The sequence below is a fragment of the Trichococcus collinsii genome (assembly GCF_900107505.1).
Lineage (GTDB): Bacteria > Bacillota > Bacilli > Lactobacillales > Aerococcaceae > Trichococcus > Trichococcus collinsii.
In genome coordinates this window covers 57,672-115,342 of record NZ_FNQH01000005.1, presented here as the reverse complement: position 1 = coordinate 115,342, position 57,671 = coordinate 57,672, and the positions used below count along the sequence as shown (strand labels likewise).

Below are 57,671 nucleotides of genomic sequence, written 5' to 3'. Positions count from 1 at the left end.
AAAATCATATGAACCCAGACCCCGAAGGCCAGTCGTTACTATCAAAAATAGCATTGATCCTAACCCTGACTTTACTGAATGCTTATTTCGCCTCAGCCGAATTGGCATTTGTTTCTATCAACCGTTCCAAAATCGAGAAGCTGGCCAAAGACGGCGATAAGAAATCACAGAAGGTTTTGCGTCTCTTGGAGAATCCGGATGATTTCTTGGCCACTATCCAAGTTGCCATCACATTTGCCGGATTCTTCAGCAGTGCGTCCGCTTCATCCAACTTCGTCGGCTATATCGAACCGTTGTTGGGAAGCGTCGCCGGCGGCAAAACGATAGCGATGATCATCATCACCGTTGTCCTTTCCTATATCACGCTCGTTTTCGGTGAACTGTATCCTAAACAGATCGCCTTGCAGATGCCCGAAACCATTGCGCGCCACACCGCTGGCCCAATCGTTGTCGTCAAGACCTTCTTCAAACCGTTCGTTTGGCTTTTGTCTTTCTCGACCGGTATCCTGAAGAAATTGACACCGATCGAATTCACGAATGTGGAAGAGAAGCTCACTCGTGACGAAATGAAGGCTATCCTTGCACAGAGCCGAGGCGAAGGGGTTATCGACCCATCAGAGTTCACTATGATGCAGGGAGTGCTCTCTTTGGACACGAAGCTTGCCCGTGAATTGATGGTGCCGCGCACGGACACTTTGATGATGGATTTGGATGATGATCTGGAATACAACATTGCGCTGGTTTTGAACAGTCAATATTCTCGGATTCCGGTTTATGAGCAAGACAGGGACAATATCATTGGTGTTCTGCATATGAAAAATGTTTTGAAAGCATCAAAGGAAGTTGGTTTTGAGCGAATTTCTTTCCGTGAATTGGTCAATACGCCTTTATTTGTCCCTTCCACTATTTATATCGATGATCTCTTAGTAGAGTTCCGCAAGACCCACACGCATATGGCCATCATCAAGGATGAATACGGTGGCGTGGAGGGAATCATCACCCTCGAGGACCTTTTGGAGGAAATCGTTGGGGACATTGAAGATGAGTATGATGAAATTTACCGCCTTTCGAAAAAAATCGATGATAATCATTATGTTGTGAATGGACGTATGCCACTGGACAAGTTCAATCAATTATTCAAGACGGCTATCGCATCCGAAGAAGTGGATACGATAGCCGGATACATGATCGAAGAACTCGGCTATTTCCCGAAAGATGATGAACATGCGACGATTCAGACCGGAGAGTACCTGCTGACGACTACGCAGGTCGAAAGCGGCAGGATCCGTGGCATCCGTGTCACGAGAGAACCCGTCCAAGCAGTAGTTATTGAAGATGAATAAGCACAAGGCTGGGATCCATTCCCAGCCTTGTTGCCATTGATAAAAGAGTATGCGATAAGGAGAAAAAAGTATGGCATTGAACGAAATGATGGACAGACCCGTCGTAAAGAAAGAACTGGTCGCATTTATGCGCGACAGACTGAAGCGTTTCCCCGGAGAATTGGGGGAACTGGAAAAGACCGCGAACGAAAGAGGCGTGCCCATCATTCCGCATGAAACAGCTGTGTTCCTGAATATGCTGCTGGGACAGATCAAACCCAAACAGATATTGGAAATCGGAGCGGCAATTGGCTTCTCAGGCAGCCTGATGGCACAACACGTCGGAGCGGAAGGCCACGTCACGACCATCGATCGTTTTGAGGTCATGATCAACCACGCAAAAGCAAACTTTGAGAAATTGGGCATCGCGGACAAGGTGACGCTTTTGGAAGGCGATGCGGCGGAAGTCCTGCCTACCTTGGAAGGTCCGTATGATTTCATCTTTATGGACAGTGCGAAATCCAAGTATTATGAATTTTTGCCCCATTGCATCCGCCTTCTGAAGAAAGACGGAATGCTGGTCATCGATGATGTTTTCCAAGGCGGAACCATCCTGGATGATGAAGCTGACGTTCCGAAGAGGGTCCGCAAGATTCACCGCCGCCTGAACAAGCTGATGGATACCGTGTTGGACCATCCGGCATTGGAGACTTCTCTCGTACCTCTTGGCGATGGCCTATTGCTGATCGTCAAAAAAGAAGAGTTCGATTTCGGCTATATCCTCGATGAAATCAACACAGAGAACCAGAATCGCGCATAGCAATCAAGGCCTGCCTCATATTGAGACAGGCTTTTTTTGTCGGTCTACACAGATGAAAATGCAAGTGTGTCTGTTTGCATTTCTTCCGCATAGGTATTATGATTAGTATCTAAGAAGACGGCCTATTATAAAAAAATTAAGCTAAAATAGCTTGCTTTTTAAAGAAAACATGGTAAAGTATTAAAAAGTAAGTTACAATTATTTGTAACACAAATGTAACTTAAACGTAATAAAACGAGAAGGTGGTCTGGACAGTGAAAAAGAAACCCATCATCATTGGCGCTACAGCGTTCTTATTGGTCGCAGCCGGATACTTTGGTATAGGTAGCTATTATGAGGATAAATTCTTACCGAATACGATGTTGGATGGCGTTGACATATCGAATGATACCGTAATTCAAGCAAAAGAAGAGACAACCGCTGCAATCGCACAAGCGCAGATCCGAATCATCGAAGATGGAGAGACTATCCATGCCTTCACACCTGCAGACCTGGGCGTTTCCATCGACAACACCGAGAAATTGGAAACGATGAAGGCTGAACAAAGTGGCTGGGATTGGCCAATTCTGCTATTCCAAGAAAAGCAAGAAGAAACCGACCTTAGCGGTGTGTCTGTTGATGAAACGGCTTTAGGGGACATTTTGGCGGCGATGCCGTTGGAGAACGAAAGTCGTACGGCCCCCGTGAACGCTACTGTTGTCAAAGGGACTGACGGCTACGAGATTTCGCCTGAAACGGCAGGAAACATGGTAGATCTGGAATTGTTGAAGGCTAAGATGTTAGAAGCAGTCATTTCCGGAGAAACGGAAATCGATCTTGCGCAGGCCTATCAACAGCCAACATTAACGGCGGATGATCCAATTCTGGCGGAAACGTTGCAAAAATTGGATGATTTGACGGATACGGTTATCCAATATACCATTTCCGGACAGACAGAGACTGTGCCGCAAACAGCCATCATCGAATGGTTGGGCATTGACGAGAACGGCGAAGTGTCCGTCAATCGCGAAGGCGTTGCAGCCTATCTGCAAGGACTGAGCGACAAATACAGCACCTATTCCCGTACACGGGATTTCTTGGCAACGGACGGTGAAACGGTCCAAGTCCCATCCGGCACGTATGGATGGACATTGGCTGTCGCAGCCGAAACGGACAACCTGATCAGCTATGTTTTAGCAGGGGAAGATGTGACGGTAACGCCGAATTATAACGGTACCGGCTATCATGCGGATGGCGCGGACATCGGCACCACCTATGTCGAAGTGGATCTTTCAAGCCAGCACATGTGGTATTACCAAGATGGCGTCGTTGCGCTTGAAACGGATATCGTTTCCGGTCATCCGATGTCGCCGACTCCGACGGGGGTTTTCTACATTTGGAACAAAGAAGAGGATGCCGTTTTGAAAGGCTATAATCCAAGAACCGAAAAGGATTACGAATCGCCTGTCGAATACTGGATGCCTGTCGAGTGGACAGGCATCGGTATCCACGATTCATCTTGGCAGCCTGCTTACGGCGGTGAATATTGGCTCACTGCCGGCTCGAATGGTTGTGTCAATACGCCACCCGGGGTAATGGCTGAACTGTTTGGGATGATTGGTATCGGGGTTCCTGTCGTCATCCACAGCTGATGAATCAATAAATGAATGCCATAATGTCTAATAGGGGGATGAGCCATCAGTCAGGAAAACGATTGATGGCTCGTCCTTTTTTGTACAGTCGTGCGGGTTCTGCCGGTGGATAATTCAGGAACGCTTTGCACTTAATCGGCTGCAATTGTATAATAAAGAGTAGACGTTCCGAAAGGGACAGTGAGTTGCAAGAAATAAGGAGGTTTGAAGATGAAAAAGGTATTAGTGGTAGACGATGAAAAACCAATCTCAGATATAATCAAGTTTAATCTGACCAAAGAAGGTTATGAGGTCTTCACTGCATTTGATGGTGAAGAAGCCTTGGCGCAATTTGCGGAAGTGGGCCCGGATATCATCCTGCTGGATCTTATGCTGCCCAAGATGGACGGATTGGAAGTCTGCCGGGAAATCCGCAAGACGAGCGATGTACCGATCATCATGCTGACAGCTAAAGACTCTGAAATCGACAAAGTCCTCGGGCTGGAATTGGGTGCGGATGACTATGTCACGAAACCATTTTCTAACCGGGAATTGGTCGCACGCGTAAAAGCGAACTTGAGGAGACAAGCCTCACCAGTTGCGGCACCGCCTGAAGAGAACGATACAAATGAAATCAAAATTGGAGCATTGATCATCCACGAAGATGCCTACATCGTGTCGAAGCGTGGGGTAGAGATTGAATTGACCCACCGCGAATTCGAATTATTGCATTATTTGGCGAAACATATCGGCCAAGTGATGACGCGGGAGCATCTGCTGCAGACTGTCTGGGGATATGATTATTTCGGCGATGTCCGCACTGTCGATGTGACGGTCCGTAGACTGCGCGAAAAAATCGAAGATACACCGAGCCATCCGACTTGGTTGATCACGCGAAGAGGAGTAGGCTACTTCTTGAAGAATCCGGATCAGGAGTAACCATATATGAACAAAAAGATACGTTTGGTTCACTCCATCCATTTCAAGATACCAATGCTTTTTATTCTTCTCCTTTTGGTATCCCTGCAACTGATCGGTGCTTATTTTATCCGTGAACTGGAAACGAAAATGATCAGCAACTTCGACAGCCAAATGAGCCTGAATGCAGGCTTTCTTGAGAAGACATTGCAGCCGATCCTGATGGCCGATGATACAGAAAAGCTGGAGGAGTCGGTCCAGACCATCCTTAGCGATTTTACGGGCGCCAACATTCTGGAAACGCAAGTCATGGATGAACAGGGGTATATTCTCGGAATCAATGACCAAACGCTGCAATCTTTGATCGGAACGAAGTCGACCGATCGGGATGTCCAACAGGTCATTCTTCTGGATACACCCTCGTCCTATCAATATGTGAAGGAAGACACGAATAGCCGCGTGCTGAAGAACATCAGTCCGATCTATTCGACTGACAATACCGGTACCCTTATCGGAGTGTTGGTGATGGAATCGAATATTGAGTCGGTCTATTCGCAGATGAACCAGACAGTGGGCATCTTTCTGAACGCTTCGGTTGTGGCGGTCATCATTACAATCGTGTTGGCTGTGATCATCTCCCGCGGTATCACGCGGCCCATTTCCGAAATGCGCAGACAGACGGCCAACATTGCCGATGGAGATTATTCCGGCAAGGTGACAGTCTATGGTGCGGATGAATTGGGCGAATTGGCTGATACCATCAACGATCTGTCCTACAAAGTCAAGGATGCGCAGGAAACGACGGAATCGGAGCGCCAAAGGTTGGATAGCGTCTTGCGGCACATGACGGATGGCGTATTGGCCACCGATCGCCGCGGCAAAATCATCATCATCAACAGCCGGGCGATGGATCTGCTCTCGATTTCCCAGGACAAAGCGATCGGGCAATCGATCATGAAAGTGCTGAAGTTGGGCGAGAAATTCACTTTCCGCCAGTTGTTGGAGACGCAGGATGAATTGATTCTGAATATTCCGACTGAAGATCAGGATACGATCCTGCGCGGAGAATTTTCTGTCATCCAGCGGGAATCCGGCTTCATCAGTGGATTGGTCTGCGTGCTTTCCGACATCACCGAGCAGGAAAAAGTCGAACAGGAACGCCGCAGCTTCGTTTCCAATGTGTCCCATGAACTGCGCACACCATTGACGAGCGTGAAAAGTTATACGGAATCGCTGATTGACGGTGCTTGGGAAGACAAAGACATCGCTCCTGAATTCCTGAAGGTCATTTCCACCGAGACCGATCGGATGATCCGGATGATCACCGATTTGCTGAATCTCTCCCGGATGGACCAAGGCAAACAGGAACTGAATCTGGAGTTCGTCAGCATCAATGAGCTGGTCGCGCATATCATCGATCGCTTTGAAGTGGTGTTGAAATCGGAACAGTACCGCAACAAAAAATATAAGATCGAACGGGACTTCACGCAACGTACGCTGTGGGTCGAAATCGATCAGGATAAATTTATCCAAGTGATCGACAATATCATGAACAATGCCATCAAATATTCTCCGGACGGCGGGAAAATAACCTGCAGACTGATGGAGACGCACAACAGTGTCGTCATCAGCATCACCGATGAGGGATTGGGCATTCCGCGCAAGGACATCGGCCATGTCTTTGACCGATTCTATCGGGTCGACAAGGCGCGTGCCCGTTCGATGGGCGGCACCGGGCTGGGATTGGCCATTTCCAAAGAGGTTGTCCAGTTGCACGGTGGAAAAATCTGGGTAACCAGTGTGGAAAATAAAGGGTCCACTTTCTTTATTTCCTTGCCTTACATTCCGATGGATGAGGAGGATGAGTGGGAATGAGACAAAAAGAATCACCGATACTGAGCGCTCTATTATATACGTTGGTCGCAATCAGCTTGTTTCTGACGGTCAGAATCCTTTCCACTCCAAGTACGATCGGTTTAAGCCAGAATTCGACGACAGCCGTCTCTGCCAATCTGACCAACACGAAGAAGATAGAGGATGTCTTTGCGCCGATAAGGATGATCGTCCATACGGATAAGCGCATCTACTTGACGCAAACACCGGAAATCATGAAGAGCGTGAATGAGCTATTGGGTGAGGGTTTGCTTGACGGGATCGAAGATGTCTCAACCTACGCGCAGGAGGAGTTTGATGCGCTTATTCTGGCGCCTACCCAACTGGAGATCCGCTTTGCCGAGGAAGTTCCACTGGAGTTGCTTTCGCGGTATTTCACGAATCTCCAGGAGGACTATTATGCTGACACGATCGATCGGATCATCTTCAACTCAAACGAAGAGGATGCCGTCTATCTGTTGAATGATAAGACGAAGCAAGTATTCACCTCAAAGCGGCCGGATAATGCGCTGCAGCCGTTGGTGGACCTTTACGAAGGCCAAAAAGATGCGTACATGGAAGTGGAATCGTATGAATCCGAATCAGCCATCTCTTACCTTCCGAAAGAAGCAATCACAATCCAAAAGTTGGTCTATCTGGTCGAAAAACCTTCGAACAGCTATTTCATCGATCTGCTTTTCAATGATACAACTGAGCTGAAGGATAACGGAAACGATGAATTAGTGAGTTACAGTGATAACATTTCCGAATTGAGCATCCATAAGGAAACCGGGCAGTTGAGCTATTACCGCAACATCCTTGATGCCGAGGAGTTGCCTGCTTACCGGTTGATCCGCGATAGTTTCCATGAAATCAAAATGTTGGACAATTGGACGAATCCTTTTTATTTCTATGGGTTCGATGAGGACACGGATAATGTTTATTACCGAAGATACGTAAACGGCTATCCGATTTTCGGGGAAGTCGATTACGGTTTGACGCGGATCCATATGTCCGGATCATCTATGACGGAACTGCAATTCCTGACGCAAGTCATCCAGACACCGATGACGGATCGCGGAGAGGATGTCACCCTGTTGAGCGGGAAAGATCTTTTGGCTGCGCTGGATGCCGGTGGCTACAGCAGCCAAGAGATTCAGATGATCGCCTTGGGGTATGATTGGACCTTCAGTGAAGAATCCAATAGACTCGTCAATCTGACGCCCAAGTGGTTCATTCAGATTGACGGCGTCTGGAAATCATTGGACCGTTGGATCGACGCAACGGAAACGGAGGCGGATGACAGTGGACTTTAGACGCATCAAAATCATTTTTATCCTCACCTTCGCCGCCTTGAACATCTATCTGCTCAGCGTGCTGTTGGAAAAAAATGCCACGACATTGAGTTTCGGGAGCGAGAGCACCACTCTGAACATCGAAGAGGCAATGAAGGCGGATGACATCAATTTTCCGACGCTATCGACCGATCAGGAGAAAATCCCTTTGTTGAAGACGGACAAAGGCATCACGTTGGAGTCCGACCAGTCGAAGTTGGTGAATCAGACGACTGTCTTTAAAGATGGCGTTTTGTTCAGCACCTTGTCCGAGCCGATCCCGCTTGAAATCGATGCGGTAGATTCGGCGATTATCGACAGAACGCCGATTACGGATTTTATCTTGCAAGGCGATGTACTCTATGGAGCTGAATATACCTTCCTTACGTATTTGCCGCTCAGGAGACAACTTGTGTATGCACAAGTCGCAAACAATATCCCTATCGGCGACAGTACGGGCAGCATCACTTTCAATTTAGATCCCGATTACGAGGTCATTTCCTATGAACAAACTTTTGCGGGCACCGCACAAGTGCAAGGCAACAGCCGGACTGTGATTTCGCAGAAACGGGCAGTTGAAGCACTGTATCTCAATAACCAGATTCCCTCGAATTCCACCGTGCGGATGGTGCAATTGACCTATTACCGCACGTTGAGCCTGTCGGATATGGATATCTACAGTCCGATGTGGTACATCGAAATCGAAATCGAGAATGCTCCTTTGGAAATCAGGCGGGTGGATGCGTTGACCGGCAGCATCATCACGACGCCTACCGTTACACTTCCGTCAGCCGAAGCGCAAGTCAAAGCAAAGACAGCCACCAGCAGTGCGTTACTGATGGAGGAAGAGGACTCTTCGGAAACAGAAAACACACAGGAGTGAAACGGAAATTAGGGTTTCAACCAACATAAACAAAAGGAAGGATCTCGAAATGAGGTTCTTCCTTTTTTAACGGAGATAAGTTTGTTAAAATGGGGATATCAGAAGCGACAAGCTTGATGGAGGGTATCGGAAGGGGAAGGTAATGATGAAACGGATAGGCTCGATTATGCTGTTCATGTTCTTTTTTTTGATTGGATTTGGACAGAAGGAAGTACAAGCCCGTTCCTATGAGATTACGAACTATGATGTGTTGGTCGAAATACAGCGGGATGGTAGCGCTTTTTTCACTGAAAGCATCACTTACGATTTTGAAGGGGAATTCAATGGGGTGCTGTATGATTTGGATATTTCAGAGGTAGCGGATCCTACAGATGTAAAAGTGTCGATGCAAGGGTATCTGTCGGAAAATCCTTTCCCTTTTGCTTTAAGCGATACGGAGGAACCGGGGACGTTCAAACTGGACAATACCGGTGATTTCCTGAATTTCACCGTGTACAATAAAATGACGGATGAAATTCAGACGGTAATCTATCAGTACCGCATTCCCGAAATCGTCACGAATTATAACGACATAGCGGAGTTGAACCGCAAAGTCATCGGTTCCGCCTGGGAGGATCCATTGAACGACGTGGATATTACTGTTCTTTTACCGGAAGCGACCGGTGAAGAAGAATTGCGCGCTTGGGGCCATGGCGGTGATGAGAACAGCACCGTGACACTGGAAGACAATCAAAAAGTCTTACTGTACGTCCCGCAGAATCCCGCCAATCAATTCGTGGAGGCCCATGTGATTTTTCCGACCAGAATCACCGCAGACAATCCGAATGTGGTGAACGAAGATAAATTCGATGAAATATTGGCGCAGGAAGCCGCATTGGCCGAGGAAGAGCAACGCAATGCGTGGCTCTTTGGAATCCTCAGTGCGGTCTTGGCGGTAGTTGCACCGATTCTGCCGATTCTGGTGTTCCTGTGGGTAAGAAAAGCCAGAAAAAGAGAAATTCCGCAGGAAATCCATCTGCCGGATCACATCTATGAATTGCCTGAAGATATGACGCCGGCTGTCATGAATGGTGCCGTCTTCACCGGAAATGTACAAGCTGCTGACATTTCGGCCACTATCCTTGATTTGGTGCGGAAAGGCTATCTGACGATTTCGCCGGTGCAGATCCCTCAAAAAGGGATTTTCGGACGAGAAAAAGCGCCAGAAGATTCCTTCCGTCTGACGCAGATCAAGGACACAAAAAATGCCCCGCTCCTGAGCCATGAAAAGCTACTTTTGGATTGGTTCATCAGCGATGTTGGGGATGGGGAGAGTGTCACGCTCGATGATATCGAGAACATCGCCGACAATTCGGCAGAAGCCAAACGTTTTAATGAGAATCGGGTCAAATGGCAAGAGCGCGTGATGGATGTGGCTTCACCGAAACGCCAAAACTATCGTTCGAAGGACAACAAAAAAGCTGTCGCATTTGCGGTGCTGGCTTTGGTTGCAAACATCTTCCTGTTGTTCGCAATCGTGTTCTTCGGCATCATGAGCGGCACTTTCACAGTGTGGGCCATCATTCTTGCTGTTCTGGGTGCGGCTCTCAGTTTCATCCAGCTCATGGCAGTGGCTGTCAAGCCGATCATGACGGCCGATGGGGAACGCGCGAAACAGGAATGGGCCGGCTTCCGCAATATGCTGAAGGACGTGGGAGACTTTCCGATGCGCGATGTCGGATCCATCGCTTTATGGGATCATTTCTTGGTCTATGCCGTCTCTTTGGGAGTGGCAGATAAAGTCATGAAGCAGATGCAGGTTGAGTTTCCTGTCAATGAGATCCAGGCGTCCGCTTTCGGCAGTTATTATTACATGAACAACGCCATCTTCCTTTCCACGCTGAACAACAGCATCAACACGGGCGTAACCAAATCGATGCCGACTTCCTCGAACAGCAGCGGCTTCGGCGGCGGTTTCAGTGGCGGTTCGTCCGGTGGGTCGGGTGGCGGTTCCGGCGGCGGAGCTTTCTGATAAGCACCGTCTATACTTTCAAAAACATCCTTTTCTGAAGCAGAGTAGGGTGTTTTTGTTTCAGGTACCAGACTATTTTCCAGCAACCAATCAACAAATCCTTTAGTTGATAAAAGATGAAAGGTCGAGGTGTGAACAGAGTGAAAGAAAAAGAATGGAATGAATTGCAGTCGTTATATCAGGGGATGCAGGCGCTCCGTCAAGCGGTCTATGAGGAAGGCAATGTCCTTTATGCGGAATGGGAGCCGGGCATTTCCCGGACTTCCTTCCAAATGAGCGCCAAAAATCTTGCCTACTATCTGGCGTTGCGCAGCAGGGATATCCGTCCCTTGCAGAGCAAGCTGTCCAAATGGGGGCTATCCTCATTGGGCAGAACGGAATCGAAAGTGCTCCAACAACTGGATGCGATCGTCCGCAACTTGGCTTTGATGTCAGGAGAAATCAAGCAGTTGGCTGATTATCCTAAAGCAAGCGAGAAATTCCCGGGCCGGAAAAAACTGGCAACCGAGGCGAATGCCTTATTAGGTGATCCACCGAAGTACCGGACGACCCGGATCATGGTTACCCTTCCGGAACAGGCTGCAGAGGATAAAGCCTTTCTTGTCCGCCTGTTGGAGCGCGGCATGGATATTGCCCGCATCAACTGCGCCCATGATGACAGTGCAGTCTGGCTTAAGATGGTCGGAAATCTGAAGGAAGCCCAACATATTACCGGTAAAAGTTGCCGCATCTATTTTGACATCGCGGGCCCGAAAATCCGGGTGGATGCCGTCCTCAGCGAAAAAGATAAGCCGCGCCTAAAAGTGGGCGACTTGTTCTTCTTATCGTCAGATACTTCCTTTAAAGATCTGAAACACTATCCGATCATTGTCTTCAGCGAAAGCCTGAATCTTTTTGATGCGCTGAAGGTCGACAGTCTGGTAATTTTGGATGACGGCGTCCTGGAAGGGCGTGTTGTGGAACAGAAACCGCAAGGCGTCGTTGTGCAAGTCGGGAAAGTGGCCAAGCCAAAGGGAATCAGAGTGAAGGCGCAGAAAGGGCTCAATTTCCCGGAATCAACTTTTAGGATGCCAATTTTGACGGAAAAGGATCGCCAAGACTTATTGATGGCCGAAAGGAATGCCGATATCCTAGGCTTCTCATTTGTCCGTGGAAGCAAGGACATCGCTGCCATCCAGAAAACTCTAATGGAGCAAATCGGAAATGAAGCAGCTACAGCCATCCCGCTTGTGATTAAAATTGAAACGGTGGAGGCCGTGAATCATCTGCCGGAGCTGATCGTTGCCGGAGCCAGCAAAAATCCTTTGGCAATCATGATCGCCCGCGGAGACTTGGCTGCCGAGGCTGGTTTTTTGAGGCTTTCGGAACTCCAGGAAGAAATACTTTGGATCTGCGAGGCTGCCCATATTCCCGTCATCTGGAGCACTCAGGTACTCGAGAACATGGTGAAGAGTGGGGTGCCGACGCGGGCGGAGATGTCGGATGCGACGATGGCCGGACAGGCGGAATGCGTCATGCTGAACAAAGGCGAATTCGTGGAAGAGGGAATCACCTTGCTGGATGCTATATTGGTGCAGAGTCAACAGAATCGTTCCAAGAAGACAGCTCAGCTGCGTGCACTCAAAATCGCCAAGAAAGCATGGCGCAAGCCAAAAAAATAAGCGGCTTTCGAAGGCTTCTCCCCATGCAGTGCCGGAAGATTAACTTTTCCTAACAGGGAGAAAAATTACTGGCATTTTCTAAAAAATAAGTTACACTTATGGGTGTATTGGAGGGGCTAAGTGTGATTGAAACAATAGAAAAAGAGGGCATGCACGTCAGCTATCTGGCGAGCGGCAGTTCCGGAAACTGCACCTATATCGAGACACCCAAACGAAAAATATTGGTGGACTGCGGACTGAGTGGCAAAAAAATTGCCGGACTGATGGCGAAAATCGATCGTGATATCGCAGAGGTGGATACAATCCTCGTCACGCATGAACACCGCGACCACGTGCATGGATTAGGCGTCCTGGCGCGCAAGTACCACATGGATTTGTATGCGAACGAAGCGACCTGGAAGGCGATGGACCACATCATCGGCAACGTCAAGACCGAGCAGAAGCACATCTTCGAGATGGGCCAGGTGCTGACCTTAGGCGATGTCGATATCCAAAGTTACGGTGTTTCCCATGATGCTGCGGAGCCGCAGTTCTATTCTTTCCAACATGAAGGCAAGCAGATGGTCATGTTGACCGATACCGGCTATGTCAGCGACCGCTTGCGTGGCCTTTTGCGGGATGCGGATGCATACCTTATCGAAAGCAACCACGATCTGGAATTGTTGCGTATGGGCGGGTACCCTTGGTCACTGAAGCAGCGTATTTTGGGGGATGAAGGCCATCTGTCCAATGAAGATGGAGCTGCCGCAGTCGCTGAAATGCTGGGCGACCGAACGAAGCGCATCTACCTGGGGCATTTGAGTCGGGACAACAACATCAAGACCTTGGCGCACCATACGGCCGAAAGCATTCTGATGCAAAAAGGCATGGGCGTCAATGAAGATTTTTTTGTATATGATACCGATCCGGACGAGCCGACCGAACTTTTCAGAGTCTAGTCGCATGGCGGGATTATCCAAGTGCAGAAGGGAGCGGATCGAGTGATTCCGCTCCTTTTTGCATATGCGGATATGATACAATAAGCTCACTGAGAGGCAATTTTCCGAAATATTCTCTCACTATCTTCATAATTTATTCAAAATAAGGAACTATACTGAACTTGTAGAACGATAAGGAGGAATTTTCATGGATAGGGACGAAGAAAACAAAAAAAATCCGCTTAATCAAGAAGAATATAATGAAACGGAGACTGAGTCGACTGCCACTGACGCTCCATCTGCTGATCACATACAGGAAGACTTATCCGAAGAAACAGAAATAGAGGCAGAATACACGGAAGTAGAAGAGCCAACCAAAGAAGAGCCGATTGTGGAGCCAGCCGCGAACGCAAGGCCAACGATGAACAAAGAGGAACGTGCACGTGTATACAACACTGTTAACGAAACCGAAGACGCATCCAGACGTCTGAAAGACCGCAAAAATTCACCGATCAGGAACGGAATCGTCGGCGGATTGATCGGGGGCGGGATGGTCGCCCTGATCGGCGCAGGCTTGCTGTTCGGTTCTGGCATCCTCGGCAACGGATCCGGTACAGATGGCAATGGAAACACATCCGTCAATGAAACCGTGACGGATGTCGCCGTCAACATAACGACTGATACGACGGCGGCTGTGGAAAAAGTGCAGGATGCGGTCGTCTCCATCATCAATATGCAGGCAGGTAACACGAACATGTTCGGCTTCGATCTGCCGCAGAACTCTTCTGATACCACCAATGGATCATTGGAGACATCGAGTGAGGGCAGCGGCGTCATCTATAAGATTGAGGACGACCTCGCCTATATCGTTACAAACAACCACGTTATCGACGGGGCGGATGAACTGGAGATCCTGATGAAGGACGGCACGAAAGAAGTCGCGACTGTCGTCGGTAGCGATGTCTGGACCGATTTGGCCGTTTTGACGATTCCGGCAACGAATGCCACAGCTGTGGCGTCCTTCGGTGATTCAGACGCCGTGAACGTGGGCGAACCGGCCATCGCGATCGGCTCTCCGCTTGGAACCGAGTTCGCGACTTCGGTCACGCAAGGAATCATTTCAGCCAAGAACCGTTCCGTATCCACAGATGTGGACGGGGACAGCATCGTCGACTGGGATGTGACGGCATTGCAGACGGATGCGGCGATCAATCCGGGGAATTCCGGTGGCGCCCTGATCAATATAGCCGGACAGGTCATCGGCATCAACTCGATGAAAATATCCGATTCTAATGTTGAGGGGATGGGTTTTGCGATCCCGAGCAATGACGTTCTGACCATCATCAACGAACTGGAACAGAACGGCGAAATCGTGCGTCCAATCCTGGGCGTATCCATGCTGGATCTCTCCCAGATTTCGGCAGCTCAACAAAGCTCCGTCCTGACTCTGCCTGAGGGTGTGACGGAAGGCGTCGTCATCGCCGAAGTACAAGCTTTATCCGCAGCTGAATTGGGCGGATTGAAACAATACGACGTCATTACGGAAATGAACGGCGAACCCGTTACGAGCATCGTCGACCTGCGCAAAATCCTTTATGCACTGGAAGTAGGAACCGATGTGGAAATCTCCTACTACCGCGCAGGAACGTTGCAGTCAACGACCGTGACCCTGACTGAAGGACAGACTTCAGCCGAATAAGCTGAAAATATAATTGAATATTGAACACCCCGCATGGCGTCTCTTGAGAGCAGCAATGCGGGGTGTTTTGTGTTTTGGGGTTCTATAGTGGCGGGTCTCTGGGAAGCGATTGAATCTTGGAAGATGGATAAGTCCAAGTTACCCATCTTTCACTCAGAAAATTAAGCTGAACAGAGTAGAAATCCACATAAGTGTGGATAATTTCTGTGGAAAAAAGTTTATGTGTGCAAAACGCGTAAATGATGATGGGAGCGGTGCTTTCTGAAAATGGGAGTTATGCACAGAAATCGGAGAAGTCTGTGCATAAGAATGTGCCCCCATGTGAAAAATGCTAATTAATCGTTGATAAATAAGGATTAAATAGCGTTTCGTTTGCTCAACAGGCCATGTGCATAACTGTTCGGGTAGGAGGATAATTCATTTTAAGGATAATCAATATGATGTGGCCAAAATTAATGCTACCACTAGATAACGGGGGGAACATGTGTACATGTGCATAACTTTTGTGGATAAGGTGTGAGTTGGGTGTGCGAAGTGGGTATAACCGATGGCATAATCCAAAACCTGGACAGCAAAAATCTGATTCCGATCATCAAACAAAAAACAGCATCCCGAAAATGGGATGCTGCAGAAAATCAAGTCAGTTGGTTCAAGTAGTCGTAACGTTCGAAGACATCGGATTCGGTGATGCCCACAAGCACGATATCTTTATCCACAATGTAATCGCCCGAAAAGGATACGTTCAGGTGCTCACCGCGGTGTTGACGGAGGCCGATGATATTGATATCGTATTTGTTGCGCAGATCCAAATCACCCAGTGTTCTGCCCACCCATTTAGCTGGAGGATAGAATTCGATGATGGAAGTCTGGTCATCCAAGTTTACCACATCTTCAATGTTTGTTCGGAGGATGTTTTTGGCGACGCGCATCCCAGTTTCCTTTTCTGGCAGGATGACCGTGTCGGCACCGATCGCTTCCAAAACCTCACGGTAATTTTTGTTTTTGGCTTTTGCGATGATATGCTTGATGCCAAGTTTTTTGCAGTTCATGACGGCCAGCACGCTTGCTTCCAATACGGTACCGGTAGCGATCACGACCACATCGCAGTCGGAAAGTCCGATCGATTCCAACAAGGCCAAATCCGTTACGTCCCCAATGATTCCTTTTGTGATGAATGGTTCCAAACGGTTTACGTTCTCAGGATCCTTATCGACAGCGATAACATCCGCATCGAATTCGCTCAACGTTTTTGCGATTGTCGATCCGAAAATACCAAGCCCCAAAATTCCAACCAATTTACTCATATTAATATACGCTCCTCTTTGCTATTATCCGATCAGGATATTTCCTTTAGAATATTCAACATCTTGAACCTTTTGCGTACGTTTTGCCAAACTGTCCAACAGCGTGATCGGGCCGATACGACCGGCGAACATCAAAAACATAAGGACTGCTTGACTCAGGCGACCTAATGTAGGCGTCAGGTTTGCGCTGACTCCAACTGTTGCAAGCGCTGAAATGGCTTCAAAAAGAATGAAAATGAAATCCACCTCTGGATTTAGGATGCTCAACAGGCTGGTGCCGACAATCAGGGTGCCCAAAAGCGCCAGAAAGATTACGAAAGCCTGACGGACTTGTTGGCGACTGATTGTGTGGTTCGCGATATTCACATTGCTCTGTCCACGCAACTCATTGTAGAGCGTCAGGAAGATGATTGCGAATGTCGTAGTTTTTAGACCGCCCGCGGTACCACCTGGAGAACCACCGACAAACATGGTAATTACAAACCAGAAGAGTGTAAATGGATAAACGGTTGTGTAGTCGATCGTCGCGAAACCAGCAGTACGCATGGTGACGGTCTGGAAATAACCGGCCAAGAGTTTCTGCGGGAAAGTGAACGTCCCAATCGAGTTCGGGTTATTGTATTCAACAGCGACGAAAAATACGATCCCGACAACAATGACGATCAGAGTGACACCAATGGCCAAGCGGCTGTGCAAGGACAGACCACGGAAAAATACTTTCAGACTAGGTCTGCATTTTTTACCCATATAGCATTTCACGCTCTTTGATACATCGAACCAGACCGAGAAACCGATACCGCCCAAAATGATGAGCGAGGTGATGACAAAATTTACCAGCGGATCATGGACGTAAGCAACCAGACTGACGTTTCCCAACGTATCGAATCCGGCATTACAGAATGCGGAAATCGTCAAGAACGGGGAAGTGAACAATCCGGATGGCCAGCCCATTTCCGGCACAAAGCGGATAGAAAGCAGAAGGAAACCGGTCCCTTCGATGACGGCGGTATATTTCAGGATATCCGAGAGATACTCCTTGAATCCGCGCGCATCACCACGGTTGATCCCCTCCTGGACGGCCAAGCGGTTCCGCAGGCCCATCCTTCCTTTCAGACGCGTGATGACGGAAGCAATCAGGGTCATCAAACCCAGGCCTCCGATCTGCATCAGGACCATCCCAACGATCTGGCCGAAGATGGTATAGGAATCATGGACTGATTCGGTGAATAGCCCGGTCACACATACCATAGAAACTGCCGTGAATAGGTTATCCAGATAAGTCGCATTTGATGTGGGTAATTGGCTGATAGGCAATGTCAATAAAAGAGAGCCCGTAAAGATGACAAAGGCGAAGCTCGTTGCGATCTTTTGCGAAACAGACCAACCCGAAAATTTCTTTAACACAATGGTTCAAATTCTCCTCTCAGATAGCATGCGATAGGATTTGTTACTTCATTATAATGCTACCGTATGATTAAGCAACTCAAAAGCATAAGGATATCTTAAATCATTTCCGGAAAAAAGCAAATGATTTTCATGCCTTTTTCAGACGAAAATTGCACTTTCCTTCATATTATAATAAGACTGTACAACCATCTTGGTTAATAATAAGATAAACAGGAAATCATAGATATATTTCTGTCAAAACGCCGTCAAAAAAAGACGGTTGCGAAATCGTATTTATTCCCATAGGATAGTAGTTGAGAAGAAAAAGGAGCGAAAAGGAATGAACATAAAAATCATCACAGTCGGAAAATTGAAGGAGAAGTATCTGAAGGAGGGAATCGCCGAATACACGAAACGGCTTGGCAGCTACTGCAAGCTGCAGATTATCGAGGTCGGGGACGAAAAAGCGCCCGAAAATTTGAGCGATAAGGAAATGGAAATCATCAAGGACAAGGAGGGCGAAAAGATCCTCGCAAAAATCCCGGAGCAGAGCTACGTCTTCGCAATGGCAATCCAAGGCAAACAGTACGATTCGGTGGAATTCGCCAACGAAATCGACAAACTCGGCACCTCGGGCAAAAGCGACATCGTATTCATCATCGGCGGCTCGCTCGGCCTTAGCCAAGCCGTCCTGTCCCGCGCTAACCAACACATCTCCTTCGGCAAACTGACCTACCCGCACCAACTGATGCGCCTCGTGCTCGTCGAACAGATCTACCGCGCCTTCCGGATTATCCATGGGCATGCTTATCATAAATGATGCTTTTTTTTGACAAGGCACTTTTACAATACTGATAATATGTTTGTTAAGCAAAAGAATAGAATTGGAATGACGAAAAGCTTAAGTAAAATCTTTTCGTTATTTTTTTTGAAAAATTTTAAAAAAATGCCAATCACAACAATTTGATTAAATTCATCGGTGTTGAGATAATGAAGCGAAATGAACTTACTTTAACGTACCGAGAAATATGAATGGGTAAAAGTTTGAGAGGGTGGTGGAATATGTCTAACATAATAGAACAGGTAAGGCATGAACTAATCAATAATTCAGACGAAACGAAAAAGGAAAGCGGCAAAAGATTTTTTAAGGAAGAAGTAAGACTGTATGGTGTAAAAACTATGATAGTCTCGAAGATTTCTAAAGAGGCATTTAAAAGCGTCAAAAAGCTTTCGAAAAAAGAAATATTTGATTTATGTGAACAATTGTGGACTTCCGGAATGATGGAGGAATCTTTTATTGCCTGCAATTGGGCATATGCTATCAAGAAACAGTACACTGAAGATGATTTTCTTCTGTTTGAAAGATGGGTAAATGAATATGTGACCAACTGGGCATCTTGTGATACTTTGTGTAACCACACTATTGGGACATTCTTGGAAATGTATCCAGAGTCTATAGAAAAATTAAAAGATTGGACCAAATCCCAGAACAGATGGGTTAGGCGGGCGTCAGCTGTATCGCTTATCATACCAGCCAAAAAGGGTCTATTTAAAGACGATATTTTTGAAATTGCCGACAGTTTATTATTGGATACTGAGGATTTAGTGCAAAAAGGGTATGGCTGGATGTTGAAGTCTTTATGCACCAAGTATGAAGATGAAGTATACCAGTATGTGTTAAGCAAGAGGGACATAATGCCCAGAACTGCATTAAGGTATGCGATAGAAAAAATGCCAAAGCCAATGAAGCAAGAGGCCATGAAAAGAGAGAAGAAAAAGTGAATAAGAGTCAGCGTTCTCACTTTCATGCCTTTTAGAATCTACACTTGAACGCATGCAAAATGCATTGGCTAGTTGAGGAGCAAGGTATCAGTATAGTTCAGTTGGCGGTTCAATAATTAAGAGGTGAAATAAGATGGATAATCAATTTGATCCCAATAACAAGATCATTCAACTACTCCTTCGGGGGATGGGCATGGAAGACAGCGGCAAACCTGAAGAGGCGAGCTTGCTGTTTATAAAAGCTTGGAGTGAAGCAACAGACGATTTTGAAAGATTTATTGCAGCTTATTTTGTGGCCCGACATCAAAAAAATAGTTCAGACAAATTAAAATGGTTCGAAACATCTTTGCGGTTTGCATTGAAACTGAATGATGAGGCGGTTAAGAGTGCTTTTCCATCGTTATATTTGAACATCGCTAAATGCTATGAGGAATTATCCAATCCTGACAAGGCAAAAGAAAATTATGAACTATCACATTCGTATAAGGTTACGCCTTCTGATCAGGGCCCCTTTTTTCATGGGACAAAAGCAGATTTGCAGGTTGGCGATCTACTGACAGCAAAAGAGGAATCGAACTACAACTCCGAACTTAAAATGAACCATATTTATTTCACAGCCTTGGTTAGTGGTGCGGGACTTGCGGCCGCATTAGCAAAAGGAGATAGAAGAGAACGCGTGTATCTTGTAGAACCGACAGGTGAATTTGAGAGCGATCCAAATGTTACGGACAAGAAATTCCCTGGAAATCTGACACGATCCTATCGCTCACAAGAACCTTTAAAAATTGTTGGCGAAGTAACCGATTGGCTGCAACAGACACCTGAGGAACTTCGTTTGTGGCGTGAAAAGTTGGCCAGTAATAAAGGAGAAATTATTGATTGAGGACACAATCCGGGGTGCCTGAATTCATGAATTTAGTTTTTCAAGCAACAATCTCTGTTATATCCTAAACCGCTGAGGGACCCCGTTAGTTTTTTTTGGACAAAAATGTTAAAATTCGATTAGATTAATAGTAAGTATCATTTGTGCATGAAACTACGGGAGGGCTTTGGGAATGGATAACGCAAAAAACAAAAAAGATTTACGCATCAACAGCTTCGTTTATGATGGGGTTGTGAAATCGCCGAACCGTGCGATGTTACGCGCGACGGGCATGCATGACGAAGACTTTAAAAAGCCTATGGTAGGAGTGATCAGCACTTGGGCTGAGAACACACCTTGCAATATACACTTGAACGACCTGGCTGCAATCGCAAAAGACGGTATCAAAAAGCAGCGCGGTTGGCCAATCCAGTTTACGACAGTGACCGTTTCGGACGGCATCGCCATGGGCACGCCGGGGATGAGCTATTCGTTGCCTTCGCGCGATCTGATTGCGGACTCAATCGAAATTGCTGTTGGCGGCCAAAATCTGGACGCATTTATCAGCATCGGTGGCTGTGACAAGAACATGCCTGGCTCTGTCATTGCGATGGCAAATGCAAATATTCCCTCCATTTTTGTTTATGGGGGCACGATTGCGCCGGGACAAGATGAGGATGGCAATGACATCGATCTCGTATCCGTTTTTGAAGCCATCGGAAAGTGGAACAACGGCGAAATGACGGAAGAAGAAGTACGGGCGATCGAATGCAATGCTTGTCCTGGACCAGGGGCTTGCGGCGGGATGTATACGGCCAACACAATGGCATCGGCGATTGAAACGATGGGCCTGAGTTTGCCGGGATCATCATCAAACCCTGCGGCAACCGGTGATAAATTGAAGGATGTTTTCGAGGCAGGCGAAGCAATCATCGGCTTGATCGAAAAAAATATTCGTCCGCGTGATATCATCACGCGTAAATCTTTGGAAAATGCCGTGGTGATCACGATGGCATTGGGCGGATCGACTAATGCTATCTTGCATATATTGGCGATTGCCCATGCCGCTGAGGTGGAGTTTGCGATTGAGGACTTCAATGATATCCAAAAACGAGTGCCGCATTTGGCCAATCTGAAACCTTCGGGAAAATATGTCTTCCAAGATCTATACAATGTCGGAGGGGTACCCGCCGTTCAAAAATACTTGCTTGATAACGGCTTGCTGCACGGTGACTGTTTGACCGTAACCGGAAAGACGCTTGCGGAAAACTTGGAAAATGTGGCACCTTTAGCAGAAGGGCAGGACGTGGTTATGACGCTTGACAACCCTAAACGTAAGGATGGCCCGTTAATTGTCTTAAAAGGCAATCTTGCTCCTGATGGCGCCGTCGTAAAAGTTTCCGGGTTGAAGGAACGACGCCATGAAGGGCCGGCGAAGGTTTTCAACACCGAAGAAGCGGCGATCGACGCGACGTTGAATGGAGAGATTGTTGACGGCGACGTGGTGGTTGTCCGCTTTGTTGGGCCAAAAGGTGGACCAGGTATGCCAGAAATGTTGTCCTTATCGAGCATTATTTCCGGGAAAGGCATCAAAGTGTGCCTGATTACAGATGGCCGTTTTTCAGGCGGTTCACACGGATTCGTGGTTGGGCATGTCGCACCGGAGGCACAAGACGGCGGCCCGATTGCCTTGCTGGAAACGAATGATATAGTCATCATTGACCAGGATACGCGTGAATTGACGATGCAAGTATCGGATGAAGAGTTGGCCAAACGACGCGAAAAACTGGTGTTGCCGCCTTTGCAAACAAGGGGTGTCCTGGGCAAATATGCACACATCGTTTCATCCGCATCAAAAGGCGCCGTTACCGACTTTTTCAACCGCAATCCATTTGAAGATAAATAAAGGAGGCGTGTTGTATATTGGAACAAGCCATCACATATACTGGTCAAGCGGGCCAGCACAAGGAAGAATTGGAAGATAAACTGATGAACGTCATGGACACGGAAATCGGCCTCGATATCGTCAATCTCGGATTGATCTATGGCATCGACCTGGATGCTGACGGGGTTTGCACTGTCCGATTAACCTTCACAGGCGCCGGCTGTTCTTGTTCAGAGCATATTTTAAAGGGAGTCCATGAACAGCTTGAACCGCTGACGTTCATCAATGCGGTCAAAATTAAGATCGTGTGGAGTCCGGCCTGGGCGTTGGATCGCATCACCCGCTACGGCCGCATTTCGCTTGGAATCAATCCAGGCAGATAAGAAAAAAGGATCGGAACAAAGTGTAGCAAAAACACTTTGTTCCGATCCTTTTTGAATGAGCTCAAGTATTGCCAGATTCTTAAGAGACTTTCTTTATCGAAGAACGGGCGCCATCAAAACTCTGCCTGTTCCGCGATAGACGTTTACCAAACCTTCGCCGGATGCGGCTGAACCCAGGAGTGTCTTGCCCGATCGTGTTACTGAAAATTCCAGACTGCCAGACCAAGCAATCGCCATATTTCCATCAATCTTTAATTCATCATTTTCCAACTCTATTTCTATCAGTTCTTCTCTTGGTACATAAGATTCAAGTGCGACAATCCCCCCACCAGAAAGACCCAGGTTGAAAAGACCTTCTCCGCCCATTGCAATAGAAGAAAGGTTGGACTTCATAACGGCTTTATGGTTTAATTCTGAATCGCAAGCTAAAAACAACCCATCTTCAATCACGATTGAGCCATTCCAGTCATCGACATCAATAAGCAAAATATGCTTATAGGTAGGTTCTAATACCAGTTTGCCGGTTCCAGTGTACTCAGGCTTAATTGCAGATTCATTTGTAACCTTTCCTCGAAAAGCTTTTCCAATAAAATCGCCTACGCCTTTAAGCCCTGTCGTAGCACTCACATCACCCACCATCCACTGCATAGCTCCTGACTGAACGGTAATGTCGGAAAGACTGACATCGCACACTAGCTGCCTTCTTCTCACATTCATTTCAGAAGCATAGTACGCAGTTTGAGCTGTCAAATGATCGACACTCAAATCTTTCAAGTATTCCACTACCTTAAAAGCGCCCAGCTCTTCGACAATTTTCACATCATTATTATCTTCGAAATTTTTTATTCTGAACATATTCGTTTCCTTCTTTCTTTTACAGAGGCAATAGCTGTTTCTGATCAATGAATCTTATTAAAATTTGCAGTATCATTGTCTATTATTATAACACTATTTTGATTTACGCCCAATATATAGACGGTTGCTGATAAATTTAATTGAAGCGGAACGTTTATGTTGCTATCCGTAGAAGCAGAAAAGTCTTGACTCTCAGAGCCAAGACTTTTCATTCATTGTTGCCGATAAAGTTTGATTGGTGTCACCAAAATGATTTAATATTCCAATGCCTTCAAATCTTCAATCGTAACCTCTTGCTCGACATAGCCATCCACCATGAACCCACTTAAAATTGAAAACTCTTTATAAAGGATGTCATATGCTGCTATATCGGTATTGAAATTTTCTTTGTTCAATTGTTGGATCAGTGCCTTCGTTTTAGCTTGCGTGTCGCTGTCAAGTTCCCAGCTATCCGGTCTCAGTCGACCAGCTTCATCATACTCGGCATTAGCACCATAAACCATATCGCGATAAATGCGGTCGATGTGCATGATCGGTGTTTCATGTGTGCCTTTTTCCGTCATTACTTTGTAAAGCGCGATGCAATAAACAGGGAAAAATGGAATAACCGAGCTTGCTTTAGTGGTAACTGCAGTTGCGACCACAATTTGAGCTTTTCCGTTGATGTCAGCCAATAACGTATTGATGGTCTTCGCCTTTTCATCACAGTCTGCTTTGGCAAGACCAAGCGTACCGCCACCGTAATAAGGATGGTTCAGCTCTGTTCCTAAATAAGAATAATTGGTCGTCAGAACCCCGTCAGCCAACACATCTGCTTCTTTCAGTGCTTCCATCCATAATTGCCAGTCCTCTCCACCCATCACTTTGAGCGTACCAGCGATTTCTTGGTCAGTTGCGGGTTCAAGTGTTTCGATGTAGAAATCCTGATTTTGCATATTGATATTAGGGCCAACCACTGGCTCCCCAAGAGCTTTGATTGCGGAAGTGTAAGTCTCTCCGGTATCAGGGTCTGTCCTTCTGCCGCTTGCCAGGCTATAAACAACTAGGTCCACTTTTCCCCCGAACTCGTTCTTGATAAATTCGATAACTTCTTGTTTACTTTCGTGGCTAAAGGCGTCTTGCACAAAGTTTTTGGCAATCAGACCTTCTTTTTCAGCAGCTTCACGAAAAGCAATATTATTGTACCAGCCAGCTGTGCCGAGATTCCGTTCGTTCTTCGGTCCCTTTTCGAAAGAAACGCCAATCGTATCCGCTCCCGCACCGAAAGCCAGGCTGATACGGGTTGCTAAGCCGTAGCTTGATGACGCACCGATGATCAGTACCTTTTTCGGACCTGCAAAAGTTCCTTTGTTTTTTACATAGTCGATTTCATTCAATACTTCCTGCTTGCATCCAAGCGGGTTTACACCAAGGGCCACATTTCCCCGTATATTTTGTTTAAATTCCAACATGTTTGATTTTCCTCCATTAAAATGTCATAAGAATATAATACCAGAAAATGCTTCTCAAGAATAATAATCTGCCAAAATTTCGAGTATAAGTCAGCCGCCGTGTTTACCCATTGATAGGCTTAGCTGAATGACTGGTGGACGAAACCGAGTGAACCTTAAAATGAGCTGCGGCAGAGTACTGGGATGATTTGTACAAGAAATAACGAATCCGGATAATTGACTCCGCTTATTTTATCCTTCAAGGATAAAATAAGCGGGTCTTTTTATCTTTGTTATCAGTTGTATGCGGATACAATGACAAATATAATGTTTTAGACAGGGGGAACGATGAAATGAATGGGTGTCAAATTTATGAGTTGGGCTTCCTTTGCAAAAAATATTTATTAAGAAGGAGTACGCTAACATGAAGAAGATTTTATCTTTTTTAGCCGTTTTTACAGGTTTATCATTTTTAATACCGACGTTTGCGTTTGCACAGTCGGATATCCAAAGTATCCCTGCACCTGAAGGCCTTATGGCTTTTGCAAGTGTGATCCCGATTATCGTCATTTTAGTACTTTTATTCATGAAGGTTGACATGCTGATTGCAGGCTTTGTTGGTGGGGTTCTTGCAATGGTGATAGGCGGAATCACTCTCGCGCGAGCGAATGAACTACTGCTTTCTTCCATTCCGACAATGTTGACGATTACAGTTCCGATCATCAATTCAGCAATCGCTACAGCCGTGTTCAAATCTGGGGGCTACAGCTCCGCTTTAGCATTGGTTCGTCGCGCAATCGGTGAAAAGGTTGAGTATTTTGCTGCATTTATTGTCATCTTAATGGCGGCTGCAACCTATATGTCCGGTATTGGCGGTGGAACAGCCATGGTGTTGGCTCCGTTGGCTTTCGCTGCAGTAGGTGCTATTCCTGAGTTGATTGCTGCAATGTGTTTGGCTGCTGCGGTATCTTTCACAACGTCACCGGCTTCGTTGGAATCCAGTATTGTAACGAATTTAACCGGCGCAAGCATAACAGATTACATCTCCACAATGCGTCCGTTTTGGTTGCTGTTTGTTCTGATCGCGGTACTTATCGGATTTTTTGGAGCTAAAAAGAGAAAAATTTTGTTCCAAGGAGAAGAAGACGAAGCAATTAAAAACAAAACAAATAAAGAACTTTTCATCAACACGATTCCGGCAATTTTTCTTTTGTTTGCGGTAATCGCGGGCCCGGTAATCAACAAAGCAATCGGTATGCCTATTCTGGGGCCGTTGGCATATTTGGTCATAACGATCGGCTTGATTGCTGTGTGCACAGAATTCAATTTGAAACAGTCCTCGACTGCGCTTGTTGAGGGGTCGAACTATATTTTGACGCGTTTATTCCAAGTTGGTATATTCATTACGTTCATCAATATTATCGGAGAAACAGGTGCATTTAGCGCGATTGTTGAAACTGCTAAGCTTGCTCCGGAAAACTTCTTGGTGCCTGCACTTGTCATTGCGGGTTATGCGGTCGGAGTTCCAGCAGGTGCGTACGTTGGGACAATTCTGACATTGATTCTGCCGATTGCAGTTTCTTTAAATATTCCGCTATTGGCGGTGGGCTTCATCACGATGGGTGTGGGTCTGGGTAGTCAGATGAGTTTTGTGAATATTACGATGCAAGCTCAGTCATCCGGTTTTGATATTCCAATCCTTCAGGTTGTTAAAGGAAACAGTAAATGGATTTTGGCTTCGTTAGCATTACTTGTCGTTCTATCATTTGTTTTATAAAAAATAATCGGTACGGAGGGAAATTATGGATATTTTATTGAAAAATGTAATTCTTGATGAGTCGAATGAAACGGTCGATATTGGGATCGAGAATGGGAAGTTCATAAAGATAGGTTCCCAACTCGATTTTCCTGCTGCGCGCGTTATCGAAGGAAATGGACGCGTGGTCATTCCAGGTTTAGTCGAATCGCATATTCATTTGGATAAAGCTTTGATTGCGGACCGTCTTCCAAATAAATCGGGCACATTGCAAGAGGCGCTGTCGGTCACCGCACAATTAAAATCGACATTCACTAAAGAAGATGTCGCTGACCGCGCGGAAAAAGCCCTTCAAATGATCATCAAACGTGGGACCACCCATATCCGTACACATGCAGAATTTGATCCGGCTGGCGGCTTCCATGGATTTGAAACGATTATGGCATTGAAAGAAAAATACAAAGATTTTGTGGAAATGCAGGTTGTGGCTTTTCCGCAAGAGGGGATCATCAAAGCACCTGGGACAGAGGAAATGATGTACCGCGCAATGGAAATGGGAGCGGATGTGGTCGGCGGCATTCCTTATAACGATACGGATGCTAAAGATCATTTGGATATCGTATTCAAAATCGCTAAAGAGTTTGATAAAGATATTGACCTGCACCAAGACTTTAAAGACGATGCAGAAGGGCAAACAATTGAAATGGTTTGCCGTAAGGTAATCGAAGAAGGCTACATTGGTCGTTTATCGGTAGGACATTTAACGAGTCTTGGCGCTTTGCCGGATGAAAAATTAAAACCGATCATCGAATTGATGGCAGAAGCGCAAATCAATGTCATGAGTTTGCCGATGACCGATCTTCATTTAGGCGGAAGACACGATGAATTCAACGTTCGCCGTGCCGTAACCCCAATCCGTAAACTTCGTGATGGCGGCGTAAACGTTGTGTTGGCAACGAATAATATCCGCAATCCGTTTACACCATATGGAAATGGTGACCTAATGCAAGTTGCGATGTTGGCTGTCCCTGTCGCTCATTTAGGTGGTGCGGATGATTTACCGACCGTATTACCGATGATCACAACCGGTCCTGCAAAAGCGCTTAAACTGGTCGACTACGGGATTGCGGAAGGCAATGATGCAACGTTGGTTCTCCTTGACAGCGTACGTTATCAAGAGGCTATAATCGATATTCCGGACCGTTTGTTGGTTATAAAAAGCGGTAAGGTGACGGTGGAACTGGCTAAACAAGCTACGTACCACTTTCCCGAATAATTAAAATATAATAGCAAAAAGAAACGTTACAGAGCCTGCTTCAAGGCTTTGTAACGTTTCTTTCTGTAAGCAGGAAACGCGCAATCAGTCGGTGAGCGTTTCATCCAACCAAACGATGACGTCGCGATAAACTTCAATCCCTAGCGGATTTGAGAGATTCCGATCAAAATCGTGCTCTTCTGAAGCGATGGTGTTCAGCTTAGCAAAAGGAATCTTTTGGCTAAGTATTTTCGACAGCTGGTAAGGAACGTCGGGATCAGCATTAGACGCAGCCAGATAGGTTGGCGGTAATGCCGCTAATTGCTCATCGTTAAGACTATAGTTGCGTGCTTCTTTAATATCGTCCAATAGGTAGGAAAGCCAGGTTCCGGATTGTCTGGCATAAACGTATAAAGCAAAACGCAGTTCTTTTTCTCCGGTGACGATCGGTACGGGAGAAAGCAAGCGCTCCACATCGGCCTTCACAAGCCGCTGATAAGCAAGATAATGCCTATTTGGGATCCTAAAGCTTGCTTCACGCAATGTATGATAACCATACAAGCTGATGATTGCGGCTGGGTTAACGGTGCTGCTGCTTGCTGTGAGGAAAGCCAAGTAAGCCCCCGCTGAGCGCCCGAATAGCAGATAGTCTGCTGAGTCTAATGACAGGTCAGAAACAGCGTGCGATTGGAACCACAGAAGCCCAGCCTGAATGCTGGCTAAAATATCCGGCAATTTTGTTTCTGGTGCTAACGGATAATCCAACGCGAAAAAATCATATCCGGCACTCAGAAAAAGATTGAGGTAAGGCTCGGGGAGATCATTTTTGTCCCCGTAAAGCAAGCCTCCGCCATGAAGATATAGGATTGTTTTGCCCTTCCTGTTCACCCTAGAACGGAACAGCTTTCCTTCTAACGGAACGGATTGTATGCTCGAAATCGTAAAGATCACAGCTTCAGTGCCTGGTTGCGTAGTCATTGCGGGAATAGGCCTCCTTATTGTTTGATGATTTTCAATAGTCTTAAACCAACGCTTAATTGGAGAATTTCTTCGGGATCATTGAAGTCAATCTGATAGGAATTTTTGATTTTTTCGATTCGATAACGGACTGTTTTTGGATGCACAAACAGCAAGGCAGCTGCCTCGATATAATTTTGATTGACGTTCAGAAAAGCCTCCAATGTATGCAGCAAGTCCAGGTTATCTTTATGCAGCTGGTTGATTTTAGCCGGTATGAAGCGTGCCAACTGATCCAAATTGTTGGTTTCTGAAAAAATTTGATAGATGCCTATGTCTTGGTAGTCTTTTATTTGCAGATTTTTATTGATTAGATGAATGATTTTTTGCGTATCCATCGCCTGTTTATATGCTGTAGCCAATGATTTCAGATTCGTTGGATCACTGATGCTTACGTTCACCTTGAATGCAGAAAAGGGCTTGGTTTCGATCGCTTTTTTTAAGATATAAGCCAGCCTTTTTTTTAAGGATTCCGAGTCGATTGTATCGGTCGGAAGAATCAGGATGACTTTTTGTTTTCGCATGACATAAACAAGTTTGTAGAATTCTTTCTTGGAATAATTGACGATAGTGTCCGAGAAACGCGATGAAAGAAGTGAAAAGAGATTTTTTGAACTGTCGTCTTCAGAAAATTCAAAAACAACTACCCGATGTGGTTCAGATTTATTCAACTTCAGGTGGTTGAGTGTGTCTTCGAATTGCTCTTCATCCTCAATACGACCGTGAAGTAAATCCGAACCAAGTTCATTCGTTTTGTTTAATGTCGTTTGTTTGATGGAATAGTGCTTCACCAATTCCGTCTGAAGGATCCCTACTGCATTTTCAATGGCCATAAAATCGATATCTGATACAGGTTCATTGATTTCGTGGATGATCAGTTCATACTGTTCATAGCCCAAACTGGGAATGGCGACGGCTAATTGGGTATGGGTGTCCCCTGATCCATAGTAAGGATAGTTTGCAACGCGTTGTGTGTAATCAAAATTCATGAACTGCCCTTTCGGCAGATACTGCTCAGAAATGATTTTGAAATCAGTGGATTGATTGTCAGTTGCTATCAGAGTACCTTTAATTTTTTCAAAAAGTGAGACGGGGTTGTGGATCATCTGCTGCAAGACTTTAAGAACATCGATTATTTTTGGTTCCGATAAGGTCATTTTCACAAAATGATTATGGATATCATAGTAGCTGTTCAGCAAGTAAGCTTTGCGGTTGATGATGGTTTCTAAAACTTCCAGGATGATTCTCTCATAAGAAGTTTCTTTAGGGATCTGAATCAATGGCAAATGATACTTCATGCAGGATTCGATGAAGATTTCGGGAATTTCATCCAAGAGTCGGTTTTTTTTGAAAATGAAGGCACTGATTCCGATTGTCTTAGCCATTTTAAAAAACAAATCGATACGCTCTTTCGTTAACTTTTCCAGTGCAAAGTAGCTCGTCAAAATGATTTGTCCCGAGCGACCCCAAGTGTCTATATCGGGCGCTTCCATGACCATAACGCCGCTCACTTCGTTGGTGAGTCCTACGTTACCGGAAAGTACTTTAGCTTCAGCGAATGATTGGTACTGCAATATATTTGAAACTGTCAGAATCATTGTGTAATGCTCCTTTCCTTCCTATTGTTATTTTATCATGCCAGAAAAGGAAAGAGTTGTCCATATAGGATAAAAAAAGTGCGTATATTTAGGCTTTTTATGCAATGAATGCGAAAACATTTTTCCGTATACTAAGAATAACAAAAGAAGGAGGTACATCATGTTACATACAGTAATCAAACCCAACAGTTATCAGGATTCCATTAATTTGATGCTGCTGACCAATGCAGTAAGCGCCTTGCCTGGGGTCATTCAAGGATCCATTATGATGGGAACAGAGGCTAACAAAGATATCTTCAATAATGCAGGATTATACACGGAAGAGGTCGGTGGCGCCACCCCAAATGATATGGTCATTGTCGTAGAAACTGCCGATGCTACGGTTGTAGATAAAGTCATGACAGAAGTAGACAGATTTCTGAATGATCTTTCTGTAAAGAAAAAATCGGATGGCATAAAATCAGTTAAAAATTGGAATGACGCCAAGGAGCAATTGCCGGACGCGAATGTCGCTTTATTTTCCATTCCGGGAATCTACGCGGCTGATGAGATTGAGAAAGCTTTAGACGGAGGCTTGCATGCCTTCTCATTCAGTGACAATGTTTCATTGGAAGATGAAGTTCGTTTGAAAACGAAAGCGCATGACAAGGGCTTGCTGTTGATGGGACCTGATTGCGGCACCGGAATCATTTCTGGCGTGCCGATAGCCTTCACGAATGTTGTGAAACCCGGAAACATCAGTATTGTCGCGGCTTCCGGAACAGGTATCCAAGAAGTGACGACCATCATCGATCGATTGGGCGGGGGCGTTATCCACGCTATCGGTACTGGGGGCAGAGATCTGAGCTCGGCTGTAAAAGCCATCACAACAAAAGATGCGATTATTGGCTTGGAACAGCACGATCCGACAGATGTCATCGTGGTCATATCCAAGCCACCAGCAAAAGAGGTCCGAGATGATGTGATGCAATTATTGCAATCGTTATCCAAACCAGTCGTAGCGATTTTTCTGGGTGAAAAGCCAGAAAACCATGAAGGGAATGTCTATCTAGCCCATACTCTTGAGGAAACGGCACAGATCGCTGTGGATTTGGCCCAAGGAAATCAAGTCAAGACGAACTATTTGGAAGAAATTCATCACAGTGTTGAGAAACCGTTGGAACAGGGCAAAACCGTAAAAGGTTTGTATTCTGGCGGAACCTTAGCGAATGAGGCCGGCATGTTGATCTCCGAAGCTCTTGAACTCGGCGGATTGATCAAGACGGAAGGGTATATTCTGAATGCGAACGGGTTTGAAATCATGGATCTGGGGGATGACATCTATACCCAAGGAAAACCTCACCCTATGATTGATCCGGATGTCCGTATCCGAAAAATAAAGGAATACAGTAAAGACGCGAACACAGGTATTATCCTGCTGGACGTTGTGTTGGGATATGGCTCGCATCCAGATATGGTAAACGCGTTGCTACCAACAATCAAAGAAGCATTGGCGCAGGCCGAGCATGAACAGCGTAGTCTTTATTTTGTCGCTAGTGTCTGCGGAACGCAAGGGGATCCCCAAAATTACGACAAATCCGTATCTGATTTGAAAGAAGCTGGGGTTTTAGTAGAAACCAGCAATGCGCGCGCTGTAAGATTGGCTCTTCGACTCATGGGCAAAGAATTTGTTGAAGTATCCAAACAGACCGTTCCTTATGAAAAAGTAAAAATTTCATTGCCAGCAGTCAGTGCCGGAGTGGATGCTTTGTTGAATAGTACGCCTAGCATCATCAACTTAGGGATTGAAAGCTTTACGGACTCTATTTTGGCGTTTGGCGGAACAACCGTTCAATTCGACTGGAGACCAGTAGCAGGCGGGAATCGTACGCTTATCAAGATATTGAACGATTTAAACCGCAGGGCCGAAATCAATCAGAGTAACGAAAAAGTGATCGGCAGAATGCGCGATTCACAACCTTTCTTGATGGATGTCGTTCCGGCTAAATCGGTCATATCAGAACTGAACGGTAAAGTATTGTTGCATGCTGGTCCACCTATCCAATATTCAGAAATGACTGGACCGATGAAAGGTTCGTCCATCGGAGCTGTATTGTTTGAAGGCTGGGCTGCTACGGAGAATGAGGCTATCGAACAATTGGAAAGCGGAGCAATCCAATTTATACCTTGTCATCATGTGAATGCTGTCGGACCGATGGGAGGCATCACATCCGGTAACATGCCTGTCGTGGTTGTCGAGAACAAACAAGATGGTACATCTGCTTATTGCATCCTGAATGAAGGAATCGGTAAAGTTCTTCGTTTTGGAGCCTATTCGCAAGAAGTCATTGATCGTTTGAGATGGATGCAAAATGTACTGGGACCAGTCCTCAGCAAAGCGCTGCAGACTATCGATGGCGGGTTGAACATTAATGTCATCATCGCCAAGGCAATCACAATGGGGGATGAGTTCCACCAACGTAATATTGCTGCTTCGTTGATTTTCTTAAAGGAAATTACGCCGGCAATCATCCAATTAGATATAGAGGATACACAGAAAAAAGAAGTCATTGAATTTTTGGCGAAAACAGATCAATTTTTCTTGAACATCATGATGGCAACAAGCAAGTCCATGGTCGATTATGCAAGGAAAATTCAAGAAGGAACCGTTGTCACGACGATGACCCGAAATGGCCGCAACTTCGGTGTCCGCATCAGCGGAATGGGAGATGAATGGTTCACAGCTCCCGTGAATACACCGGATGGCTTGTATTTCACTGGCTACAGTGCTGCAGACGCGAACCCGGATATCGGTGATAGTGCCATTACTGAAACAGTAGGAGTAGGTGGTATGGCGATGGTCGCAGCTCCTGGTGTGACAAGGTTTGTTGGAGCGGGCGGCTTTGAGGATGCCCTTCGTGTTTCTAACGAAATGGAAGAAATCTGCATTACGCATAATCCTAACTTCAGCATCCCAACTTGGGATTTCAACGGGTCACTCCTAGGAATAGATATCCGAAAAGTGGTAGAAACCGGGATCACACCGGTCATCAACACCGGTATCGCCCATAAGGAGGCAGGCGTGGGACAAATTGGAGCAGGGACGGTTCGTGCGCCGCTAGCTTGCTTTGAGAAAGCACTGATTGCCTATGCGCTGTCGCTTGGAATCGAAGTCGAATAATGAATAGCACAATTGAAATAAGAATCGGGATAAAAAGTAATTATTTATCCCGGTTCTTAAAAAAGAATCAGATTGGGAAGGTACATGCGCTATTCAGATCCAGTTTTACGATCAAATGGAATGATCAGCTTGTCCATATCGGATCGATGCAACAACCCTTGTCTGCTTATGGGTTAGCCATTGTGGAAGACGAATTGAAAGCTATTCTCGCCGTTGTTTCGCTAGGAGACATTGTCCGTCTTAAAGCAGAAGAGATTTTGCTTTATGCAAAGGGAAGGCTGTTCAGGTTTCCGACGCGTGATTATAAATCCATCAATCTGAATATAAGTGACTGTATGAGAAAATCACCTTCGCCAGAATGGCAACTTTTAAAAACGGAACTGGAGAAGCATAACCTATTGCATGCATCTGCGGTTATCCAAAACGAATTTGATCGTAGTTTGATTGAGGAACTTATGCAGAAAGAAATAGATTCAACCCAAGAGGCGAATCGTTACATCTCCCATTTCTGGGGCAGAGGAATCGGTCTGACACCCAGTGGTGATGATTTTTTGATTGGCTATGGCATGATGCAAGCTGTCTTTGTGAAGCAGAGTTATTGGATGGATGCTTTGAGAGGTTCCCTTGACAAAAAGACAACGACTGATGTCAGTGAGCATTATTATATCAGCATGTTGGATGGATACATCAGCGCGCCGTTTTTGGAATTGATCAGTGCGGCATCAAGTGGAGGCGAGCAAGAGCAGATAGCCATAATCATCGATAAAATTATGCAATTTGGGCACACGTCAGGACTGGATACCTTGTTGGGCATTTATACGGCGATTTGCGGGAAAGAAGCAGATGCGAGGCAAAAAGGGCTTGCAGAAGTTATATAAAGGAAGGTCAGGAAATAAAATATGAATAAAAAAATTGTGGTTGCCTTAGGCGGAAACGCTATATTGGCGGATAACCCTTCTGCAGAAGCGCAAAGAGAGTCTTTACGATACACAAGTAAAAGACTGGTTAAACTCATAAAGCAAGGCTATCAATTAATTATCACGCATGGTAATGGCCCGCAAGTAGGGAATTTATTACTGCAACAAAAAGCTGGAGATTCTTTGGCAAATCCGGAATTGCCGCTAGATACATGTGTGGCCATGACACAAGGCAGTATAGGATACTGGCTGCAAAACGCCTTGCGGGAAGCTTTGAGAGCTGAGGAAATTGAGAAAGATGTTGTTTCCATCATTACACAAGTTTTAGTGGATGCAGATGATGCTGCTTTCGCAAATCCGACAAAACCAATCGGTCCATTTTTGACAGAAGAGGAAGCAGCATTCTCTGGAATGGCCGACAATAGTACATATATGGAAGATGCGGGAAGAGGTTGGCGAAAAGTAGTTGCTTCTCCCAAGCCTATCCATATCATTGAATCTCCGATAGTGGACGGACTGGTGGAAAAGGGAATCATTACCATATCTGCTGGAGGCGGCGGAATTCCTGTAATTGAAACATCAGAAGGTTATCAGGGAGTCGAAGCTGTTATCGATAAAGATTTTACGGCTGCAAAACTAGCGGAGCTGGTGAATGCTGATTATCTTATCATTCTGACCGGTGTGGATAATGTATATGTGAATTACAATAAGCCAAATCAAAAAAAGTTGGAGAGAGTGAAAACCAGTGAAATGCAACAGCATATCTTGGATCATCAATTCGCCAACGGCAGTATGTTACCCAAAATAGAAGCCGTTATCCAATTTTTGGAGAATACTAAAAATGGTAAGGCTGTCATCACTTCATTGGACAACATAGATAAAATCTTTTCTGACGAAGGCTCGTTCACGTTAGTGGAGAATTAATGGATTTGTTGATGCGATTGCAAAAATAGTTTTCTCTCGAAAACCTAAATAGCCGGATGCCATGAGATTTCCCCTCTGGCATCCGGCTATTTAGGTTTCGGCTCCCGTCAATCGTAACGCCCAAAATCTACCCGCGGTATTGGTCGTGGCAGAGGCCAGTCTGATCCTCTGGTTTTACCATTCCTTCGGCTCATAATTTAACTCTTGGAATAACTGCGCCTTCTCCTTCTTGGAAAGGTAGCGCCATTGTCCCACAGGAAGATTGTCCAATTGGATATTCATGATGCGGATTCTTTGCAATCGGTAAACGTTGTATCCCAATTCCTCGCACATGCGGCGGATTTGACGGTTGAGTCCTTGGGTTAAGATGATTTTAAAATCATATTTTGATAGCTGTTCTACTTTACAAGGCAGGGTGACCGTATCCAATATTTTGACCCCTTCTGACATCTGCTTCACGAATTCAGGAGTGATCGGACGGTCTACAGAAACAACGTATTCCTTCTCATGCTGGTTCTCAGAACGCAAGATTTCATTGACGATATCGCCATCATTCGTGAGTAGAATCAAGCCCTCGGAATCTTTATCGAGGCGCCCAATATGAAAAACACGGAAGGGATGGTTGACCAAATCAACAATATTTCCCTTGACGCCTTTTTCGGTCGTGCTCGTGATTCCGACTGGTTTGTTCAAGGCAATGTAGACATTGTTACGGGCAACGAACAGCTGGTTGCCGTTTACGCGGACATCATCCCCAGGCTCGACTTGGCTGCCGATTGTTGCCCGCTTTCCATTGATCGTTACACGCCCCTCAGTAATCAGCTTGTCGGCGCCTCGTCTGGAGGCTTGGCCTGCTTCACTTATAAATTTATTAATACGCATGTGGACACTTCCTTAATCCAAATATATTTTGTTCCTTACCTGGTCGAAAAAAATCGAGGCGGACAGGTGACAATGAATAAAAAATAGCCGGATACTTGCGAAAAACCGCAGCGTATTCGTCTACTTTTGATGTTTCGGACTTTGTTGTCAATCGTAGTAAACTGCATCCAGAAACAGTCCGTGAGAAGGTACCGTCATCCCGGCTTCGCTTCTGATCCCGCTCTTGATGATGGCGTCAATATATTCCGGCTCCATCGTCCCGGCCCCGATTTCCAGGATCGTCCCCATCATGATACGGACCATGTTGTAGAGGAAACCTTCCCCTGTGAACGCGAAGTGCAGCAGATTGCCTTCCTGCTGGATTGTAATGTCATTGATGGTCCTGATCGTTGATTTTTTCGACTTCTTGAGTGAAGAGAAGCCGAGGAAGTCATGGGCTCCGACAAGCTTGCTGCAGGCCTCGTTCATTCTGTCGATATCAAGGTGTCCAGGGTAATGGTAGCTGTAGTGGCGCTCAAATGCGGAAGGCACGACATTATTCCAGACATGATAGCTGTATGTCTTTCCGGCTGCATGATAGCGGGCATGGAACCTTTCCGGAACCTCTTCCAGCTCTTTGACGACAATGTCGCGCGGAAGATAACGAATCAGATGGTCCTGCATCGCCGTCAAATCCATTTTGGATGTCGTCTTGAAATTGGCGACTTGCCCCCGTGCGTGGGTACCTGCATCTGTCCGGCCGGAGCCGATGATTTCAATCTCTGTCCCCGTCATTGCCGACAGGATATTCTCTATTTTACCTTGAATAGTTTTGTCCGAATCCCCAAGCCTTTGCCAGCCCAGGTATCTGCCGCCATCATACTCGATCGTCATTTTTATATTTCTCATTTTATCTCCCTTAATTATCTGATTCTGTGCATCGTTACATGCCGCGTACTCCTGTATTATACCCAATATGGTTCCGATTGGGGGTATTTTCGTGGAATTCAGTCGTCAAAACTTTTTTCGTTTTACAATGATCACAAAGGATATGCCAAAGAATAGCAGTGAGGAAATGAGAAGGCAGTTTACACCGTTCTGAAAGTTTAAGGAAGGATGATTGATTATCGGACTATTGTAATCGTTGAAAATCAACACTTTATAGGGATCTGCATACGAAAACGGGAGCAGGTGAACAACATTTTTTAAAGAATCACTCTTCAGCAAAGGAGACTCAACCAGCAGAATGGACGACAATAGGATACCTGCATTAATGAGCAAACGCCCTGTGAATAGGGAGATAAAGAAGCTAAGGGACTACAGGAAAAGGATAAACAACAAGAATAACAGCAAGGATCTGCTGTTGAATGCGGTTACTGATATTAAGAGACGTCGACGCCATTTTGGGAATAAGCAATGGGGTAGCGGAAATCTCCTATCCCGTTCTGAAAAGCACTGAACAAAAAGGCAATAATCAGTGAGATCACCAACGATAAGGTGACGAATGCAGTAGCTGTTGAAACTTTTGCGAGGAAACTACTCCCTAATTTGTTGGGGACAAGATTAAAGAAATTGATGTGATTTTTTCTTTTCTCAAATGAATAGATATTTGCGAACAAAAGCGCGCAAAATGAGAAAATCAAAGAACTGGAAACAGTGCCGTTAAAAATCCGTGCAACATAATTTAATGCAGGAGCAGAAGCCTGAAAGCTGTCATCTACTTTGGTTATATCGTTTTTCACTAAATTTTCAAGAATCAGGACTGCCTTCCGTTGCTCAATGATAGAGAGTCCGCTTAGGATTCCCGACTCCATGTTTTGGAGCAGCTTTTTTTCGTACGCGTATTCGGCCTTCATTCTTTCTTTATCCGTTCCTGAAATGAGAGCGTCAATGTAAGCTTTCAACAGTTCATTCCGCTCAATGGTATAAGGTGAAATATGTGCTGCAGCAGGCTCTGATTCCGTTCGTTTTTGTGCTTGTTCACCGTATTCCAAACTAGCTCGCAAGTATTGCAACTCGTTCTCATATCGGTTTGCTTGGGCTGTGGTGAACAAAAAAAGCGGGATGGTGAAAATGAAGGTCAATAAGATGAAGCCGAAATAATTTGCTTTCTCAGAAAAAAGTTTTTTAGCTCCTGTATTCTTGGGCCAGTTCATCTTTTCATTGACGTCATCGGCATCGCGTGCCTACTCAATGAGCCTGAGGATCTGCCGGTGTTCGTAAGAAGCTCCCCTCGCTATGTGAATGTGAAGTTGGGTGCAGCTCAAAGTATTACGAATAAAATTGGGAACGATATTTGGAAGGGGAAATACCTTTGTAAAGCGAAAATTGTCTCGAAAAATGAGTAGAATAGTTAAACCCAACCAGATAGGCTATCTCTTCGATGGAATAACTAGTTTTTTTGAGTAATTCAGCAGACTTATTTAAGCGATATTGAATCAAATAGGTTTTTGGACTAACGTTTTTAAATTTTTTAAATAATCTAAATAAATACGTTCTTTCAATTTTTACAGTAGCGGCTAAATATTCGATATTAAATTCAGGATTAGCATAATCCTGCTGAATTAAATTAATGGATTTTTCAACGTACCTTGCCGCTTCGCTTAAACTATGAATCATTTCTTCTTGGTATTGAGAAGAAAGCAAATCGATCACTTGGTAAGCCTCGCCTAGAGCAGAATAGGGTTTATTTTCCTCAGAAAAGTCAAAAACATTTTTGAAATGATGATTCATTTGATAGGCATCTGTAAATTTGTAAACATAATTAGAAATAGAATCTTCGGAACCTGAGAGTAACAATCCGCAGTCCTGGAACACTTTTTGACAACCCGATCCTTTAAAACCAATCCAGCGGTAGCTCCAAGGATCTTCAGCTGAAGGGTAATAATTATTCTTTGTATTTGGAGGAATAATAAATCCTTGATTTTCTTTTAAAATAATATGCTCATCATTAATATAAAAATGTCCTTCTCCTTCTAAAATAAAATGAATCAAGTAATAATCGATCGGTTCGTATTGATAAGGTTCTCTTAATTTAACGTCTTCATACCCGCATTCAAAAACAAAAAATTCGTTATTCAGCTTTTCATTGGTTGAGAACGTTCCCACAGCATTAAACATTTCTTCCCTCCGTAAACAACATAATGTCAAACATATGCAACATTCATTGATTCCATAATACCAAACTAAACAGTAATATGAAAGCGTAGTCAAGTAGAGGAGTTAATTAATTTTAACAAATTTAGGATTACTAATTAGCTAAACAAAACGCACAAGGAGGGTTTTTTATGAAGGAAACACGAGACAAGATAACACCGATTTCATTTTTACTAATGACATTCACAGCGGTATTTTCATTCGGAACCATTATTAATGCAAGTGCAAGCATTGGATTGCTAGCCGTTCCAACCTTTTTATTCGCAACAATTTTTTACTTTTTCCCTTTTACATTAATGATTGGGGAATTTGCTTCAGCGAATACCGATTCTGAATCAGGCGTGTACAGTTGGATACGGACATCGCTTGGAGAAAAATGGGCATTTCTGGGTTCGTGGTCATATTTTTTTGTTAACTTGTTTTTCTTTGTCTCTTTACTTCCTCAGACACTCATTTATGCTTCATATACATTTTTAGGATATAACATATTTGGAGGAATAAATGCAACTATCCTTATTTCCGTACTATCTATTATCCTCTTCTGGTTAGCAACATATGTATCAATCAAAGGAGTGTCTTGGATTTCTAAAGTCACAGGCTTATCAGGAATTGCAAGAATACTGATGGGAATAGGTTTTATTATCTTAGCTTTAGGAGTCGTCTTTATCTTTGGCGAAGCACCTGCCCAACAGCTAACTAGTGAATCTGTAACGATGAATATGAACTGGAATTATTTAACAACAGTAGCTTGGATTTTACAAGCGGTTGGTGGAGCTGAGGCAGTTGGAGTGTACGTGAAGGATATCAAAGGTGGGAATAAATCCTTCATGAAGACAATTGTTATGGCAGCTTTATCGATAGGCGTCATCTATGCATTGGGTGCTGTTGCTGTAGGTATGATTTTACCTAGCGAAACTCTGCAAGGAAATTATTCCAACGCTTTATTCGATGCCTTTGCTATATTAGGAAATCATTACGGAATAACAGCTGGAGTTACTCGTACTGTCGGCTTTATTATGCTTCTCAGCTCAGTTGGTTCACTGGTGCTTTGGACTGCAGCCCCAGCTAAAATTTTATTTTCTGAAATTCCAGAAGGTATATTTGGCAAATGGATTTCTAAAACAAATGAAGAAGGCAACCCGATAAACGCACTATTGGCGCAAGCGGGTATTGTCACAGTGTTGATGATTATACCAGCTCTAGGAGTGGGATCCATTGATACATTCTTGAAAACGCTTATTAATATGACGGCAGCAACGTCGTTGATACCGGTCCTCTTCTTATTGTGGGCATATATTACAATGCGTATTAAAAAAGATGACCTACCAAGATCGTTTAAAATGGGAAATCAAAAAACAGGTATCATGGTCGGCATTATGCTTTTAATATTTTTTATATTCGCATTTGCCGTTTCAATCTTACCTTCTCCATATGCATTGATGGCTTACTTCAAGACAGGGTTTATAGCTGAAGGCGCTGCTAACCCAATCTTCACATTACTGTACAATGCTTTAGGAGTCATTATTTTTGTAGGGTTTGCGTATGTTTGTTATATGAATTACGAAAAAAAATTAGGCGGTGCTTTAGATGCGGACACTAAAGAAGTGGGAAAATAATAAAGTAGACAGTATAAATAGAATGGAAGCAAGAGCAGATTATAAAAGTTATGTAGGCAGAAGTGAATATGAAACCAAAACAAAAACAGGAAGATATTATGAAAATTTAAATGGGGAATGGGACTTCTTGTTTTTAGATGCACCAGAATATAGCCCAGGAGATTTTTATAAAACAGCTTGCGATGTTTCTCAGTGGGATAAAATACAAGTTCCTGGAAATTGGCAAAGACAAGGGTATGGAGAGATGCACTACTCAGATTTGTGGTATAACTTCCCCATTATCCCGCCCTATGTTCCAACTGAAAACCCTACAGGTATTTATCGGAAAACATTTGAACTGCATTCTATTCAAGCAGAGCAACAGTATATCTTACGCTTTCAAGGCGTTGATTCCGCTTTTGAAGTTTACTTAAATGACCAATCAATTGGTTACAGTAAAGGCGCTAGAATCCAAAGCGAATTCGACTTAACCGACTATTTAATTGAAGGGGTCAATACGCTGACTGTAAGAGTCTTCCAATGGTCGGATGGCACTTACTTGGAAGATCAGGATATGTGGTGGCTAAGTGGAATATTCCGCGATGTTGACATTACGACTCGGCCAAAAGAAGGGCTATATGATTTTGCGATCCGCACTTATTTTGACCAAAATTTTGAATCAGCTACGCTAACTGTAAATCCGACATTCACTCAGCAATCAAACCAAACGATTACGTATGAATTAATGGATTGTGATGGAAATAGACTTTTTAAAGAAGCCGAAAAGGGCGAAAAAAGTTTCATCAAAACGGTTGAAGAGCCGCAAAAATGGTCGGCTGAACACCCTTATTTATACGAACTGCTAATGACTGTTGAAAAAGACGGACAAGTTATTGAAGTCGTCAATCAAAAAGTCGGATTCAGGCAGATCGAAGTGCAAGGCAACTGTTTCTTGGTTAATGGCGTAGCGATTAAATTAAAAGGGATGAATCGCCATGATTATAGCCCAACCGAAGGAAGAGTAACGTCCAAAGAAAGTATTGAAAATGACATTGTTTTGATGAAACAACATAATATTAACGCTATTCGAACAGCGCATTACCCTAATTCACCCTATTTTTATGATTTATGCGATACATACGGAATGTATGTGATTGATGAAACGGATCTAGAATGTCATGGCTTTGAATTAACCGAGGACTATAAGTGGATTTCTGATAATCCAGAATGGGAAGAAGCGCATGTAAACAGAATTAAACGCACCATCCAAAGAGATAAAAACCATCCGTGTATCATAATGTGGTCACTTGGGAATGAATCGGCATTTGGACATAACTTTAGAAAAATGGCGGAGTACGCTAAAGAAACAGACCCAACCAGATTAGTTCACTATGAAGGGGATTTTGAAGCAGAAGTAAGTGACGTGTACACAACTATGTATACGTGGTTAGAAAGAACAGATGACAAGTTGACGATGGATAAGGTTATTACGAATACAAAAAAACCACATATCCTTTGTGAGTACGCTCATGCAATGGGGAATGGACCAGGAAACTTGAAAGAATACCAAGATATTTTCTATAAATACGATCATATTCAAGGTGGGTTCATCTGGGAGTGGTTCGATCATGGGATAGAAACCGTGACCGAAGATGGTGAAACGTATTACAAATATGGTGGAGATTTTGGAGACGATCCTAACAACGGGAATTTCTGTATTGATGGAATGTTAATGCCGGATCGGACACCATCTACGAGTTTGATAGAATACAAAAAAGTTATTGAGCCAATTGAAACAAAAAGTATAGATAAAGCAGCTGGTTTATATAAATTGACCAACAGACTGGATTTTAATAGCTTAGCGGACTATCAATTAATAATACGCTTTTATGAAGACGACCAGCTGATTGAAGAAAGACAAGCAGATATACCTGAAACGCCGGCAAGAGGAACAGCGATGATAAGAATTAATTATCCAGCAATCGATTTTAAAGCAGGCGCTATGTATACAGTTCATTTTGTATACCAATTAAACGATGAAAAAATGTGGGCGCAACAAGGCTTTGAAGTAACTAGAAGTGTGTTTACTTGGCGCAAAGAAAACCGCCAACCGGCTGTGACCGATAATCAAGCCAGTAAGTTAACAATTGATGAAGATACAGCCTTCGTTACAATAGTGGGCGAACAGTTTAGTGTTCGATTTGATAAAATTAAAGGGAAGCTATTACAAGCATATTATCATAATGAAGAGGTTATCGAAAAAGGGCCTGAAATGAATTTTTGGAGAGCACCAATCGATAACGATATGTATATTTTAGAGGATTATAGAAAAAAATACTTTATGCATTTACCGCATGAGTCTATTCGTAAGGTTGAATGTGAAGTAAATGATGAAGCCTTCGAAATGCGTGTAAATTCATTCTATGGTACGACTAATAGTGCCTGGTATTATGAACTCGACTATAAATATGTAGTAAATAAATTTGGGAAAATCAGTTATTGTATCAATGGTATTGCATCCGGGCGTAAGAAGCTTGCTCCTCCAATGTTGCCTAGACTAGGAGTCTCACTGCGTTTGTCGAAAGACTTTGATGCCGTTTCTTGGAGAGGCTTGGGTCCTTTAGAAAACTATTCTGACTCTCGTCAAGCTGCTTATCCAGGAGTCTTCACAAGCACTGTTGATGAATTGTTTGTTAATTATGTGAAGCCGCAAGAAAATGGGAACCACATGGATTGTGACTGGGTAGGATTTTCGAATAATGATAAAACACTATTAGTAAAAACAGATGAAGAATTTGATTATAGTGTATCCAGATATGAATCTGAAGATCTGGAGAAAGCTAAACATACCATTGATTTAAAAGAACGTGATTATCTAGTCTTAAATATCGACGCTTGTCAAAATGGTTTGGGAAGCAATTCATGTGGACAAGACCAATTAGATAAATATCGTTGTAAGTTTGAAGATTTCTCATTACAATTCAGTATCTTGCTAGAAGAAACAAAAGGGAAAAATATTTCAGAACTTGCACGAAAAAAATAAAGTTATGATATCGCGTTAGTGTTGGGATATAAAATATCTTCTTGGCGTAGGTTTGATAGGATGTCAAATAATTTGAAATGCCGCTGATTCACCATTGGAAATGTAGGGGCTGCCTCAAAACTAGAAGATACGATTCTAGTTTGAGACAGCCCTTTTTGCTGCTCCCGGCCTGAGTGCTGCGCAGGTAGGCGCGTATCCGTTATGCTTCTGATTATGTTATTTTCGGGGCATCGAAATGACCAACCGCTAAAACAACCAAAGGGCGGCAGGTGATTTGTGCGATTTAACCAAATTCAAACCCGCCTATTTTTGGTAACGTTATCATATAGACTGGTAAGGGTTTACGTCGAAACAGGATCAGCTGAGCTGGTCAGTGCTATCGCGTATTTCGATTGGTTATCACTATGGAAAATGAAGGAGGAATCGTTCATGTCGGAAGAAAAATTAATCAAAGTGACTCCGGATGCGTTGCACGCATTGATCCAAAACAAACTCCAGGCAGCCGGGTTGCCGGAGGTCCAAGCAGCCGAAACAGCGAATCACTTGGTGTATGCAGACCTATGCGGTGTGCATTCGCATGGTGCGGTTCGGGTAGAGTACTATTCAGAACGGATCCATAAAGGCGGCATCACTCTGGAACCGGAAATAAGATTTGAAAAAAGCGGTGAGAGCTCTGGCGTTTTCCATGGGGACAACGCCCAAGGGCAGTATGTAGCGAATTTAGCCTTGGAACCAGCCATCAAAATGGCGAAAGAATCCGGCGTGGCGGTAATCGGCGTATCCAAGTGTGGGCATACGGGCACCTTGTCCTACTATTTGCGCAAAATTGCCGAAGCAGGATTAGCCGGCATGGTGATGACGCAGTCGGACCCGATGGCAGTGCCTTTTGGCGGCGCAGAAGTGTACTACGGGACCAATCCGCTCGGCTTCGGCGCGCCAAGTGCGACCGAGACTCCGCTGATATTTGATATGGCGACCACTGTGCAGGCGTGGGGGAAAATCTTGGATGCCCGCTCAAAAGGGCGTGAAATTCCGGCAGATTGGGCTGTCGATGAAGAAGGACAACCCACCACAGATCCGCACGCAGTGAGAGGGTTAATGCCTATCGCCGGCCCTAAAGGTTATGGATTGATGATGATGGTCGACATCTTTTCGGGTGTCCTGATGAATTTGCCTTTCGGGAAACACGTCAGTTCCATGTACCATGACCTGCATGCCGGCCGCAATCTGGGACAACTTTACATTATCCTCGATCCAGCCCGCTTCGGTGATGCCGATACTTTCAGACAGCACATCAGCCAAACGATGGAAGAATTGAACGCCATCAAACCAGCAGCGGGCTTTTCAAGTGTCCGCTACCCCGGTCAAGGATCCAACGAGCGCTATGAGAGAAACAAGTCTCAAGGCGTGGAAATTCCGGAATCGATCATCAATTACCTGAAATCCGATGTGATCCACAACAATAGTTATGAAGGGTTAAGCCCATTCGCTAACTGATTTTTTGCCGTATAGAAAAACAGAAGTCTCATTTAAGAGTCAGTACCTATTTAAAGGTGGGGGCTCTTTTTTTTGCCGACCGAATTATCTTAGGACTTCAAGTGGATGAAGGTGTTATTCATACGCTGAAGTGCAGCGTTTGTGGTAAAATGGGTCTGTAAATGATGACGCTTCCTTTTTGTGCGAATACGATGCAAACGACATTATTGGACGAAAAAAGATATCCAAGTACACAGTGGTTCTATCGGAAGCTCCAGTTGAACTTTGGAGGTATGAGCATTTTTATATCGTGGAATAAGGCAATGCCATGTGCCTCGTCAGTGATCACCTTTCAGAAACATGGTGCAGTCAAATCATTTCATGGTCACTTTATTTCTTTGGATGACACAGAAAAGGGAGCGTTAAAAATGAGAAGAAACAAAGTATTTATGTACATGCTTGTGCTACTCGGCCTCATTTTACTGGGAGGCTGTACCGTAACCGTCGAGAGAGAACCAAAAACAGTTGAAGAAGCGTTGGTAGGGCACTGGGTAAATACTATGGGATCTCCGGATTATTACTTCACTGAAACCGAACTGATCGAAATGGATGATGAGGGTACTAAAATCGAAATGACTTATGTGGTCGTGGAGTCTAATGAAGATGATAACACGATAACCATCCAGACGACTGATTCTAAGGGCGGAGAAGAGGATAAAAAAATTGAATTCTCTGATGATAGAAAAACAATGAAAGAGACTAGCTACATCTTGGGTGTTGAATCTGGCACAGAAGATTTTACCTATGTCGACAGCAAAACAAAACCATAGATTGATAGTAGGCTTTAAGAGCGTAGCGATCATCTTTGTTTTATGGGCACTTGGATTTTTTACTGCTACCGGAGGAGCTTTGATGCACGTTCTTTTGGTCATTGCGCTCATTCTGGTCATAGTTCAGTTGATCAGCTGGAAGAGAGTGTAAGTTCCACCAAATTTTTTTGAGGGAAATATTGGCATGAAGGCATGCTAATTATAAAGACAGACGGAACTAAGAAATAAGAGAATAGAATCGATAAAGCGGAAAGTCCATGACGGGCTTTCCGCTTTTGTGTATTCAGATCATTTGCGATTTCAAAGTGAATAAAGTCGAAAGCTGACGTCAATAAGCAGGAATACTGCCATACGGAAGTCATTTTTTCGGATAAAAATAGAAAAAATGGGCAAAACGACAAAATAGGGAGTCTACTATAATGTCATCCAATCACCATATCCTCACTTTTTCTGAAATTCACCATTTTATTGATAGAACCCACTGGGAAAGCTTATGTTATAGGCTTTTTTGCCTGTTTGCTTTGTCGGGAAATGACAAGCAATGTGAGGTTATTCACACAGTTCTCATATCTTGGCGGAGGGTATGCAACGAAAAGAAAGCACACATTATGTGCACGATTTGTAGTCGGAATCCCTATTTTTAGGGGCATGTAAGCAACGAACCAGCCTATATTTCAGGATGTAATCCTATAGATGCAAGTCGTATATTTTTATTTTGGTTGCGTTATCATGTATTTGCCTATAATACCAACCGCGTGTTACATATAGTCCCATCAGCTGTGAGAATCGAAATGACTATCTGCTTTTTTGGCTATATAATTTGCTCCAGAGTTAAGAACAAATTAGAAATTTCAATCAAAGGAGATCAATTAAATGGATATCAATATGGCGGACACGACTTTCATGTTCCTCGCAACGGTAATGGTCTTGCTGATGACCCCAGCTTTATCTTTATTTTACGGAGGGATGGTCAGAGCAAAAAATGTTCTGAGCACAACCATGCATAGTTATGCAGCTATTGTAGTTGTGGTTATACAATGGATAATTTTAGGTTATTCCTTGTCATTCGGAGGAGACAACGCAATCATCGGTGACTTTTCATTTGCTTTTCTTAAAAATGTTGGTTTCGCCCCTGTCGATTATGCTCCGACAATCCCGCATCAGTTATTCATGATGTTTCAATTGGCATTTGCAATCATCACCCCTGCAATCATTTCCGGAAGCGTTGCGGAAAGAATGAAATTCCCGGCGTACTTGGCATTCGTATTGCTGTGGACTACCTTGGTCTACGACCCAATCGCGCATTGGGTATGGGGAAATGGCGGTTGGATTCGTGAAATGGGTGCCCTCGATTTCGCAGGTGGAACGGTTATTCATGTCAGCGCCGGCATTTCAGCGCTTGTGGCTGCAATTTTTGTCGGAAACAGAACCAATAAAGACTCTGTTCGACCGCATAACATCCCGATGACGATGATTGGTGCCGGCTTGTTGCTGTTCGGCTGGTTCGGCTTCAATGCCGGCAGCGCGCTCAGCATCAACGGCATTGCAATGAATGCCTTCATCACAACGACCGTATCAGGAGCAGCTGCTGGATTCAGCTGGCTTATGTGCGAATGGGTTCTGCACAAGAGACCGACTGCTTTAGGCTTGGTCAGCGGAATCATCGCCGGACTTGGCTCAATAACGCAAAGTGCCGGTTACGTCAGCCCATTCTCGGCTCTGCTTATCGGTTTCGTCGGAGGAATCCTTTGTTTCTTCGCAGTCACTGAATTGAAAAAGAGAATCGGCTATGATGATGCACTTGATGCTTTCGGCTGTCATGGCGTCGGCGGCATTTGGGGCGGAATCTCAGCAGGGATTTTCGCGACATCCTCAATCAATCCGGATATAACAGGCGGATTGGTGGACGGAAATACTGGCTTGCTGATTGCTGAAATCATAAGCATCCTTGCTGTCACTGCTTATTCAGCCATCATTTCCTTTGTCATCCTGAAGCTGATCAGCCTCGTTATGCCGGTAAGAGCATCCGAGGAGGAAGAGGAAGATGGAATGGACTATTCCTTGCATGGAGAAACAGCATATGGTTCTGTCAGTGCTGCAGGTCTTGCTGTTGGGGCTCATGATGCTGTTGCTGTTCCGGCCAGTCCGGCCATTTCCCCGAAAAAGCAGTTCGGTGCAGAAGCAGTCGCTATGGACGAAGCCGTTGTTGTGGAAAACCACGCGACAGCGATGCCGAGCAACAAGGCACATAAGACTGGCAAAATGACCAAAGTGGAAATCCTGATCAATGAAAGCAAATTCGATCATTTGAAAAAAGCTTTGAACGGTATCGGCATCACCGGTATGACGGTCGTGAATGTGTTCGGATACGGCGTGCAAAAAGGCCATACGACTTATTATCGTGGGGTGGAAACAGACGCGGATCTGCTGCCTAAAGTCCGGGTGGAAGTCGTAATCAGCACAGTGCCTCTTCAACAAGTGATTGAAACTGCCAGAAAAGCGTTATATACAGGTAATATCGGCGACGGGAAAATATTTGTCTATGATGTTGAAAATGTTATCCGCGTCAGCACTGGCGAAGAAGGTGCGCAAGCATTGGCGTACAATGGTGATGCAGAGTTACTGCGTGCGACTTCCTGATTGAAGTAAAGTCTTAAGGGCTGTGAAGTTGAAAGTTTTGTCTCAGGTCCATCCAAATTGAAAAGAAGCGCTTGTTAGAGGTTGATTCTAACAAGTGCTTCTTTTTTTGATTTAGGCAAATAGGTGGGCAAATGAAGGATAGCGAATAAATATCGCTCACGTGCGCATTAGCGGTATAATATAAATATATTTTAAGAAGAGATTCCGACTTTCTGCCCATGAACAAGGAGGAGGGAAACGGCTTAAGAACGAGCAAATTTGTATGGACAGAATCCGGGAGGTGGATTTCATGGCTAAGAAGACAGGCTACGATACAAAAGGAATATTATTATTAAAGAAATGGTGGTTTTGGTTGCTTTTCGTTATTGTGGTCGGGATGATGGCGGTATTCGGTGGGGGAAAGGATACGGCGGAAATAAACGCATCCAATACTGGAGCGAAAACCGCAATAGCTAACTTTGAAGAGCTGGCGGCTGCAGAAAGTACTGAACAAGCCGAGGCGGCTGAACGGGTAGAGGCTGCCGTTCAAGCGGCGGAAGCCAAGGCTGATGCCGAAGCTCAGACAGAAGCAGAGGCAAAACTCAAGGATCCCGCAAATTATCGGGCGGATATTACGTATGATCAATTGGCACAGGCAGCCGATACTTATTATTCTGAAATGATAGCTATGTCCGGGCGGGTCATTCAAGTGATGCAGGGCGAGGGTTCTTCGCAATTACTGGTGGCGGTTGACGATAAGGAAGGGGCTGTCATGTTTCTGGGATATGAATCGAATATCATCGAATCCGGAATTTCGGAAAATGCCCTTATCAAATTTTATGGCACTGCGGCTGGGGCGATAAGCTATGATTCCACCATTGGAGAAACCATAACGGTACCAGCTGCCTTCGTGAATATGATGGAGCTGCAATAATTTGTGTTCGAAAAAATGATGCTCGCTAAGGCTTTGCAGAATCAGCCGATGAAACGATTACTCTATTGTTTGTGCAAATTTCGACTTATGGGGGATGAAGTATGTTTACCTTATATGAATCAACTGAACAGAAAGTGCCGATCAAGATTTGGCTTGAGAATATAGGCCAACTGGATAGGATTTGCCTGGAACAAGCAAAAAATCTGGCTAATTTGCCATTTGCTTACCAACACATCGCCCTTATGCCGGACGCTCATGTTGGTTACGGCATGCCCATCGGGGGCATTCTGGCTGCTGAAGGGATGATTGTCCCGAATGCAGTCGGGGCCGATATTGGTTGTGGCATGACTTTTGTGCAAACCAATATTCCCGCGGAAATCCTTATTACAGAAGAGACGTCCGATGGGAAATTAGCGCAAACCATCGTCAACACTATCCTGCGGAGTATTCCGAACGGTTACGAGAAGCATAAACACAAACAAGCAAGTGAAGCTGTCCGAAAGTTTTCTTGGTATCTGGAAGAACAGGGAAAGGTGGGTGCTACCATGGAGCTTGCCTATGTGTTGGATGAGGCCTATTTTCAAGCAGGGACGCTCGGCGGGGGGAATCACTTTATCGAGCTACAAACAGATGAGCAAGGATTGGTGGGGGTGATGATCCATACCGGTTCGCGGAATGTCGGGGATGCTGTCTGTCACTATTTTGATGATAAGGCGAAGCAGCTGAACATACAGCAGCATTCACCCGTTCCTCCAGAGTGGAATTTGGCCTGTCTGCCGACGGACAGTGACATCGGAAAGGAATATATCCGATGGATGGAGTTTGCAATGGCGTTCGCCAAAGAGAACCGGTCGAAAATTATGGAGATTGTCATCGAAATCATTCGTCATCTGGTTGCCGAGTATGCGGGTTTTACCGCGATTGAACTATCTGAACCGATCGACTGTCATCATAATTATGCCTCTTACGAGGAACATGCCGGGAAGATGGTCTGGGTGCATCGGAAAGGGGCCATTCGGGTCAGGAAAGATGAATGGGGAATCATCCCGGGTGCAATGGGGATGAGTTCCTATCTGGTTAAAGGGAAAGGGAATCCAGAGAGCTTTCATTCTTGCTCACACGGGGCCGGCCGCCAGATGAGCAGGACAGAGGCATTGGAAACTTTCGGTATGGATGATACAATCTTCGATCTCGAATCGAGGGGGATTTTTCTGGGGAAGACAAGGAGACGCGACGTAGGGGAAGAAGCCCCGCTTGCCTATAAAGATATCGATTTTGTCATCGCCAATGAACTTGATTTGATTGACCCTATCCGTAAGCTGGAAACACTCGGTGTTGTGAAAGGATAGCCGGTAATCGCAAAATAGTAAAAAATATCCCAAGAAGAGACCGTCTCATTTTTTCGAGACGGCCAATTCCTTTTTATACAATTATGCGGAAACAACTGCATAACTCAACGTTAATCAGTGATAACCCAATACTGTGAGCCATCGTTATTACGATCCATAAATCCATATTCGATAAAATAGCGACGCACCGTCACATAATCATCGTGAGCCGTTTTAATGATGTCATTGACTTCCTTCTCAGAATATTTCTTGTCTGGATCAAAACGCTTCAGAATATGCTGCAGTACGATAATTTTTCTTTTTTCCTTACTTGGGAAAATATCCATTGCCCCATCTAATCCATTTTTGAAATATGTTTGCAGTACTTTTTCCCGTTCGTTTTCTGTAATGCCATAGCGTGAATCCACTATTGTTTCCTCCTTGTGAATAGGACTATCTTTCATGGGTACTCTGCTGTTATCCAGGTTGGCCATCAGAGCAAGAAAAATTTTTGCCTGTCTTTCCTTTTCCTTAAGCTTGAATCGATGTTGACGAATGGTCGAGATACTTCCCGACGAAGAGCGCTCCACTATTTCCTTGTCGGACAGTCCTTGATGAAATAGCTGTAGCATTTCCCTTTGGACGTCAGATAATCCTGTATATTTTTTATCTAATTGAATTAATGTTTCAAAAACAGAGCCATGTGATTGCTGTATGTGTACGAGCATAGCCTTTTCTGCTTCATAAAGCACCTCGCCTATTGGATAGATGATGCCCTGTTGGTAGGTTTGACGACAAAATAAGCAGGCGTAGCTTTTAGCATACTGATCAAATCGATAGCCGTTCTGTAATTCTAGTGTTGTGCTGTTGTCAATCATAAAGTCCCATCCTCCTTCCTTTTGTTTATGTAAACGATTATACGATTCGTTATTCTATTTGTAAACAAAAAATATAAACGTTTATTAAAACGAATTTTTTTCTTTTCCGGAAAAATAAATAAGCGCCAATACGAAAATACCGACTGAATATTCCAAAAAAGGTGTGAGCGAACGGTGCTATTTCCGGTTGCATGAGATGCAGCTGGTCAGTAATTATTTGAAAGACATTCAATACACCTGCAATTATTGCAAGGTTGGCTCCAATTTTAGGTTTCTTGATTATCAGCAGCGTTGCTGCAATTTCACTGATCACAATCACAAGAAAAAGCAGTAACCAAAACAGAGATACGTCATTCTGAGGTCTGGTCACGCCTATAAGATGTAAAGTTGGAATTCAAAAGCTGCCTAATTTTTGTAATATCCTATTTTTCTGGGATAATAAGGATGACGGAAAGTTCTTTTTTAAGAAGGGGAGGAATAAGCTGATGGAATCTAAAATGCCCCCGAAGGTCAATAAACAATGGCTGAATTTTGCTGTGACAACTGCAATTTTTCTGATTGTGCTGAATTTTTTCATTTTCCCCGGTCTGGATGAAAACGCGGTAACGGAAGTGGACTACAAGGCATTTGTTACAATGCTGGAGGAAGGCGATGTCGAGTCAGTATTGGTAGAGGAAAACCGGATAGAATTCACGGCGCTGGACGATGAAGGGGTAGAGAGCATCTTCATTACCGGCAGAATGGAGGACCCTCAGCTCACTGACCGGTTGCTGTTGGCTGATGTAAAGTTTGAGAAAGAGATTATCGAAGAAAGTTCTCCTCTGGTTAATTTTTTCCTGATCTGGATTCTGCCCATGGCGTTACTGTATGCGTTCTGGGGATTTATGATGCGCAGGCTGCAGGGAAGAGTCGGAGGGCTCGGCGGCAGCGAAATGAAATTCGGCAAAAGCAACGTCATGATTTATGCTGCATCTGAAACAGGAAAAACATTTGCGGACGTAGCCGGCCAGGACGAAGCGAAAGAAGCGCTTTTGGAAGTGATTGATTTTCTGCACAATCCCCAAAAATACCGGGAAATCGGGGCGAAGATGCCAAAAGGAATTCTGCTTGTTGGCCCTCCGGGGACCGGCAAAACGCTGCTCGCGAAAGCTGTCGCGGGAGAAGCAGGGGTTCCCTTCTTCTCTATTTCGGGATCAGAATTCATGGAGATGTTCGTCGGTGTTGGTGCAGCCAGGGTGCGGGATCTGTTCAATCAAGCGCAGGCAAAAGCCCCCTGCATCGTCTTCATCGATGAAATCGATACAATCGGTAAGAGCCGTAATCTGTCAGGGATAACCGGAAATGATGAGCGGGACCAGACGCTCAACCAGCTATTAAACGAAATGGACGGTTTTTCCTCGGAAAAAGGCGTGGTGATTCTGGCAGCAACGAACAAACCGGAAGTCCTGGACAAAGCGCTTTTGCGACCTGGACGGTTTGACCGGCGCATTCCGCTTGAGTTGCCGGATATTGCTGGGAGGCAAGCGATTCTGGAGGTTCATGCAAAATCGGTCAAAATGGATCGAGATATCAATCTGAAGGAAATCGCCCGGGACACACCCGGCAGCTCCGGAGCCGATCTTGCCAATCTGATCAATGAAGGCGCTCTCCATGCGATTAAAGAAGGACGCAGCAAGATCAATCAATCCGATCTGGAGTATGCGTTGGAAATCATATTGGCCGGATACCAGCGGAAAAATGCGATCCTCTCGAAAGAAGATAAATTGGCGATAGCGTACCATGAAATCGGCCATGCGATTGTTGCCGCAAAACAGACCGATTCCGCACCAGTCAATAAAATCAGCATCATCCCAAGGACATCTGGAGTCCTCGGCTATACGATGCAATCGGAAGAGACAGACCAAGTGTTGATGAGCCGGGAGAAATTCCTGAACAAAATCATCACTTACATGGGCGGACGTTCTGCAGAGGAAGTCATTTTGAATACGATAACGTCCGGGGCGGAAAATGATATAGAGGCCGCAACGGCTATTGCAAGAGCGATGGTCACGCGATACGGCATGAGTGAAAAATTCGACATGATGGCCTTGGAAACAATCAATAATCCTTATCTGGGAACGGATGTAACCTCGCTCGTATCGAATGAAACCTCTGCGAAAATTGATGATGAGGTTTTGCGCATCATCAAATTCGCCCATGAAAAAGCTAAGGAAATCATCAAGGAAAACTTACCGAAAATGCATGAACTTGCAAACTATCTGGTCGAAAAAGAAACTATGACCGGTGAGGAATTCATGGGAATGCTGATGAAAGAAGTGTGATCAATTTAGGTTTGGATCGGGGGCGCGCATGGTTGTGAGTTGGAGCAGAGAAGGGAAACATTCATGAAAAAAAATATAGGGTTACTCATGATGATCATTTTGGGCGTGGCACTGCTGACTGGCTGTGGCTCATCAGAAACCGCGTCCATAGGTATGGTCAAACAGAGCGGGGACTGGATATACTATACAGACAATAAAGAAGAAGCCCTATATAAAATGAAAACTGACTGGACCGGAAAGGCCAAGGTTGCTGACAATTTTGCTAGCGGCTATATGGTAATTCAGGGGGACACCATCTATTACTCAGATATGGATGGCGGTATCAGCAAGGTTCAAACAGATGGAACAGGGAAGGCTAATATTGTAGGTATGGGAAAAGAAAGTATATTCGGTTTCGAAGTGTCGGGAGACTGGATCTACTACAGCACTAAACCGGGAAGTATTTATAAGATAAAAACGGTTGGCACCGAAAAGACTAAGATAGCGGACATCGGCTCCTTTAAAGGAGATATGAAGGTTTCAGGTGAAATGATATATTATGCTGCCGGAATAAGTTTATTCAAAATGAAGACTGACGGTACTGAGGTTATTAAACTTTTAGAAAACGTAGTTATGCTTGCAGTCAAAGGCGACTGGATCTATTACGGTGAGGAAACAGATAAGGGAGAATATGAGAACATAAAAAGGATGAAAACATATGGTACCGAGCAATCAAAACTTGTGAAGGGTACTTTTACGGCTATAGACGAGGATTCTTTCTATTATAGTAAAGATGACTGGCTCTATAGGGCAAATCTGGATGGGACTGCTGCAGAAAAAATGAATCAAGTAAAAATGTGGAGTATCTTAGGCATTTACGGTGATTACATTTACTACGGCGAATATTCAGGGGCTGCTTACAGGGTAAACCTGGACGGCAGCAACAAGAAGCAATTCGAATAGATATTCAGCGGCTATATTCTGTTATTGCTGATAATTTCACAGCAATGACTCAAAAGGGTAAAGAAGATTGATTGAGCGGAAAGCCTATAATCACAGGTTTTCCGCTTTTCTCATTTTGTTGGCTCAGTTGCATTAAAAAAAAGACTTCCGAAGAAGTCTTTCCGTGGGTTCGTCATAAAAGAAAAAGGTTCATTAATATGAATTGGTTCAGCTATTATTTTTTTGATTTCATATATGCATCTACTGCCGATAGGATGATCCCGACTGCAAGCAAACTGTAGCTGATCGATCTATTTTCGCCAAATACAATTCCCGCCACTACCAATCCAAAAGCAATGAAAGCCAGCACACTGAGTCGTTTAGGTTTTGAATTTTTAATACTGATAAAGACAAGAGCTAAAAACAGAATAACTCCTACCACGTATATTTGTGAAGTTGTCATGCATATGACTCCCATTCTTATAACTCGTTATTTCCAGACCTCATCCTGATTACATCATACACCAAAATTCAAGATAACCAAATCCATATGATACAGCTATGCGTTTAACCTCCGAATTTTGATTAACAATTATGGAAGCACTAAAATGGAGTTGAAGAATAGGGTGCGAATGTGTGAGGTCCTTACAAAAATAGATTCAGTTCCGCTTTGGCCAATAGCATTGCTTGTAGTTCGGAAATGAGGGAGAGGGAAATGCGGGGTTGTTTGCAATGGATGCGTAGATGGGTTGTCTCTGCGTTTTTTTCGGTGCTGCTCCTTTTCGACATGCTATCACCAAATATCGTTGCAGTGGAATCACAAAATGCAGCGCAAGAGAATGTCATATATACAGTCAAAGCAGGCGATACGCTGTACAGAGTTGCTCTCGAATACGGAGTGACTGTGCGGCAGCTTGTGGCGGCGAATGACATCGTCCAGCCTAGATTGATCAGGATTGGTCAAAAAAATGTCATTCCGAAAGCATCCGCTGCTGTTCATGATTGAGGAGTTCATTTCGTAAAATGGGTTAAGAGTAGTATATCGAAAAGTAAGCCGCAAACATATCTATTTGAATGTGTTCATGCGGCTTTTTTTGCTGATAAGTGATGAGCTTTTTTGCGATTTGTGGCATAATAAAAATCATAAGTACCAAAAATAGCTTCAGCAAGATTCAGAAGGAGGCCAGCATGAAAAATACAAAAATATTTGGGATGTCTTTTGCCAGCGTCTATCCGTTGTATATCAAGAAGGCCGAGAAAAAAGGCCGGACCAAAGAGGAAGTTGATGAAATCATTTTCTGGCTGACCGGATATGATGAAGCAACTCTGCAGCAACAGCTAGACAACAAAGTCGACTTCGAAAACTTTTTTAAACAGGCACCACAGTTGAATCCTAACGTTTCACTTATCACGGGGGTCATTTGCGGATATCGCGTCGAAGAAATCGAAGACAAACTTATGCAGAAAATCCGTTATCTGGACAAACTCATCGATGAGTTGGCTAAAGGGAAGGCCATGGAGAAGATACTGAGAAAATAGGTTATACATGCAAGAAAAACATAAAATAATCAGGCTAATGGAGGAAATAGGATGGAATTCAAAAATGTTACAGTGATTAAGGAAGCAAATGTGTATTTTGATGGGAAAGTGACCAGCAGAACGGTCCTGTTCGAAAGCGGAGAGAAAAAGACACTCGGCTTCATGTTGGCAGGCGAGTACGAATTCAACACCGATGCAGAGGAAATCATGGAAGTCCTAGGCGGCGACATGTCGGTCATGCTTCCAGGCGAATCTGAATACACACTCTACAGCAAAGGCCAAAGCTATGTCGTTCCAGCAAACTCATCCTTCAAGATGATCGTCGAGAAATATGTGGACTATTGCTGTTCATACAAAAAAGACTAGATCTGAAGCACCGCGTTTGCAATCGCTGTTTAGCACAACACAGGAAAAGCATCTGATTTCAACAAAATAAACCAGCCCGAAAAAGGAGTCCGTCTATCGAACTTCCATTTTCGGGCTGTTTTTTTATAGAGAGCGCATTGGATAACGTTTGTTTCGGCTATCCGTTTTCAGCTGTTAAACATATTCAACGATGCCGCGTTTGAGAAGCTCTTTCCTCAAAGCTTCATTTTCAGACCGTAGTCG

General features: G+C 44.5%; 47 protein-coding genes. 35 read left to right on the top strand and 12 right to left on the bottom strand.

The annotated features are described in order from the left end of the window. The first annotated feature begins 8 nt into the window (after positions 1 to 8). From BLV66_RS12010 to BLV66_RS15825, 12 genes are all read left to right on the top strand, one after another. Positions 9 to 1,343 (top strand): hemolysin family protein, encoded by a 1,335-nt coding sequence (locus BLV66_RS12010; RefSeq protein WP_086987016.1) that lies wholly within the window; start codon positions 9 to 11, stop codon positions 1,341 to 1,343. A gap of 70 nt (positions 1,344 to 1,413) precedes the next feature. Next, positions 1,414 to 2,142: an O-methyltransferase gene (locus BLV66_RS12005; protein ID WP_086987017.1), complete on the top strand. Its 729-nt coding sequence runs from the start codon at positions 1,414 to 1,416 to the stop codon at positions 2,140 to 2,142. Between the two features lie 254 nt (positions 2,143 to 2,396). Beyond that, on the top strand, positions 2,397 to 3,773 hold the full coding sequence (locus BLV66_RS12000; RefSeq protein WP_086987018.1) for a L,D-transpeptidase family protein: 1,377 nt from the start codon (positions 2,397 to 2,399) through the stop codon (positions 3,771 to 3,773). A 210-nt stretch (positions 3,774 to 3,983) separates the two neighbouring features. After that, positions 3,984 to 4,691 carry a response regulator YycF gene (gene yycF, locus BLV66_RS11995; RefSeq protein WP_086987019.1) on the top strand — a complete coding sequence of 236 codons (708 nt, stop codon included), beginning with the start codon at positions 3,984 to 3,986 and terminating at the stop codon, positions 4,689 to 4,691. A 6-nt stretch (positions 4,692 to 4,697) separates the two neighbouring features. Beyond that, a complete protein-coding gene (gene walK, locus BLV66_RS11990; RefSeq protein WP_086987020.1) occupies positions 4,698 to 6,545 on the top strand; it encodes a cell wall metabolism sensor histidine kinase WalK in 1,848 nt (615 codons plus the stop codon). After that, positions 6,542 to 7,858: a YycH family regulatory protein gene (locus BLV66_RS11985; RefSeq protein WP_086987021.1), complete on the top strand. Its 1,317-nt coding sequence runs from the start codon at positions 6,542 to 6,544 to the stop codon at positions 7,856 to 7,858. Before walK ends, BLV66_RS11985 begins: the two co-directional genes overlap by 4 nt. After that, positions 7,848 to 8,759: a two-component system regulatory protein YycI gene (locus tag BLV66_RS11980; RefSeq protein WP_176974256.1), complete on the top strand. Its 912-nt coding sequence runs from the start codon at positions 7,848 to 7,850 to the stop codon at positions 8,757 to 8,759. The genes BLV66_RS11985 and BLV66_RS11980 overlap by 11 nt, the downstream gene beginning before the upstream one ends. Before the next feature lie 142 nt (positions 8,760 to 8,901). Then, positions 8,902 to 10,770, top strand: a complete 1,869-nt coding sequence (locus tag BLV66_RS11975) for a DUF2207 domain-containing protein (RefSeq protein ID WP_086987023.1) — start codon at positions 8,902 to 8,904, stop codon at positions 10,768 to 10,770. A gap of 140 nt (positions 10,771 to 10,910) precedes the next feature. Beyond that, positions 10,911 to 12,431, top strand: a complete 1,521-nt coding sequence (locus tag BLV66_RS11970) for a pyruvate kinase (protein WP_176974255.1) — start codon at positions 10,911 to 10,913, stop codon at positions 12,429 to 12,431. A gap of 149 nt (positions 12,432 to 12,580) precedes the next feature. After that, positions 12,581 to 13,369 (top strand): MBL fold metallo-hydrolase, encoded by a 789-nt coding sequence (locus tag BLV66_RS11965; RefSeq protein ID WP_176974261.1) that lies wholly within the window; start codon positions 12,581 to 12,583, stop codon positions 13,367 to 13,369. 400 nt (positions 13,370 to 13,769) lie between these two features. After that, positions 13,770 to 15,047 (top strand): S1C family serine protease, encoded by a 1,278-nt coding sequence (locus tag BLV66_RS11960; RefSeq protein ID WP_218131848.1) that lies wholly within the window; start codon positions 13,770 to 13,772, stop codon positions 15,045 to 15,047. 525 nt (positions 15,048 to 15,572) lie between these two features. Next, positions 15,573 to 15,704: a hypothetical protein gene (locus tag BLV66_RS15825; RefSeq protein ID WP_256327907.1), complete on the top strand. Its 132-nt coding sequence runs from the start codon at positions 15,573 to 15,575 to the stop codon at positions 15,702 to 15,704. On the opposite strand, the gene BLV66_RS11955 is transcribed toward BLV66_RS15825, so the two are convergent. Continuing rightward, positions 15,683 to 16,351 (bottom strand): potassium channel family protein, encoded by a 669-nt coding sequence (locus tag BLV66_RS11955; protein ID WP_086987027.1) that lies wholly within the window; start codon positions 16,349 to 16,351, stop codon positions 15,683 to 15,685. The two genes, BLV66_RS15825 and BLV66_RS11955, sit on opposite strands and share 22 nt — an antisense overlap. A 24-nt stretch (positions 16,352 to 16,375) precedes the next feature. Continuing rightward, positions 16,376 to 17,758: a TrkH family potassium uptake protein gene (locus BLV66_RS11950; protein ID WP_425445321.1), complete on the bottom strand. Its 1,383-nt coding sequence runs from the start codon at positions 17,756 to 17,758 to the stop codon at positions 16,376 to 16,378. Positions 17,759 to 18,077: 319 nt separating this feature from the next. On the opposite strand from BLV66_RS11950, the gene rlmH reads away from it, so the two are divergent. From rlmH to BLV66_RS11925, 5 genes are all read left to right on the top strand, one after another. Continuing rightward, positions 18,078 to 18,557 carry a 23S rRNA (pseudouridine(1915)-N(3))-methyltransferase RlmH gene (rlmH, locus tag BLV66_RS11945; RefSeq protein ID WP_086628949.1) on the top strand — a complete coding sequence of 160 codons (480 nt, stop codon included), beginning with the start codon at positions 18,078 to 18,080 and terminating at the stop codon, positions 18,555 to 18,557. A 242-nt stretch (positions 18,558 to 18,799) separates the two neighbouring features. After that, positions 18,800 to 19,519: a DNA alkylation repair protein gene (locus BLV66_RS11940; protein WP_086987028.1), complete on the top strand. Its 720-nt coding sequence runs from the start codon at positions 18,800 to 18,802 to the stop codon at positions 19,517 to 19,519. Positions 19,520 to 19,925: 406 nt separating this feature from the next. After that, entirely contained in the window at positions 19,926 to 20,402 is a 477-nt protein-coding gene (gene arr, locus BLV66_RS15965) for an NAD(+)--rifampin ADP-ribosyltransferase (protein WP_256327909.1), read from the top strand. Between the two features lie 172 nt (positions 20,403 to 20,574). Next, on the top strand, positions 20,575 to 22,287 hold the full coding sequence (ilvD, locus tag BLV66_RS11930) for a dihydroxy-acid dehydratase (RefSeq protein WP_086987030.1): 1,713 nt from the start codon (positions 20,575 to 20,577) through the stop codon (positions 22,285 to 22,287). A 17-nt stretch (positions 22,288 to 22,304) separates the two neighbouring features. After that, a complete protein-coding gene (locus tag BLV66_RS11925; RefSeq protein WP_086987031.1) occupies positions 22,305 to 22,649 on the top strand; it encodes a metal-sulfur cluster assembly factor in 345 nt (114 codons plus the stop codon). Positions 22,650 to 22,742: 93 nt separating this feature from the next. Here BLV66_RS11925 and BLV66_RS11920 read toward each other — a convergent pair whose 3' ends face one another. Beyond that, positions 22,743 to 23,504, bottom strand: coding sequence for an AIM24 family protein (locus tag BLV66_RS11920; protein WP_086987032.1), 762 nt, complete (start codon positions 23,502 to 23,504; stop codon positions 22,743 to 22,745). A 254-nt stretch (positions 23,505 to 23,758) separates the two neighbouring features. Next, entirely contained in the window at positions 23,759 to 24,955 is a 1,197-nt protein-coding gene (fabV, locus tag BLV66_RS11915; RefSeq protein ID WP_086987033.1) for an enoyl-ACP reductase FabV, read from the bottom strand. Between the two features lie 403 nt (positions 24,956 to 25,358). Between fabV and BLV66_RS11910 the strand changes: the two genes are divergently transcribed. Both BLV66_RS11910 and BLV66_RS11905 read left to right on the top strand, forming a co-directional pair. Continuing rightward, on the top strand, positions 25,359 to 26,711 hold the full coding sequence (locus BLV66_RS11910; RefSeq protein WP_086987034.1) for a citrate transporter: 1,353 nt from the start codon (positions 25,359 to 25,361) through the stop codon (positions 26,709 to 26,711). A gap of 25 nt (positions 26,712 to 26,736) precedes the next feature. After that, on the top strand, positions 26,737 to 27,966 hold the full coding sequence (locus BLV66_RS11905; RefSeq protein WP_086987035.1) for an amidohydrolase family protein: 1,230 nt from the start codon (positions 26,737 to 26,739) through the stop codon (positions 27,964 to 27,966). Positions 27,967 to 28,050: 84 nt separating this feature from the next. On the opposite strand, the gene BLV66_RS11900 is transcribed toward BLV66_RS11905, so the two are convergent. After that, on the bottom strand, positions 28,051 to 28,923 hold the full coding sequence (locus tag BLV66_RS11900; RefSeq protein WP_086987036.1) for an alpha/beta hydrolase: 873 nt from the start codon (positions 28,921 to 28,923) through the stop codon (positions 28,051 to 28,053). Between the two features lie 17 nt (positions 28,924 to 28,940). Then, the gene (locus tag BLV66_RS11895) at positions 28,941 to 30,560 is read right to left on the bottom strand and encodes a PucR family transcriptional regulator (RefSeq protein WP_086987037.1); all 1,620 of its coding nucleotides are present in this window, start codon (positions 30,558 to 30,560) and stop codon (positions 28,941 to 28,943) included. A gap of 160 nt (positions 30,561 to 30,720) precedes the next feature. On the opposite strand from BLV66_RS11895, the gene BLV66_RS11890 reads away from it, so the two are divergent. From BLV66_RS11890 to arcC, 3 genes are read left to right on the top strand one after another with little or no spacing between them, the layout of a single operon-like run. Beyond that, on the top strand, positions 30,721 to 33,720 hold the full coding sequence (locus BLV66_RS11890; protein WP_086987038.1) for a bifunctional FdrA/YlbE family protein: 3,000 nt from the start codon (positions 30,721 to 30,723) through the stop codon (positions 33,718 to 33,720). Further along, positions 33,720 to 34,598, top strand: coding sequence for an oxamate carbamoyltransferase subunit AllH family protein (locus BLV66_RS11885; protein ID WP_086987039.1), 879 nt, complete (start codon positions 33,720 to 33,722; stop codon positions 34,596 to 34,598). The genes BLV66_RS11890 and BLV66_RS11885 overlap by 1 nt, the downstream gene beginning before the upstream one ends. 21 nt (positions 34,599 to 34,619) lie before the next feature. Further along, complete coding sequence (gene arcC, locus BLV66_RS11880; RefSeq protein ID WP_086987040.1) at positions 34,620 to 35,561, top strand: carbamate kinase; 942 nt, start codon at positions 34,620 to 34,622, stop codon at positions 35,559 to 35,561. A gap of 174 nt (positions 35,562 to 35,735) precedes the next feature. Here the strand turns inward: arcC and rluF are convergent, their stop codons facing one another. The 4 genes from rluF to BLV66_RS11860 form a co-directional block, all read right to left on the bottom strand. Beyond that, entirely contained in the window at positions 35,736 to 36,443 is a 708-nt protein-coding gene (gene rluF / locus BLV66_RS11875; RefSeq protein ID WP_086987041.1) for a 23S rRNA pseudouridine(2604) synthase RluF, read from the bottom strand. Positions 36,444 to 36,590: 147 nt separating this feature from the next. Continuing rightward, positions 36,591 to 37,331, bottom strand: a complete 741-nt coding sequence (truA, locus tag BLV66_RS11870) for a tRNA pseudouridine(38-40) synthase TruA (RefSeq protein WP_086987042.1) — start codon at positions 37,329 to 37,331, stop codon at positions 36,591 to 36,593. Positions 37,332 to 37,804: 473 nt separating this feature from the next. Continuing rightward, on the bottom strand, positions 37,805 to 38,578 hold the full coding sequence (locus BLV66_RS11865) for a hypothetical protein (RefSeq protein ID WP_086987043.1): 774 nt from the start codon (positions 38,576 to 38,578) through the stop codon (positions 37,805 to 37,807). Between the two features lie 115 nt (positions 38,579 to 38,693). Then, positions 38,694 to 39,542 (bottom strand): AraC family transcriptional regulator, encoded by an 849-nt coding sequence (locus tag BLV66_RS11860; RefSeq protein WP_086987044.1) that lies wholly within the window; start codon positions 39,540 to 39,542, stop codon positions 38,694 to 38,696. Positions 39,543 to 39,709: 167 nt separating this feature from the next. Between BLV66_RS11860 and BLV66_RS11855 the strand changes: the two genes are divergently transcribed. From BLV66_RS11855 to BLV66_RS11825, 8 genes are all read left to right on the top strand, one after another. After that, positions 39,710 to 41,194 carry an amino acid permease gene (locus BLV66_RS11855; RefSeq protein WP_086987045.1) on the top strand — a complete coding sequence of 495 codons (1,485 nt, stop codon included), beginning with the start codon at positions 39,710 to 39,712 and terminating at the stop codon, positions 41,192 to 41,194. Then, a complete protein-coding gene (ebgA, locus tag BLV66_RS11850) occupies positions 41,166 to 44,216 on the top strand; it encodes a beta-galactosidase subunit alpha (RefSeq protein ID WP_086987046.1) in 3,051 nt (1,016 codons plus the stop codon). Before BLV66_RS11855 ends, ebgA begins: the two co-directional genes overlap by 29 nt. A 429-nt stretch (positions 44,217 to 44,645) precedes the next feature. Continuing rightward, positions 44,646 to 45,713 (top strand): ureidoglycolate dehydrogenase, encoded by a 1,068-nt coding sequence (gene allD / locus BLV66_RS11845; protein WP_086987047.1) that lies wholly within the window; start codon positions 44,646 to 44,648, stop codon positions 45,711 to 45,713. A 161-nt stretch (positions 45,714 to 45,874) separates the two neighbouring features. Then, positions 45,875 to 46,522, top strand: a complete 648-nt coding sequence (locus BLV66_RS11840; protein WP_086987048.1) for a hypothetical protein — start codon at positions 45,875 to 45,877, stop codon at positions 46,520 to 46,522. Then, positions 46,497 to 46,673 carry a lmo0937 family membrane protein gene (locus tag BLV66_RS15910; protein WP_143033132.1) on the top strand — a complete coding sequence of 59 codons (177 nt, stop codon included), beginning with the start codon at positions 46,497 to 46,499 and terminating at the stop codon, positions 46,671 to 46,673. Before BLV66_RS11840 ends, BLV66_RS15910 begins: the two co-directional genes overlap by 26 nt. Positions 46,674 to 47,395: 722 nt before the next feature. Beyond that, positions 47,396 to 49,162 (top strand): ammonium transporter, encoded by a 1,767-nt coding sequence (locus tag BLV66_RS11835; protein WP_093114565.1) that lies wholly within the window; start codon positions 47,396 to 47,398, stop codon positions 49,160 to 49,162. A 289-nt stretch (positions 49,163 to 49,451) separates the two neighbouring features. Then, positions 49,452 to 50,075, top strand: coding sequence for a hypothetical protein (locus BLV66_RS11830; RefSeq protein WP_176974253.1), 624 nt, complete (start codon positions 49,452 to 49,454; stop codon positions 50,073 to 50,075). A 101-nt stretch (positions 50,076 to 50,176) separates the two neighbouring features. After that, entirely contained in the window at positions 50,177 to 51,424 is a 1,248-nt protein-coding gene (locus BLV66_RS11825) for an RtcB family protein (protein ID WP_086987050.1), read from the top strand. Positions 51,425 to 51,534: 110 nt separating this feature from the next. Here BLV66_RS11825 and BLV66_RS11820 read toward each other — a convergent pair whose 3' ends face one another. Beyond that, complete coding sequence (locus tag BLV66_RS11820) at positions 51,535 to 52,281, bottom strand: DUF2087 domain-containing protein (protein ID WP_086987051.1); 747 nt, start codon at positions 52,279 to 52,281, stop codon at positions 51,535 to 51,537. Positions 52,282 to 52,766: 485 nt separating this feature from the next. Here BLV66_RS11820 and ftsH point away from each other — a divergent pair, with 485 nt between their 5' ends. Together ftsH and BLV66_RS11805 are read left to right on the top strand one after the other, a co-directional pair. After that, the gene (gene ftsH, locus BLV66_RS11810; RefSeq protein ID WP_086987053.1) at positions 52,767 to 54,602 is read left to right on the top strand and encodes an ATP-dependent zinc metalloprotease FtsH; all 1,836 of its coding nucleotides are present in this window, start codon (positions 52,767 to 52,769) and stop codon (positions 54,600 to 54,602) included. Positions 54,603 to 54,665: 63 nt separating this feature from the next. Continuing rightward, entirely contained in the window at positions 54,666 to 55,544 is an 879-nt protein-coding gene (locus tag BLV66_RS11805) for a DUF5050 domain-containing protein (protein ID WP_086987054.1), read from the top strand. 214 nt (positions 55,545 to 55,758) lie between these two features. Here the strand turns inward: BLV66_RS11805 and BLV66_RS11800 are convergent, their stop codons facing one another. Beyond that, positions 55,759 to 55,986, bottom strand: coding sequence for a hypothetical protein (locus BLV66_RS11800; protein ID WP_086987055.1), 228 nt, complete (start codon positions 55,984 to 55,986; stop codon positions 55,759 to 55,761). A gap of 252 nt (positions 55,987 to 56,238) precedes the next feature. Here BLV66_RS11800 and BLV66_RS11795 point away from each other — a divergent pair, with 252 nt between their 5' ends. The 3 genes from BLV66_RS11795 to ppnP all read left to right on the top strand — a co-directional run bounded on the left by BLV66_RS11795 (position 56,239) and on the right by ppnP (position 57,428). Further along, complete coding sequence (locus BLV66_RS11795) at positions 56,239 to 56,529, top strand: LysM peptidoglycan-binding domain-containing protein (protein WP_256327906.1); 291 nt, start codon at positions 56,239 to 56,241, stop codon at positions 56,527 to 56,529. A gap of 182 nt (positions 56,530 to 56,711) precedes the next feature. Further along, positions 56,712 to 57,062, top strand: coding sequence for a DUF2200 domain-containing protein (locus tag BLV66_RS11790; protein WP_086987057.1), 351 nt, complete (start codon positions 56,712 to 56,714; stop codon positions 57,060 to 57,062). Positions 57,063 to 57,113: 51 nt separating this feature from the next. After that, a complete protein-coding gene (gene ppnP / locus BLV66_RS11785) occupies positions 57,114 to 57,428 on the top strand; it encodes a pyrimidine/purine nucleoside phosphorylase (RefSeq protein WP_086987058.1) in 315 nt (104 codons plus the stop codon). The last annotated feature ends 243 nt before the right edge of the window (positions 57,429 to 57,671 follow it).

What these genes read in the sequence shown, in the direction of transcription:
- BLV66_RS12010 (WP_086987016.1), top strand. Translation starts at nt 9, where the DNA reads ATGAACCCAGACCCCGAAGGCCAGTCGTTACTATCAAAAATAGCATTG.
- BLV66_RS12005 (WP_086987017.1), top strand. Translation starts at nt 1,414, where the DNA reads ATGGCATTGAACGAAATGATGGACAGACCCGTCGTAAAGAAAGAACTG.
- yycF (WP_086987019.1), top strand. Translation starts at nt 3,984, where the DNA reads ATGAAAAAGGTATTAGTGGTAGACGATGAAAAACCAATCTCAGATATA.
- walK (WP_086987020.1), top strand. Translation starts at nt 4,698, where the DNA reads ATGAACAAAAAGATACGTTTGGTTCACTCCATCCATTTCAAGATACCA.
- BLV66_RS11985 (WP_086987021.1), top strand. Translation starts at nt 6,542, where the DNA reads ATGAGACAAAAAGAATCACCGATACTGAGCGCTCTATTATATACGTTG.
- BLV66_RS11975 (WP_086987023.1), top strand. Translation starts at nt 8,902, where the DNA reads ATGATGAAACGGATAGGCTCGATTATGCTGTTCATGTTCTTTTTTTTG.
- BLV66_RS11965 (WP_176974261.1), top strand. Translation starts at nt 12,581, where the DNA reads ATGCACGTCAGCTATCTGGCGAGCGGCAGTTCCGGAAACTGCACCTAT.
- BLV66_RS11960 (WP_218131848.1), top strand. Translation starts at nt 13,770, where the DNA reads ATGAACAAAGAGGAACGTGCACGTGTATACAACACTGTTAACGAAACC.
- BLV66_RS11955 (WP_086987027.1), bottom strand. Translation starts at nt 16,351, where the DNA reads ATGAGTAAATTGGTTGGAATTTTGGGGCTTGGTATTTTCGGATCGACA.
- rlmH (WP_086628949.1), top strand. Translation starts at nt 18,078, where the DNA reads ATGAACATAAAAATCATCACAGTCGGAAAATTGAAGGAGAAGTATCTG.
- BLV66_RS11940 (WP_086987028.1), top strand. Translation starts at nt 18,800, where the DNA reads ATGTCTAACATAATAGAACAGGTAAGGCATGAACTAATCAATAATTCA.
- ilvD (WP_086987030.1), top strand. Translation starts at nt 20,575, where the DNA reads ATGGATAACGCAAAAAACAAAAAAGATTTACGCATCAACAGCTTCGTT.
- BLV66_RS11920 (WP_086987032.1), bottom strand. Translation starts at nt 23,504, where the DNA reads ATGTTCAGAATAAAAAATTTCGAAGATAATAATGATGTGAAAATTGTC.
- fabV (WP_086987033.1), bottom strand. Translation starts at nt 24,955, where the DNA reads ATGTTGGAATTTAAACAAAATATACGGGGAAATGTGGCCCTTGGTGTA.
- BLV66_RS11910 (WP_086987034.1), top strand. Translation starts at nt 25,359, where the DNA reads ATGAAGAAGATTTTATCTTTTTTAGCCGTTTTTACAGGTTTATCATTT.
- BLV66_RS11905 (WP_086987035.1), top strand. Translation starts at nt 26,737, where the DNA reads ATGGATATTTTATTGAAAAATGTAATTCTTGATGAGTCGAATGAAACG.
- BLV66_RS11900 (WP_086987036.1), bottom strand. Translation starts at nt 28,923, where the DNA reads ATGACTACGCAACCAGGCACTGAAGCTGTGATCTTTACGATTTCGAGC.
- BLV66_RS11895 (WP_086987037.1), bottom strand. Translation starts at nt 30,560, where the DNA reads ATGATTCTGACAGTTTCAAATATATTGCAGTACCAATCATTCGCTGAA.
- BLV66_RS11890 (WP_086987038.1), top strand. Translation starts at nt 30,721, where the DNA reads ATGTTACATACAGTAATCAAACCCAACAGTTATCAGGATTCCATTAAT.
- BLV66_RS11885 (WP_086987039.1), top strand. Translation starts at nt 33,720, where the DNA reads ATGAATAGCACAATTGAAATAAGAATCGGGATAAAAAGTAATTATTTA.
- arcC (WP_086987040.1), top strand. Translation starts at nt 34,620, where the DNA reads ATGAATAAAAAAATTGTGGTTGCCTTAGGCGGAAACGCTATATTGGCG.
- rluF (WP_086987041.1), bottom strand. Translation starts at nt 36,443, where the DNA reads ATGCGTATTAATAAATTTATAAGTGAAGCAGGCCAAGCCTCCAGACGA.
- truA (WP_086987042.1), bottom strand. Translation starts at nt 37,331, where the DNA reads ATGAGAAATATAAAAATGACGATCGAGTATGATGGCGGCAGATACCTG.
- BLV66_RS11865 (WP_086987043.1), bottom strand. Translation starts at nt 38,578, where the DNA reads ATGAACTGGCCCAAGAATACAGGAGCTAAAAAACTTTTTTCTGAGAAA.
- BLV66_RS11860 (WP_086987044.1), bottom strand. Translation starts at nt 39,542, where the DNA reads ATGTTTAATGCTGTGGGAACGTTCTCAACCAATGAAAAGCTGAATAAC.
- BLV66_RS11855 (WP_086987045.1), top strand. Translation starts at nt 39,710, where the DNA reads ATGAAGGAAACACGAGACAAGATAACACCGATTTCATTTTTACTAATG.
- ebgA (WP_086987046.1), top strand. Translation starts at nt 41,166, where the DNA reads ATGCGGACACTAAAGAAGTGGGAAAATAATAAAGTAGACAGTATAAAT.
- allD (WP_086987047.1), top strand. Translation starts at nt 44,646, where the DNA reads ATGTCGGAAGAAAAATTAATCAAAGTGACTCCGGATGCGTTGCACGCA.
- BLV66_RS11840 (WP_086987048.1), top strand. Translation starts at nt 45,875, where the DNA reads ATGATGACGCTTCCTTTTTGTGCGAATACGATGCAAACGACATTATTG.
- BLV66_RS15910 (WP_143033132.1), top strand. Translation starts at nt 46,497, where the DNA reads ATGTCGACAGCAAAACAAAACCATAGATTGATAGTAGGCTTTAAGAGC.
- BLV66_RS11835 (WP_093114565.1), top strand. Translation starts at nt 47,396, where the DNA reads ATGGATATCAATATGGCGGACACGACTTTCATGTTCCTCGCAACGGTA.
- BLV66_RS11830 (WP_176974253.1), top strand. Translation starts at nt 49,452, where the DNA reads ATGGCTAAGAAGACAGGCTACGATACAAAAGGAATATTATTATTAAAG.
- BLV66_RS11825 (WP_086987050.1), top strand. Translation starts at nt 50,177, where the DNA reads ATGTTTACCTTATATGAATCAACTGAACAGAAAGTGCCGATCAAGATT.
- BLV66_RS11820 (WP_086987051.1), bottom strand. Translation starts at nt 52,281, where the DNA reads ATGATTGACAACAGCACAACACTAGAATTACAGAACGGCTATCGATTT.
- ftsH (WP_086987053.1), top strand. Translation starts at nt 52,767, where the DNA reads ATGGAATCTAAAATGCCCCCGAAGGTCAATAAACAATGGCTGAATTTT.
- BLV66_RS11805 (WP_086987054.1), top strand. Translation starts at nt 54,666, where the DNA reads ATGAAAAAAAATATAGGGTTACTCATGATGATCATTTTGGGCGTGGCA.
- BLV66_RS11800 (WP_086987055.1), bottom strand. Translation starts at nt 55,986, where the DNA reads ATGACAACTTCACAAATATACGTGGTAGGAGTTATTCTGTTTTTAGCT.
- BLV66_RS11795 (WP_256327906.1), top strand. Translation starts at nt 56,239, where the DNA reads ATGCGGGGTTGTTTGCAATGGATGCGTAGATGGGTTGTCTCTGCGTTT.
- BLV66_RS11790 (WP_086987057.1), top strand. Translation starts at nt 56,712, where the DNA reads ATGAAAAATACAAAAATATTTGGGATGTCTTTTGCCAGCGTCTATCCG.
- ppnP (WP_086987058.1), top strand. Translation starts at nt 57,114, where the DNA reads ATGGAATTCAAAAATGTTACAGTGATTAAGGAAGCAAATGTGTATTTT.